This window comes from Nostoc sp., from assembly GCF_036917415.1.
Classification (GTDB): Bacteria; Cyanobacteriota; Cyanobacteriia; order Cyanobacteriales; family Nostocaceae; genus Nostoc.
Genome location: NZ_JBALDJ010000124.1, coordinates 1 through 57,671, shown reverse-complemented (window position 1 = coordinate 57,671; position 57,671 = coordinate 1). Strand labels below are relative to the sequence as shown.

The window sequence follows — 57,671 nt, the reverse complement described above, 5'->3', positions numbered from 1 at the left end:
TGGTAACTGCCCCACTTGTGCCATAGCATAAAGAATCACCTTGACCGCTTGCTGGTGGAACACAAGCGCCACTTCCCCCGATTCCCGCCTCTGTAACATAGAGATTACCATCAGGGCCAAAGCTCAGACCACCAGCATTATATAGACCGTCGGCGATTACTGAAAAGGATGCGGCTGACGCAGCTTTCATTCCCGAAAAAGCGGCAACACAAAAAGTGAGGATAGTAATAGTAAGTGGCTTGAATTTCATGTGTTGCAATACAGGTAATCGTGGGGAATTGAGGGGTGAATTTTAAACGCAGAGAACGCTGAGGGAAGCGCAGAGTAACGCCGAGATTTTAGTTGGTAACTAGTGATTCTGGAGTTTTTGGTAGATAGCTCATTCCTCGGTCAAATGATTTTAGGTTGCCTGCTTTGGCTTCGAGTAAACGTTTTATGTTCATGCTCTCAGCACCAAAGTCTTCAATTTGAAGTTTGCCGTGGCTAACTGTTCCATCTGTTTTCCAGAATGTAATTCGATGCAGGATGAAACCTGAAGCTTCGGGATCGGCGAAAGAGTATGCAGTTGGGATAAGTAACGCTACAGAACGCTGATAATATTCGTAGTCTGGATAAAAGTGTTCTTGTTCAAGTAAGTAGTATTTACTCAGACTATGAACTCGCACAGACACTTTTACTTTTTGGTCATATTCATCTTTGAATTCACCTGAATCAGAAGTAATCTCACCATTTGGTCGCAGTAGATGTGCCCATTGATCTATATTTTTTAGGTTTTTTAAGTATTCAATGCCAATATCAATTGGAGCATCAACATAGATGGTGTCAGTATCGATAAAGTGGCTTCCTTTAGCTGCTGAGGTCAGACCAGCTTTACGTTCTAAATTACCTTTGAGAGAACGACACTCGGAAGTGTGTACTGTATGAATTCCCTGCATAATCATCTGAGTCTGCCGTTTGGGATCGACAAAGCTCAACCAGTGAAAATACACGCCTTTTTCATCTGTTCCTGGCTCAATGTAGTCTGTAGGAAATAGCAGGACAGGGTAAACCTGAAAATATTTCTGATACTCTAATCCACAGTGCCACTCAATACCGTAGAAAAGTGGATTTTCTAGTTTTTTAACGTGATAGTAAAGATTCTTGTGATAACCGGATGCAGTTCCGAGCCAGGTATCTTCGTCAATTTGCTCTTTCATCCGGCTGTAAAGCGTCCATTCATCTAAATTCTTCAAACTACAAAGGTAGTTAAAGGCGCTCTCTGGTGAAGTCGCAATATAAGCTGATGTAGCAAAAGTATTTTTTTCCACTTCTCACTCCTGAAGATAATAATAATTAAGCTGCGATCGCTGTAGTCTTGGTTCGCTTACTATTGTTGATTCTGTCTTCTGCTAATCGTCTGGCAGCATCGTTAGTAGTAACTCCTTGCTCTCTAGCAATCTCAAAAATTGCTAATAGCGTGTCATAAATGTTATGCACTTGCTTGAAAGCTTTTTCTTCGTCATAACCAATCATTTCGTTGTAAACATTAATTAGCCCTCCGGCATTAATTACATAATCAGGGCTGTAAAGAATCCCTTTTTTGGCAAGCATTTGACTATGTAGTTGCTCATTATCTAATTGATTATTAGCTGCACCAGCAATAATTTTTGCTTGCAAAAAAGGAATTGTATGACTATTAAGAATTCCTCCTAACGCGCAAGGAGCAAAGATATCTACATCAAGTGAGTAAATTTCGGTTGGTTCTACAACAATTGCGCCAAAAAGCCGTTTTACTTCTTCTGCTTTTGCTGGTTCTACATCGCTCACAAAAAGCTGGACATTATGCTCATGTAAATGCTTACAGAGATTTTTACCGACATTTCCTAAGCCTTGAACTGCAACTTTCATGCCATCAAGTCTTTTGCTCTGCCAACGAGATTCTACAGCAGCTTTAATTCCAAGAAAAACTCCTAGTGATGTTATGGGAGCAGGTCCACCGGACTTTTCTGATACTCCAACAACATATTTTGTTTCTTGACTAATTGTCCGCACATCGTCAGGAGTAATATTGACATCTTGTCCAGTAATAAAACGTCCATTTAGACTATTAACAAAACGTCCGTAAGCTCTCAACAGCTCGTCTGTTTTATTTTCAGGATTAGCAATAATGACTGCTTTTCCCCCACCAGCCGGAATGTTCGCACAGGCTGCTTTATATGTCATTCCACGACTCAGACGAAGTGCATCTTTTAAAGCAGCTTCTTCGTTGACATAAGGCATAAGTCTTGTAGCTCCCATTGCTGGGCCCAAGCTCGTATCATGGATAGCAATTATTGCCTTAATTTCGGGATTTTTACCATGACAAAACAGAACTTGTTCGTGACCCATTTCTCTAACAGTTTCAAATAGCAGCATTTTCACCTCTTGATATTGGTTGGAATTGTTTAGAGAAAGTAATGACCATTACAAAATGTAAAGATATAGACACAAAAACATTCTGGAAGATTAAGATTAGATGAAGTAAGAAATAATTTAAAATTCCAGTTTAGTAAATGTGCTTTTTGGCTGGAATAAAGGAATGAAGAAACGAACCGCAAAGGCGCAAAGAGCGCAAAGATAAGAGAGTTTTAGAGGGTTTTTGCATCAGTACCGTGAATTTTTGAAAGATTGGGATGCTCGCTTGTTTTACTCTCTTCCTTTGCGTCCTTCTCCCAAGGGGAGACGCTAACGCGAATGCGGTTCGTTAAAAAATCTTCGAGCCGGAAGAGAGTAATGTCTATAAAAATCTCATTCGATTCCCAGCTTTTAAAATCAAACCATTGGAAATGAAACTTGCTTGGCTGTACTTTTGGCAGGAGTTGATTTAATTCCTTGTGCTGCCAAACTCTTATTACGTCCACCAGAAGGTGCTGGGCGATCGGCGTCAATCACTACATCGATTAAAAAGGGAACAGTGGATGCGATCGCTTGTTCTAATGCGGTTTCAATATCCGACTCTCTGACGACGACGATCGCTTCTGCTCCCATCCCACGAGCAATCATCGCAAAGTTTGTTGGTGGAATTGTTGCATCTGCACCCTTTAATCCCAAGATTTTCATCCCTTGATGACACATGTTGTAACGCGCATCGTTGAGTACAATCCAGATTGCGGGAATTTTGTATTTCACGGCTGTGCTGATTTCGTTATTCATCAGCATTGCTCCATCACCGACAATCCCTACAGCCTTACCATTGTTTGCCAACGCTGCACCCAACACTCCTGTGACGGCGTGACCCATTGCACCGACTCCGGTACTGACTCGGTAGCGATTGGCTTCGGCAAATTGCAGTAGATGTGTTGACCAAGTAAAAGAGTTACCGCACTCTGCCATGACTATCGCATCACTACCCTCAACAACGATCTTTTGAATTGCTGCCATCAATACTTCTGGCCGCACTGGATAGTCTACGTCTGTAGCAGGTTCAATTGCTTTGTGTTCTGGACGAGGTAGCGAGATTGTGGAATCAGGAGCATCTGGTAATTGCTGCAACAACTCTTCCACAAAAGCTTTGATGTCAGAACGAACCCCGAAAGTTTCAACGTGTGGATAGGCTACACCTGGCACTTCTGGGTCAATATCGACATGGACAAAGCCTCCTTTTGGAACCAGCGCCGAACTCCAGAAAGAAGTCGGTTCGCCAAGACGGGTTCCTAATACGAGTGTGCGTAGTGGAGGTTGCTGTTCCATATAAGTTAAGACGGAAGCATGACCGCCTAAACCTGTGACACCCACAAATTGGGGATGATCTTCGGGGAAGATACCTTTCCCACGGGGCGAGCAGATAACGCCGGCTCCAGTTTTCTCTGCAAGTTGGAGGATTTCGGCTGCTGCGTCACGCGCACCGAAACCAACCCAGATGGCAAAGGGGCCGGATGATAATAACTCTACAGATTTAGCGATCGCTTCTTTTGAAGCAGTCATCCCAAACGGAGCAACATCTAGTTGGGGTAAGGCTATATTCTCAACTAAACTTGTTTGCACAGCCGTGGGAATACTCAAATGAGCCACAAATCCGCCTGGTTGCGCCATAGCTAAAGCCAGTTTACGAAAAATCTGTGGTAGTTGAGATGCAGATTCAATAGTGATTGCATAGTTGAATAGCGCTCCTGAAGTAAAAATTCCTCCATTAGGTAAGGTGTAAGTGCTGGTTTCTTGAATTGCCCAGCGTCCACGCTGCGGTGCTGAGGTGCAAGCCGACAGTAAAATTACCTTGGCACCTTCCCCACGAGCCGCAAATAATCCGGTGATGGCGTTGGTGATCCCCGGCCCTGCTGTGGTAAAAACTACGGTGGGGCGATTATTCGCAAAGTAAGCTTCGGTGGCTGCAAATGCGGCTCCGGCTTCATGGCGGAAGTTCAACACTTTTATGCTGCTATTGGATAGCGCACCCCAAAGGCTGGCCATTGCACCACCGGCGACACCAAAAGCGTAGCCTACTCCCAAATTTTCCAACATTTGAGCGATCGCACCGGCAACTGAGAGGGTTGGGGCTATTTCATCGTTTAAAAAAGGCTGAATTCCCTTGCTATTCTCTGATTCATCAAGCTTACGGGAGTTAGAGGTAGATTTTACGTCGCTGTTTGCTGGAAGTTCCTTGTATGGCTCAGTGGTGATGAGAGGATTTGAACCAGTATAGTTTTGACTCATTGGTTTCAGGTAATTACAGAAAGTTACACAAAGGCTTTTTAGTTTACAATCACAGCAATGGTAATTTTTGATACAAACAACTCTGTTGCCTTTACACCCATGACCTAGCTTGGTCGATTGTAGAAACGGTTAATCGCTGCTGATTGATGGTTGTGAGCACACTACCAAAAATTTTTAAAAAGTATACAGCAATCAATCTAGGCTGTACTTCTTGTTACCAGAATAAAGGAGGTAAAGACTATTGTGCAATCAAAAATCTTTTGATAAAAGGTGTCAAATTTTTCGCTTCTACTGGGATGATTGCAGTGCTTAGTAGGTTGGCGGGGAAAAACTAAATCATCTAAAGCCATGTAAACTAGCAACTAAGCTTAATTCAAGCACGTCTCATAATCTTTACAAAGCTTAATATAGCTAGCTTTAATAACACCGATCTACTGACTAACCCTCCTGGGGAGGTTCTTAACTTGCGATCGCTATTATGATTAAATCCTAATTTGCAATGAAAAATCTTTTGATCGGGGTGTCAATTCTTTCGCTTTTATCGTGATTGCGACATTTCCAACTTAGTCGCTCTGAAAAATTGATATTTTGCGATCGCTGGCAAGATACATCACCAAATTTACAATAGAAAATCTTTTGATCTAGTTGTCAATTCTTTTGCTTTAGGACTTATGCATTTGTAAGCTGTCCACGGAAGCGATCGCCGCGTGAGCTTTTTATATATTGATTCAGCAACGCCTGATTTTTGACTGTTGAACTCGCTGCCATAAATTACCTAAATTAAACCATGAGTCGAACTACAACAGTTTGGCGGACTTTATATTGCCACCAAAAACTCTTTGAGTCAATTATTTGTGACACTCAGCACATAGCTTCTTAACTTTATTACCTATCGAAGGAAAGAAAATAAATATTAAGTACGTAATTATTTTGATAAAGTTTATTATTTTTGACGTATAACTTAGCATAAATTACGTGTGTTTCAATAAAAATGTTTTTTTCTGACAAAAAACACGATTTTATACGTGAAATAGCCGTAACATCATATTACAAACCTATTCCTTACGACGGATGACTAAACATATTTTTCTATAGTTAAATTCCTGAGAGAGTAAGTTAAGATAAATTAAGAAAATAAATTGATGAGTAAAACTTGCTCATTTTAAGCCAAGCCCAGCACTGTAAATTCATTTATGTTGAGAATCAACCGACTCTACAAGAGTAGTTCGCCAAACTTTTTGGTGCAGGAAAGATTAAAGGATAATATTTATTTTTATCCTTTAACCTTTCCTTAGTTGAAACCCAGCAATTTTAGGTTGGTAAACCATTAGCATTAGTTAATTCTGGTGCAGGGTTAGTTTAAATATAAAATATTTTTTCTTCTTTAATTATAGATTAAGAGTTTTGAACTCTTAATCTATAAACTTGATTGACTAATCTGGATCTGATTTGTCTAAATTTTGTGTTGCTATAAAAAGCTGTTTAAATCAATAATAAATTTTAAATATTTAGTTTTTTTTAGAAAGTTTTAGTTATAAAATTCACCTTTTATTGGTATGATAAATTTTGTAAAGGTCATTAGTAATATTTGTTAATCTACCAACTAATTCTATTTGTAAGCAGCTTAATAGTGCATGAAACATTTCAGCAAGTTATGATTATTAGCTTATTAATGGCTATGGTGCTGATTGATTACCAGGAAGAAGTATGAATATGAATTCTGGCGACTATACATTAGCTACATCAAACAATCAGTGGGCGCTACAACCAGAACTAGAAATGAAGTTTGCTCACTTGTTAATAAATCACACAGTAGATGCTGCCTTTTGTTTAGGAGCAAATGCACAGTTTCTTTACGTCAACGATGCCACTTGTCTGATGACTGAGTATTCCCGTGAGGAATTACTTTCCATGAGGCTGCATGATATAGACGTAGACTTTTCTCTACACAATTGGTCAGATATTAGCTTACAGGGTTCTTTTACCTTTAAATCTCGCTATCGGACAAAAGGAGGGCGGATTTTTCTGGTAGAAATATCTATTAGCTATGTAAAATACCAAGATATGGAATTTGGCTGTGCCTTTGCTCGTGAGAAAACTGATGAAATAGTAGAACTGAGCGTGCAAAAGTGGACTGATGAATTAAAAGATGCTAAAGACAATTTGCAACAGGAATTTTCTCAACTAAAGGTAAAAGAAATAGAACTAGAAACATCTCTTTCTTTACTTAATTCTACTCTCGAATCTACTGCCATTGGTATTGTTGCAGTTAACTTTGAGGGAGATATTCTGAGTTTGAATCAGAAATTTGTAGATATGTGGCAGATTCCAGAATCCCTAATACTATCTAAGAAATGTCCTCGATGCAAAGCCTTTTTTGAGAACCAACTTAAAGACCCACAAGCCTTTAGTCGGCTGATTTGGGAAGTGTCTAGCCAATCGGATTTCGAGAGCTACGACATTCTGGAGTTGAAAGATGGAAGAGTTTTTGCACACTACTCTAAACCTCAATGGCTTGGTGAACAAATTATTGGTAGAGTGTGGAGTATTTGGGACATTACTGAATCGAAACGGACTGAAGAAGCATTACGCCTGAACGCAACTAGATTTCGGATTTTAGCAGAAACAACAGATGCCAGTACTTTTCTGATTCAAGGTACGCGGCTTTGCTACATAAATCCAGCAGTGGAGCAACTCACTGGTTACACAACAGAGGAACTGCTAACAGGTTTTGATCTTCGCCGATTGATTAAAAGCAAAAAACGCAGGCAGATACGTAAGCAGGGTGAAGCAACTAACTTTGAATATCAAGAGATGAATATTCTGACAAAAAACGGTACGGAGCGCTGGCTAGCTTGCGCGGTTACAATGCTGGACGGAGGGCTGGATTTTGGTGGAAAACCAGTCGAAATGATTGCAGGCATTGATATTACCGATTACAAATATGCAGAATTAGGTCTTAACCAAGCTTTAGACCAAGCCAAACAACTTAGCGAACTTAGAGCGCGTTTTCTTTCTATGGTTTGCCATCAATTCCGCACTCCACTAAATATTGTTTCATTTTCTAATAGTTTACTAAAGGAAGAAGTAGACAAACGTACACAGAAGAAAATACAACCATTAATCGATCACATTCAAAAAGCCACCGAACAACTTAGCCAGATGTTGGATGATATTTTGTTCTTCTCTAAGGCAGAATCAGCAAAAATAAATTTTGCTCCAAAACCGCTTGAGTTAGTTCAGTTTTGTAATGATTTAGTTACACAAATGCAGATGAGAATTAGCCAAAACCCGATTCATTTTGTAACTAAAGATAAGTCATTAACAGCCTGCATAGATAAAAAATTGTTAGAGCCTATTTTGAATAATTTGCTCGACAATGCAATAAAGTATTCCCCCTCCAAGATGGCAATTGATTTGAAACTATATTGCAAAAATGAAAAATTAATTTTCCAGGTCAAAGATATGGGGATCGGTATTTCAGTAGCAGATCAACAACGAATATTTGAGCCATTTTACCGTGGTAGTAATATCGATCATATACCTGGTACAGGACTAGGACTATCGATTATTAAAACCCTTGTAGATTTACATCACGGTCAAGTTTCTGTAGAAAGTCAAATTTGTGTGGGCACTACATTTACTGTGATATTGCCATTAATCCAATCAGAGTTTACCAGTACCGAGTTATGAGTGTTGAAATGGAAATAGTTGTTAATTGAAAACTTAACAATCATAACTGTCGGAACGAAGTAATTAATCTCATGCCTATTTACATAAGTAGGTAGGCAGAATAAAACCAAACTGTGTGTTAAAAAATGAACGAGGCTAAAACCCTCTTTTCTCCTGCCTTCTGCCTCCTGCCTCCTGCCTTATCCCAACGATAAATATTTACGCCCACCTACTTACTCACCAAATAGCCTCGTAAGCAGCTTCTGCAAAAAGTTATGGTAATAGAAAATTATGTCCGAATCGTCAAAGAAAATTCTCGTCATTGAAGATGATAACGTTACCCGCAATCTTTATTTAAAGGGTCTTGAGGCTAAAGGTTTTGATACGATAGGTGCTGACAACGGTTTTGCTGGTATCCAGCAAGCACAAGAGCATATACCCGACTTAGTAGTTTGCGATATCACGATGCCCGATATGGATGGTTATAGCGTTTTAACTAGGCTACGCCAAGATCCTGTTACAGCAATTATTCCTTTCATTTTTCTGACTGGCAGTAGTACCAGAGCAGATATTCGCAAAGCTATGGAATTGGGAGCAGACGACCATCTTACCAAACCCTCTACACTAGACGAATTGCTCAGAGCGATCGCTACTCGCTTGCAAAAGCAAGCTACTTTCCAATACTGGTGCACTATTCAATTCGAGAAAGCTGCAAAAACAGTATTTGCGGATAATACTACAGCGATCGCTCGAGGTGTTGCTATATTTGCGGATAATACTACAGCGATCGCTGGAGGTGTTGCTATAGCCTCTGATGAAGAAGTTTTTGATCGAGATCCTTATAAGTCAATCTTTCCTTGCATTCCCCAATTAAAAGAAGTTTTCGACTTTATCGAAGCCCATTACGATCAAGGAATTACTTTGTGTGATGTGGCTCTTGCTGTTGGTTACTCACCTGCTTACTTAACTAACCGAGTAGCAAAGCAAACAGGAGAGACTGTAAACTGCTGGATTGTCAAACGTCGGATGGCGGGAGCGCGTTTTTTACTTCAAAATAACGATCAGACAGTCGAGAAGATAGCAAAAGCATTGGGCTATCAGGATGTATCTCATTTCTCCCGCCAGTTTCGCCAACATCACGGTTTACCTCCCCAAGCTTGGCGCAAAGAACATCAGCTTGTATCGTAAAAACAGGTGAAACTCTGGTGAAAGTGCTGAAAGCAGATTTGACTGTTGTGTTAGCAAAAAAGGAATCGTCGAAACAGGATTTACGATGCCTGCGGCGGGCTACGCCTACGCATCTACCAAATATGGAAATAAGAGGATAAAAGGGCTTCAGGCAGTATATCCATCCCCATTGTCCCTTATCCTCAGAAGACTACCGAGTTACCCAATTCAAATAAATAGTTGTGTAAACTCATATATTAAATCCACCCTACCCTTACGTAACATAGCTGGATCTAATCTTTCGGTAGTGTTACAAGTCATCAAGACAACTAACCGTTGCTGCATCTGAATACCAGAGTCATCAATTACACTCTGATACAAAGTGCCATCTAGCAAACTCAGAATGTGTTCGGTTTTGTTATTGTATTGCGCTACCTCCGAAGCACGATTTTGCGCTAGATTATCAGCTTCGTTAATAACGATACAAATACGCTCTATGTAAGTCGGTGGAACAAAATTAGCGATCGCATCATGATCTAAAATAAAAATTACATACCCTAAAGGTACAAGAATTTCTTTTGCTACTGCTTGTGTCCAGACTGTTTTACCAGTACCCGGTTGCCCATGTACAACAACCGCTAACTGGTTTTGATTCATAATCGCTTGCTGTACAGAATCAGTAAAATTTTGGATATCTGCGGGAAATGTCCGAATGTTAAATTGACTATGAACTTTGCCTACACGACTTTGATATCCACTCAGCATCACTGCTAAGTCGTAAGTTGCTTTGTTAATTAGTGGCGCGAGATTTTTCGCCATTAAACTATATTGCCGTCGCCCGCGATCGTAGGGATCAATTTGCAACCAAATGTCATACTTAGACCAGTAAGCGTAAACAGTATTAATAACGTCTAAGCGTTCCCAGCTAACAAATCTATCTATAGGAAAATAAAAATCTCTTTCTGAGTAATACTGGGTAATAATATCAGGATTACCCAACACACCTAAAACTCGCAGTACAGTAATTTCTTGCAGTCGATTAAGAACATAATCAATGGGAATGCTACTACGACTGACAAATTGGACAATAGGCGTTTCCGTACTCAAAACATCTTTGTAGCGATGATCTGGTGATTGAGGATCTGGTGTAATGTAATTCCAAAACTTTTCAACTTCGTAACGGGTATTATCAGATACAACACTTAATAAATTAGCCCACCAAGCATAATTATTTCTTCCTAAAACATCAGCAATATTACTCGCCAAGTTAAAACTTTTTTGACTTAATTCGCGGGAGTCACTGTACAACAGTTGCCATAAAAATCCCCAGTCTAATTCTCGATTAAATGGTCGCCAACCGCAAGCAAGTAAACTTTGCCGAGTATTATTTGTGGGAGTGCCTTCATTGCTTCTAAAATAGTCAAAATCCATATTTATAAGTTATGCAGCGTTAATTCAGTTATTTTGTGTTAAGTAGGAAGTTTTGAAAAAATTTTCTCGTAATATCAACTAATTGTGTACAAATGGTAATTTTATTTTTACTGTACTAGCGAGGAAGTCTTTTTAATCTAACTCATTACCTCTGTAATATACTGTATTACAATTTAACTACTTATGTCAACTTTTTTGACAAACCAATTGGTAAGTGGCTGTTTACTTTTAGCGATTGATGCACCTGCACTACTTATCCGTCTGTAGATGAGGACTTATATTACGTCCGTGGAATTGCCCAGCAGAATTCCCTACATCCCAAAAATAAAATTTTCGCCCATTTGAATTTATGACAAAAGGGCGAAAGTTTTGCGGGGATCTCCCTCTTCCTCAGCGTCCTCAGCGCCTCTGCGGTTCGATTCTCATGCTGATTGTGAAAGTCTATTAGCCCATTATACAAAGGCTCAACTGCGGCAATATTAACCTTGCAACCATATCAACAATTAAAAAACTCCATAGATGCTTGAACAATAAACATAGCCATCTATGATATAGAAATGTATAGAATCTTGTAAAGATATAAAATATAGTTGTTAAATGCACACATTTCTCGCTTCTTCCTCAATGCAGCGGTCTTTACCACCAAATCACTTTCAGCCTATGAAGATTGTCGCACTGGGGGATAGCTTAATTTATGGATTCGGCGACCCCGAAAAAGGAGGCTGGATCGAGCAACTACGGCGATGGTGGATGTTGCCGGATAGTGCCGGTCATATTCTTTATAATTTAGGGGTAAGAGGCGATCGCACCCAACAAGTAGCCCAAAGACTAGAAGTTGAATTTCGCCACCGAGGTGAACTGCGAAATCGTGTTCCCGATTTGATTATTTTATCAGTGGGGGTGAATGACTCAGCACGGTTGGCGCGTCCCGATGGTCGAAGTTACACAGATTTTACCTTATTTGAAAAGGAAATTGCGTCTCTGCTAGATTTAGCACAGCAACTCTGTCCTGTGTTATTTGTGGGCATGGTGCCAGTAGATGAAGCCAAAATGCCATTTTTAGATTGTTTTTACTATAATCATGCCGACCAGTACCGTTACAAAGAAGCAACTCGAATTGCTTGCACAAAACGGCAGATTCCCTATTTGGATATTTTTGAGCAATGGATGGAACGTGGTGAAAGTTGGCGGCTAAAACGCTTGAGTGAAGATGGACTTCATCCTAATACGCTAGGTTATCAAGCTTTGTTAGAAGATGTAATCAATTGGGATGCGATACTTTCAATGGACTTTGCCAATGCAGCTTACCATTCTAAATTTAATTATCACCTTAAGCCATCCTAATAATATAGATGTATTGGTGCTTTGGGGCTAGCCGATATTCTCATATTTGCTATTCTCGCAAAAAGCACCACAATCTTTCTGCATTTTTAATAAAAGCAAGTCAAAATCTATTTATAAAAACTCTAATTTCTCTATTATTCATAACTCCTAACTCAGCACTTTTATGACACCAACTTTATTTGGTCGCTGGCAAACTCGATTATTATTACTGGCAACTGTCGGCGTACTCGTATCTTTGCCATTTGCAAGAGGTTGGATTGGCCCTGGTGCTAACTCAGTTTATTTTTGGATACTTGGTTATGTCGCCATCTTTGGCTTGGGTTGGGATGTACTTTATGACTATCTACAAAAATCCCGTTGGGATAGAGATTGGCCCGCAGCTTATCAACTCTTAGCTGGTATATGGGAATTAATATTTATATTTTGTGGAGTAAAACTATTTGGCTTTTTACCAATACCTTTACCGAAGGAAGAACTTTTGCCAGAAGCTTTTTTATTGCATTATAGCATCGTGTGGCTAGCAGTTTTTATTAGTTCCCAAAGCCTGATGCGAATTATCTTCCTTCGTTGGCGTTTTCGAGGCGGAGAGTGGTTGTAAAATATCAAATTATCGGAAACTAGTTTAATTAAAAATTACAGTAATTTTTAAGTAATTCAACCGTAGAGTAGGGACGCATATCATAGGTGTCAACTTAAGTTGAAATATCCTGACTGCATGAGTTTTGCCCTCACCCCCAGCCCCTCTCCCAATTGGGAGAGGGGAGCAAATTCTTCAGTTCCCCTTCTCCCATGTTGGGAGAAGGGGTTAGAGGATGAGGGCAACCCTATAATTTCTGCTAAACCTAACTTTTAAATTAAGTTGACACCTATGGATGCATATCTGTGCGTCACTAAAGCCGATTTGTACTTCAAATAGATGAAAAAGGTTATAAATCGCAAATTAACAAATCATAAAAAATCATATATGGCGGTTTTAGTTTGGATGCAATATGTTGTATTGACGTACAGTTGTGTGCGTTCTTAAGAACAAGATGACTTTGGAAACCAAAGCAACGCATTGCTTGTTGTATCTCATCAAATTACAAATAGCTATTTTATGTTTACAAAATTGGCATTTGTGCTGATGTATTAGTCATATAGTAGATTGCAACTTGGTTAGGTACAGATAATCGTAGGGAACATGGCTGTGCCCCTACCCGTGTACTTCATTTACCTAAAATACGCTGTATATAAGTAAAACAGGAAAAACTGTAGAGTCTAGGGAGATTTTTCAATGCAGAGACACAAATTAAGGAAGTGCAATGTCAAATTTTGATCTGGTTATTCGGCTATTTCTACAACTCACAGTTATTTTAACCACTTGTCGCATTGTCACGATTTTAGGACGCCGCTATCTTGTTCAAACCGATGTTGTTTGCGAAATGATTGCAGGTGTCATGTTAGGGCCATCACTTTTAGGATTGATTGCACCAGATTTTCAGCAATGGCTATTTCCTAAGCTTCCCATCATCACTGCTGTCGGACTTAAAATACCCAATCCATCGATGTCGATTTTATATGCTATCAGCCAGATTGGGTTGGTAATTTATATGTTTTTGATTGGTTTAGAGTTCAATACCAAACTCTTAAAACATCATATCAAAAGTGCAAGTTTGCTATCTGCGGCTGGGATTATCACCCCCTTTATTTTAGGAGCGATCGCATCTTTTTGGTTTTATCACAATGGCGATTTCTTTCAACCAAAAGTTATGCCTTGGTCAGCCGCTTTGTATCTCGGTGCGTCGATGACAATTACGGCTTTTCCGATGTTAGCTCGTATTCTTTACGAACGCGGTCTTGCACAAACTCGCTTCGGTACTTTGGCTTTAGGTGCAGCATCAGTAGATGATGCAGTTGCTTGGTGTTTACTGGCGATTGTGCTTGCTAGCGTGAAAAATTCTTTGAGTATTGCCATATTAGCAATTGGTGGTGGCATTTGCTATGTGTTATTTGCAATTTTTCTCGGACAACCTCTATTGAAAGCATTCACACGCATGACAAAACGCGATGCAGGTGTGAACAGACAAACCCTAACTTTGATGTTGATAATTTTGATGTTTTGTGCATGGTTTACCGATGTTACAGGCATCTATGCAATATTCGGTGCTTTTGTGTTGGGAGCAGTGACACCACGCGGAGAATTCACCCAACAAATTCGCCAATATACGGAGTTTTTAACTACTTCTTTTTTGTTACCAATATTTTTTGTTTTCTCTGGATTAAACACTCAAATTGGCTTGGTAAACACACCTACTTTGTGGGGAGTGACGCTATTAATTATTGCGATCGCAATTCTCGGTAAAGGTGTAGCTTGTATGTTAGCTGCAAAATTAGCCGGGGAAAATTGGCGCGAATCTGCAACTATCGGTGCTTTGATGAATGCTCGTGGTTTGATGGAGTTAATCATCCTCAACATTGGTTTAGAACAAGGTATAATTACTCCAACTTTATTCACTATCATGGTTATTATGGCAGTCATTACTACCCTGATGGCATCACCACTGATTGCCTTTTTATTGCACGGTACAAGCTATGATAAATATTCTAATTAAGTAAATTTAAATATAAAATTAATTACTTAGTAATTGGGCAAAATTCTCTGCTTTAACTCCGGTTATAGCAATCCTAAATAATTTATGAATAAAAATATCCCTGGCTTCTTGAAAAAATCGGGGATCTAAGCCACTTAGTTGAAAGCAAATCAAATAGGATTGCCAGATAACCGCCAATTTTTTTGTAGTAGTGCTTAAACACTACTACAAACTGACTACCGATTAACTAGTTTTCTTGCTATTCTTAATTCGGAAGTTATTCGGGATGTAGATCCTAAAATCATCAGAATTGATGTTTCACGGCTGCAACTGCATCTTAACAATAATTCATATAACAACGAACTAGAAATTACTCTTGGTTATATTTAACAAGCTTGACATTTTCCACTCTTTTAAAGAATTATCTTAGGGAAACCAGATAGTTAATTTTGAGGAAACCATGCACATAGTTATTCTCGTTCTGGTTGAGGTGCTGATTGTTATTGGGCTTTCACGGCTAGTAGGGCTAGCATTCCGTTCCATTAAACAACCACTGGTCATTGGTGAGATTGTCGCCGGAATTATGCTTGGCCCATCTTTATTTGGTTTAGTTGCTCCCCATCTAGCAGTTACCTTGTTTCCACCAGAAACTTTTCCTTTTCTGAATGTTTTGTCTCAGGTGGGACTAATATTTTTCATGTTTCTGATTGGGTTAGAACTAAATCCCAAATACCTCGGCGGCCAATTAGAAGTAGCAGTTTTAACTTCTCATATCAGCATTTTGGTGCCGTTTTCTCTAGGAACATTGCTAGCGGTAATCCTTTATCCTCTAGTTTCCAATGCAAGTGTATCATTCACCGCCTTTGCTTTGTTTTTGGGGGCGGCGATGTCGATTACTGCCTTTCCAGTGTTGGCGCGAATCATTACTGAAAACAATTTACAAGGAACGCGTTTAGGAACTTTGGCGTTAACTTGTGCAGCAGTAGATGATGTCACAGCTTGGTGTCTTTTGGCAGTAGCGATCGCAGTTGCTCGGACTGGTGACTTTGCTGGTGCCATACCCACAATTATCGCCAGTATCGTCTACATCGGCTTGATATTGACAGCAGGCCGTTGGTTCCTGCAACGCCTTGCCAAACATTACCTCCGTGCGGGACGACTCAGCCAAGTGTTGCTAGCTGGGATTTATATGGGTGTGGTTGCGTCGGCACTAATCACCGAACTAATTGGAATTCACTTAATTTTTGGAGCATTTTTGCTGGGAGCAGCCATGCCCAAAAATGAAGATTTAGTCAGGGAATTGGCAGTAAAAACGGAAGATTTTGTCCTAATTTTCTTGCTGCCTATATTTTTTGCCTACAGTGGCTTAAAAACGCAGATAGGCTTGCTCAACCGTCCCGAATTGTGGCTTTTGTGTGCGTTGGTTTTAGGAGTGGCGATCGCAGGTAAATATATTGGTACTTATGTAGCAGCTCGTGTCAGTGGCATTAGTAAACGGGAAGCCTCGGCACTCGGTTGGTTAATGAATACGCGCGGTTTAACCGAACTGATAGTGCTAAACATTGGTTTAGAGTTAGGGGTAATTTCCCCCTTAATATTTACCATGCTGGTAATTATGGCATTGGTAACTACCTTCATGACCTCGCCACTGCTGGAATGGACATATCCGAAAAAGCTGATCAGGTTAGATGTAGTGGAACCGGAGTTAGAAGCAGAAACAGCTACCGACGCTGCTGATGCCGAAACTTACATTCGTCCCTACCGAATTTTGGTGCCAGTGGCGAATCCGAGTACCCAAAAAGGCTTGTTACAGTTGGCAGCAAGCATCGCTCTCAACTCCCGACATCCCGCCGTTGTTAACCCTCTGAGCTTGATTGAATTTGAAGAAGATTATGCCTTTGAAAGTACGCCAGTTGAAGCAGACCGATTAATTGCCCAGCGCCGCCAGCAGCTAGAAGAATTGATTAATACTCTCGAACCAGTAGAAATACGCTCTCACGTGCATCCGATTATTCGCATATCTAGTAATGTTGCACGGGAAACCGCACAGATTGCCGCACTCAAACAAGTTGATTTAATTCTTGTGGGATGGCATCGCCCAGCTTTTAGTAGCAACCGTTTAGGTGGAAGAGTTGGTCAAATGCTCACTACTGCGCCAGTTGATGTTGCAGTGTTTGTGGACAAGGGAAGCGAGCAATTAGAAAGCTTGTTAGTGCCTTATTCGGCAAATATTCATGATGATTTAGCGCTAATAATAGCTCTGAGACTGCTAATTAATCGCGAGACTTGTCTGTTACAGGTTTTGCAGGTTGTACCCGAAAATCAGCTCAAGGATGAATTGAGTTACGAATTAAATACAATGATGGAGAAATTACCGAGTAGTGTACGCGATCGCATCGAAATCAAAATTGTCCAAACTCCAGAGGCAATCCAAACTGTAGTCGAAGCCTCAAAAAATGTAGACTTGACAATTGCTGGTACTAGTCGCACTTGGGGTATCGAGCGTCAAACCTTGGGAAGATATACAGATCAACTAGCCATCCAATGTTCCTCCTCCTTGCTGATTACCCGCCGCTACAGTCAAGTCACCGCTCATTTGGCTTCCGTACTTACTGAGGTTAGTAGTCAAGAGCCAACATTGAGGAGTTGAGAACATGAATCATTTCAACTTCAAATCTTTAGCTTTTTACGGAGCAACAATAATTTCAGTACTACTGTTGTTTAAAACTGTTAGTACTTATGGAGAAAACAATCTCAAGGCTCCTCCTCCAATTAGCGGTCGGTATCGTCTAACCCTAGCGGAGAATTTGCCTAACTGTGAAAAATCGGATACTCTGACGTTAAACATTGAGCAGTCAGGTATTTACTTAAATGCCTCTGTATTACCGGCAAACGCTAACGCCGACACTGACGAAAAGCACTCTCTAGCAGGCATCTTCAGAAATCGACAATTAAATTTATCTGGGAAAGTAGGCAGATCAATCCTTTGTAATATTCCTCGCCCCCAAAACGATCCTCTAAACTCAGTCACAATTCAAATGCAACTTGTGGATAAAGGTAATATGACAGGTCAATTAACCGTAAATGGTATTCCACAAACTTTAAAATTTACCGCTGTGCCCCAAAAAGCTAATTGAAGTGGAGGTGGGTAGAGACGCGATTCATCGCGTCTACGGGATTGGAAACGCATTGTATGGGTTTTATGGAGCAAATAAACAGAATGAATCGGGGACTAAAAACTAAGCAATTTTACCAATGGGGCGAGCAGCTATTTAGCATCAGTATATTAGGCTTTTATGCAGCGATCGCCCTCGAAAGCACTATTGCTGCTACACCAGGAGCAAAGCTAAATAATTGGCGTTTTTCTCCCAAGACACAGCAACTCGAAATCACCCTCTCAGCAGGCACAACCCCTCATTATTTCTACTTGGCACAACCCTCTCGTCTGGTTGTAGATTTACCGAATACTAAGTTGGGCAAAGTTACCACGCAACAAAATTATTCTGGAGCAATCAAAAGCATTCGCATTTCTCAACTGAACGCAAACGATACACGCATTGTCCTAGATTTAGCAGCAGGAACTGTTTTTAATCCTAAACAGGTACAACTGCAACCCATTTCCCGAAAAAACTCCACTCGCTGGGTGTTACGTCCGATTATTTCTGGTAAAACTACTGCTGTCAAACCAGGAAAGTCCGCACCTTCAGCCAAGAAACAACCTCAAACACTTCAAAAGCCGCCTAGTAATCTACCTGTAACCACTACTAATCCACAATCGCCCCTACTCACAGTTCCGACTCCATCCAATAAACTGCCCTCAACAACTACTACTAACTCAGGACAGCCTTTTGTCACCGTACCTCCTTTAAATCCAAATACATCCTCTCAACAACCTGCTTTAACTCTTCCCCCTCCTTCTTTCCCAAATCAACCCGATAATTTAAATAACATTCCTCCTTTGGGAATATCGGAATTTCCAGTTCCAACAATCCCCAATGCTCCCGATCCCCAAATCATTGAGTTTGGTCAACCTTTACCCAAAACTAAATAAAAATTGGGAATTGGGAATTGGGAATTGGGCATGGGGCATTGGAAATCGAACCAATGCCCCTTTTGCTATGGGCTATGCCCTAATAAATTAGAACTTACGCAAAAACCCTCTCAAACTCTCATTTCTCCGTGACCTCTGCGTCGCGCCAGTTGCTTCAAGTCGGGGAACCCGCCCAACGCACTGGCTTCTCTGTGGTTCGTTTTCCGTTACCTGTGCGTAAGTCCTATAAATGAATTACCTTTTTCCAACTAACTCCTTTACCTTGTTGATGATACTGACTGGATCGATACCTTGATATGGGTACTGTTCCCACAAACCGCCGCAACCTTCTTTATGAGTTCCAAGATGGGCATATTTGGGAGTCAACCCCCGCTCTAGCAGCCAGGAACCGAAACGACTACCTAAGCCAGTGCGACGGTTAAAGGGTTCTACTACAAGCACAAAAGGAGCATTACCAACTTTGGTAATTATTTCTTCATCAATGACGTTTAAAGTTGTTTTGTTAATCAAACCAACGTCTAACCCTTCTTGCTTCAGACGCTCTACAGCATCCAGGGCACGGTAGAGAGCATCACCAAAACTGATAATGTAGCCTTGCGTCCCTTCTCGTATAACCTCATCTTTACCAGGAACAAATTTGTAGCCACTTCCAAAGAAGTCATTGCTGTTGCTGTCTTGAATGTTGGGCACTTTGGAACGGGTAGAGAAAATAAACCGCAGTCCAGGCTCAAAAAATACAGCTTCTACACAAGCTGTCATTTGATTATTATCTGCTGGGAAGTACAACTGTGTTGGGTAGCCATCATCCAAGCCATTGTCGGCAAACATATTATTTATACCAAAGTGGCAGCTGTTATCTGCCATGTCATCTATACCCGCATGGGAAAAATGACACAGAACATTGGAATAGTTCAGCCGTGCCATTGTGATTTCTGAGATACACATTTCTAAGAAGGCGCTGAAAGTCGCAAAAATACCTTGCTTGCCTTCGTCCATGCCGAATCCAGCCGCAGCAGAAAAGTTGCTCCGTTCCATGATGCCGGAGGAAATAAATATTTCTGGGTATGTATCATGAATTTTCTTCAAACCGCAGGAGCCTTCTAGATCGCTATCAATGACCTTGACTTTTTCTTTACGCTCCGTCTCACTCATGCGACTGAGAACAGCCACCACAGCTTCACCAAACACATTGCGGTTAGCGCCCCATTTGTCACTAGAACCCAGAAATGTATATGTTTGCTTGGGTTTCTCAATACTCTTCAGGTATTCGACAGCCGCAGTTTGTCCGCGAGATTCTAGATACTTAACTGCTAAATCTACAGGAATTACATCATGACCATGAATGGAACCTTCTAAACCTTCAATACCAGGACACATCGGGCGTTTATTGATTAGAGCGATCGCTCCGGGAGTATTTACAGCTTCACAAAGGCGACGGTATAAATCGTCTAAGTCTTCTCCGTCTCCCTGAAGAACCTTCAACCCGTGACCTTCTAAGGTTTTGGCGACACTAAAACCAGGTAAATATTTAGAAGGATGTCCAGCGATCGTTACATCATTGTCATCAACGATCAGTTTGACGTTGAGATGTTGAGCAACAGCCAAGCGAGCAGCTTCAGCATCGTTGCCTTCTTGCTGCGATCCATCAGAACCGAGACAGAAAACAGCTTTGCCTGGATTCGCCATTGCCACACCATTGATGTAAGGCCAAACATGGCCCAGGCGGCCAGAACTAAATTTTACACCAGGAGTTAGCCCTAATTCCGGGTGTCCCGGTAAATGGGAATGTGCTTGGCGATAACGTAAAAGTTGTTCAGCAGGTAAATCACCATGCAACGTTGCCATCAGATATTGGGTGGCGACTCGATGTCCAGCTTCATCAAAGAAAATCGGCACAAATTGCTCCGATGCTCCCCGGAAAAAGGCATCGAGGATCATCACCTCTGGCACTGTATCGTATGGCCCACCAGTATGACCACCCACTCCGCTAGCAGCGCCAGTCGCTGTAAAAAAAACGATCGCATCTCGGCAGAGTTGAATATTCGCTTTGAGAGTCTCTCGTTGTTGGGCGGTGAGGCTGGAATTTGCTGGATTGAGCGCTAAAAATTGGTAAGCACCGAGATCAATTGGAAATTGGGTATTCATAATAGTCATGGTTTATTGATTGAATAAAAAACAATTTGAACAGACAGGACGCGCGATCGCACTACAAAAAAAATTGTTAAAACCCCGATTGGGCAACAATTATCCAAACATTTCTAAAGCTCAAGCCAACCACTCGGAACCATTGTGGAACCATGTAGTTTCATCAAGTGCCAAAATCAATACATTCAATTGTGCATGAATGTGCTTGAATTCAATTGAAGTTACGGATTACCGTACAGAAACTTGCATATCAATAAGTATAAACTCACAAACGTGCAATTTCAAGTGCAAAAACGCAATTTCGGGAAAATTAATTATGCTAACTGCTGAACGACGACAATTCATTTTAGAAATTCTGCGTCGTGATAAAAAAGTACTTTCAACAGAACTTAGTGCTGTTCTCAAGGTTTCTGAGGATACGATTCGCCGGGACTTGCGAGAACTGGCAGAAACCGGACTATTGCAACGCGTTCATGGGGGAGCGCTCCTTAAATCACCAGCCACCGCCAGTTATGCCGATCGCCAAAAGCAAGCGCCAAAAGAAAAAGAAGCGATCGCTCGGACAGCAGCAAAACTAGTTTGTACAGGACAGGTGGTGATTTTAGATGGAGGTACGACAACTCTCCAAGTAACCCGTCATTTGCCCCTAGATTTGCACGCAACAGTGATCACAAATAGTCCGCCAATCGCCGTTGCTTTAGCAGAACATCCCCATATAGAGGTTGTGATGTTAGGTGGACAACTCTACAAAAAAGCCTTGGTGAACGTGGGTACTGTCACAATTGAGACATTACGGATGATTCGTGCAGATTTGTGTATGTTGGGGGTTTGCAGTTTGCATCCAGAAGTTGGGATTAGTGTACCTAACCTAGATGAAGCGCACGTCAAACGAGCCATGATTGCTGGATCGGCTGAGGTAGTAGGATTAGTGACAGCAGAAAAATTGGACACAGCTGCTCCTTATCTAGTGGAGTCTATTCATGCCCTGACTTACCTAGTAACAGCACCGACAGTATCTAATAATATGTTGAGTGCCTATAAAGCTTTAGGTTTGACAATTATCCGTGATGAGTACGAGTGATCTGATTTTGAAGATGCGATCGCGGGGGACTGGGGACTGGGGACTGGGGATTGGGGAGACAAGGAAAGAATTTCTCCAATGCCCAACGCCCCATGCCCCATGCCCAAATCTAAAATCTGTCCGTTTCTTGAGGTGTTCCAACTGCTCCCGGTTGAGCCGTGAAGAAGTTTTGAGCAGCTTCATTCTGATATATACACCTAATATCAGGTTTGTCACTGTCTAAATTACCTGTAAAGCCAAAGGTGTTCAGGTGATTTTTGCAATCATTTATCTGCTCAGATGTCACCAACTTGCGGTTCTCTAAAAGCGCCCAGTTATTTTGTCGGATCACGCATCCAGGACGCATACTAGGCTGGGAAACATAGACATTAAAGGGGTTGAGAGTGACGAACAGTCTAGCGTCCATCACCATCGCGCTGGCTCCGTACTGCACACAAATTTCAGGATTCGGTGCTTTGGTATCTATAAATTCACGGGAAGCTACATTTGATGGTGCCAATGTGGTTGTAGAACTAAAAGCAATGCCAATCCCAATTCCCAAAATCAACACTCCTCCCATAATTGCGATGGTGGTGAAGTTAAATAGAGGGGATTGGAAAATAGAGGGTTTAGAAGTAGTAGCCGATCTACCAGTAGATTTACGTTTCATTGTTGCTTAATCACCTTCACGCCGATTTGGGAGGGAGTGGTCTAAAGTTTTCTCCCTCTTTCAGTATGCCTATTCTTGACTGTAATTGCCTGTGATTTTCTCTGCGATATTCTTGTTAAATGAGAAAAATAGCAGCTTATCTAGATATCGGGACAAAATTTTAATATAGTACACTGTGGCGGAAGTTTGCCTACCTTAGACAAGTTGCTCCAGAACTTGTGTGGCTAATTAAAATAATAGCTGAATTTATGTCAAGCCATACTAATTGCTTATTTTTTCCATTTGGAATAATTAGTGAGTATATTTATTTGAAGATTAATTAATTGTTATTAGTTATAACCTTTGCGCTTTTTGTGCTGCTTGATTTTATCAATCACTTTATGAATTTAGTTTGCTAATTATACCATATTTTTAATTTTTATCAGCTATATAGCAATCCTAAATCATTCGTGAAATTCTTTCTCCTATCCATCTTCGCGTCCTTTGCGCCCTTTGCGGTTCGTTAAAAATAGTATTTTTCACAACTAAGATAGGATTGCTATAGCTAATTTGGTTTTCACAATTAATCTAATCAGAATACTTAAACTATCTAACTTTTGTTGTTAATTTCCAATTTTTAGGATGAGATATTTTTGTTACCCCTAGCAATTGATGTGTAAAATCATGTAAATTAACACTTAATGAAATTTTAATAAGTAATTGAAAGCACGTGACATCTCAAAGAGCGCTACTTTCGGACAAGAGGTTCAAAACTTCGCAACTTCAAATCTTCCTAGCTGATAGTCTGACTATTTTTTGGGGAGATTGGTTAGATTTACGCGTGAGAATCCTACCAGTTGCTGCATCAGGCTTAATATCGCCACTGATATATATTTTAGCTTTTGGCTTGGGTTTGGGTAGTTCCATCAAACCCGGTTCAGGAATTAGTGGTAACTATGACAACTATTTGGAATTTATATTACCGGGAATGGTGGCACTATCGTCGATGACGGTTAGCTTTGCTGGAACGACATTTTCAATTTGTGGAGACAGACTATTTACCAAAACCTTTGAGGAACTATTGTTAACTCCCATACATCCCTTAGCGTTGTACATCGGTAAAATGCTGGCGGGAGTCGTGCGGGGTTTGATGACTTCTGGTTCTGTAATTTTGGTAGCGCTGCTGTTGACTGGAAACTGGAATTTTCTCAACCCACTGTTTTTACTCTTGGTGGTGCTGAATTGTTCAGTATTTGCTGGATTAGGGGTGATTATAGGGTTGAGTGTGCGATCGCTCGAATCAGTCGGACTCTACAATAATTTTATCATTATCCCCATGTCATTCTTAGGAGCGACCTTCTTTGACCCTGCTACATTACCAGCTGCTCTGAAAGTTTTAGTTTACCTGTTGCCACTAACCTATGCCAGCATTGGATTGCGTGCAGTTGCCCATCTACCCTTGTCTCAGTTTCCTTGGTACAGCATACCGATTTTGCTGGTAGTTGCGATCGCTCTTTCTTTATGGGGTGGTTATAAATTTGCTCATCAACAAGATTAAAGCGTTGATTATAATCTGTGCTTTAACTGTTGAATTTTCTGTAAAACTTTTTCCCGATGCTGCGTCAGTTTGATCCATCGCGGTAGGCGACTGGCAAGACTGCCATTATGCCAGCTTAGCAAGCCGTTTGCCATAGTCTCTAAATCTTATAACCATTTCATCTCAAGCCTGATATGTAGCGTCCCGTTAAGACAGCAATGAACCATAGTTTATAGGACTTACGCACTGTACAAATGCATCGTGATGTGAATTAACGAAAATCCGTTGTTTCAGGCAATACGGTTCAGTTAAGGGTCAAACTTTTTTCAAAGTCAATTTTTTTAACGAACCACAAAGACGCAGAGGAAACAGAGAGAAGAAAAAAAGGCTTAACCCAAGCATATTGTTGTTTCAGGCTTTTTTTCATTATCTTGCGATCGTAAATAGGCCATGCTGTAGGGGCACAGCAATGCTGTGCCCTTACGAAAGATGTGGTTTTTAACTTATGCATATTTGCGATTTATTGTCAATGCGTAAGTCCTAGTTTATTAAGAATCAGGATAATTACTTTTAATCCACATATTGTCTAATTTGTCAATGCATAAGTTCTAATTTGGATTTTTTATAAAGATTGCGTGAAATTACTAGTTATCGTGATAAAGCATTATAAGAATTGCTTTATAAATCAACCTATGAGTAAATATCAACTTAGTTAGCAAGCACACATTAACCACTATTTATCTAGCTGGTAGATAGCAGTTTAAAAGTGAGTTTTTGCTGTTTGATTTAAACCATGCGGTATAGCATTCTGTTAATCAATATCCAAAGGACACAAATATGACTAGAATTGCCATAAAAATAGCCTTGTCTGTTCTCGGAGCAGCAGGAATTAGTTTTTTGTCTTGGACACCAGCAAAAGCCGTCATTTTTGTAGAACCCATTGTGACGACTAAAAATCAAGATGTACTCGACGCAAAAAAACCAAGAACCCTTACAGATTATCTACCAGGACAAGTAATAGAATATGGTGTTCCAGATGTAGCTAATAACTTTCTAAATGCTACTGGTTACGATATAAACAGCTTGGTCTTTGATTTAAAAACGCTGTCCTATAGTAATCCGAATTCTACTCCACCATTTGATAATGAACCAGTGCAGTGGGGAGATGTTAATGGAGATGGGAAGATTGGTAACTCTGCTAACCCCGATTTAAAGGATATTTTTACAGACATTACCATTGCTGGTAGTACTATCACTTTTAGTGGTGGCGTCATCCCGAACGGAACTCTGTTTTACAATCCATTCGCTACCCTGCCTAATCTAGCGCCAGGTACTGGAATCATTCCACCAATTCCAGCAGAGCAAGAAGATAAAGATGGGCCAATCAGGGTAGCTGCTTATTATACTGCCGTTCCTGAATCAACTAACATTTTGGGTGTACTAGTCTTTGGCGCTTTAGGCGTAGCTTTCAAACTAAAGCGATCGCTCTGTTAAGGAGATTGGGGACTGGGGAAGAAGCAAGGGAGCAGGGAGCAGGGAGCAAGGGAAAAGAATTTTCCCCTCAGCAAGAGCAGCACCTCGCCCCTCTGCATCTTTTCAATGCCCATGCCCTCATTCTGTAATTAACTCCCGATACACTGTCATGGTTTCCTGATGGACGCGGGCAACACTTAGCCTCTGTAGGTTTTTCTTTGCCCGCTGTTTCCACTCTTGTAGCATCTCGGCATTACTCAGTAATTGCACTAAAACCCCAGCTAAAGCATGACTATCTTTTGCTGGCACCAAAAGACCTGCTCGCCCGTTGTCTAAAGCTTCAGGAATCCCGTCTACCTGAGTACCGACGATCGCAGTTCCAGTTTCCCTGGCTTCCGAAAGCACCAGAGGGCAAGGGTCACGGTGGGAAGCTAGCACAAAGATGTCACAAGATATCAGATAGCGTTGAGGTTCTGGTTGGAAGCCTTCAAAATGAATGCGTTCCTTTACAGAAGTTGCTTGTGCCTGTGCCTCAAATAGCTGTTTATCAGGGCCATTTCCTACCAAATAAAGATGGGCTTGAGGAAAATCTGAGGCGATTTGTTCAAAGGCAGCAATTAACTCAGCAATTCCCTTGCGTTGATACATCCCGGCTACAGTGGCGATCGCTGGATGCTGTAATGGTAAAGGTTGATAATCTTGTATTTGTCGGGTGCGAGGACTGCCTAAAGTTCCGTTACATACTACCCGCAACTTGTTTTCTGGAATACCACGCCTAATCATAGAATCACGTACAGCTTGACTGACAGCAATTACTCTGTCAGCTAAACCCATCAGCAGGCTGGCACGCTGAAATTCATTGTGGACTGTAGAAACTAAAGCATATTTGCGTCCCTTAAAAATGCGTGCTAATATTACCCCCGTCATCATGTGGGCATGAACAATATCCGGCTGAAATTCAGCTGCGATCGCTCGGTAACGCATAGCCGCTTTGATCGTATTTATCGGTTTTCTGCTTTGGTCTAATTGGTAATGCTTGACACCACAAATATCTAGTAAAGCCTCGTATTCTCCACCAGCAGAAACAACCGCGACTTCATAACCAGATTTTGCCTGTAGACAAGCCAGATCCACAGCCACATTCACAATACCGTTACCTATTTCTTGAACGTGGTTCAAAATATGTATGATTCGCATAAGCTTTGAAATGTGTATAAAAAATAAAGATAAGTAACTGCGTATAAATCAACATAATTATTGAGGTCTTCAGCGACAACTAAAAAGTAGTCAGTAATGGGTAAAATTCACCACTTTCTACTGATTAATAGCGCTTATAACCAGTTACTTAGCTTAAAGACTTATTCAGTAACGGCTCGATAAATCGGGGTAAAACTTCAAAATTCTGAAGACTGATGTTAAGCCAGTAATTTAATTAGGTGTGAGATCAAAAAATTAGGCGATCGCTACAACTAGCTTGATGCTAAAGCTGTGCTGCATCTACGCCCCTCGTAGACATTGCCTCATAATAAATAAAGATTAAGCAGATACTCAGAAAACTCTCAATGAGCCAAACTAGTCTCAATTTAGTTGCAATATCTATCTTTCTCATGACCCTATCGGTACTGGTGGGGCCATTCTTAAACTTATCACCGGCAGTCCCAGCACTTGCTACCTTCACCATCTTAGGCATAGCGACATTAGATAGCTTCAGCCTGCAAGGCAAGGGTGGTACTATCTTTTTAGATTGGATTGCTGGTTTTTCAAAAGAACACCGCGATCGCATCGTCCACCACGAAGCAGGGCATTTCTTGGTTGCTTACCTGTTGGGTATTCCCGTTACCGGCTACACACTCAGCGCTTGGGAAGCCTGGAAACAGGGGCAATCTGGGCAAGGCGGCGTTAGCTTTGATGATGGCAAATTAGCATCTCAACTAGAACTAGGTAAAATCAGCGCCCAAATGCTAGACCGCTACTGCACTGTTTGGATGGCGGGTATTGCTGCTGAAACCCTGGTTTTTAATAATGCTGAGGGTGGAACTGATGATAAAAGCAAGCTGATAGGAGTCTTGACAATTTTAGGCTTTTCTGAATCAGTTTATCAGCAAAAACTGCGTTTTCATATCCTCCAGGCAAAAACTCTACTAGAAGAAAATTGGTCTAGCTACGAGGCTTTAGTTAATGCCATGCGACAACGCACTTCGGTAGAAGATTGCCATGCTGAGTTAAAAGTAGAGAGTGGGAAATAGGAAATTATATCAAGCTAGTAATGAAGAGTTTGTAATAAGCATTTTAGTACTTAGAAAATAAGGACTAAAGTCTTTACTAAGAACTCATTAACATCATCTTAAACAGAAAAGTTATTCAACTCTGGCGCGGAGTGCAGGAGATGGAAAAAGATTTTCAAATCCAGCTTGTCGCTCGTTTAAAGATTCTACACCATCGTTCCAAAGACTTTCATAATAAAAGAAGGTTACGCCTAGACCTCGTTCTTGGGCGGCCCGCACCTGAGACTTGATTTGCTGCATAGGAACTGGGTTATTTCGTAACCCTGTCATAATGCCAACTCCAGTTGGAATTTTTTGTTGTGCTTCTTGAATTTCTGCGCGGGAAATATTTGCCACAAAACTTTTTAGATCGGGACGATAAATTTGCACAATTAACTCGTCCACAATATTTTGTCGCATCCAACCTAGCCAATCTTGCAAGTGAAACTTGTAAGCAAAATCATAGTAATTAGGAGAAACAGAGAAAATCGCCTGGGGTTTTCTCTGTTTCACAGCTTGATTAAGTTTTACCATGAACGCCGTAATTTTATCTGCCCGCCACTTTACCCATGCCGCATCTTGGGGATTTTTTGGGGGAGGATTATTCGTTTCTTTGGTGTACAAAGCAACTGTATATTGGTCATAGCCAAACTCGTCGGGCAAACTCATGTGATCGTCAAACTGAATACCATCGGCATCATATTGAGTAACAGTTTCCAGTACTAGATTGGTGATAAACTGTTGCACTTGTGGAAGGAACGGATTGAGCCACATCACCTCACCAGCCGCACTGTTTGAAGTTTGGCTACCATCCCGCTTTTGTGTAAACCAATCCGGGTAATTCATTGCTAGTTCTGACGTTGGGGGAGCCATGAAACCAAACTCAAACCAGGGAATCACCAGTAATCCTTGGCGATGGGCTTGGGTAATGAGGTCTGCAAGAATATCATGTCCATCTGAACCTTTGTAGACAAAAGGTTGAATACCTGCACGTTGTGCTAGGGCACTGGGATACATCACATAGCCAGAATTCCACACCACAGGATAGATTGTATTGAAATTCATCCGCCGCAGTTGACTCACTGCATCCTGTACTTTGTCTCGACTCTTGAGGGTGTCAAAATCATTAGTGGTCATCCAAACCCCGCGAATTTCCTGACGGGGTATCTGTGCGCTCGCAGGGGTGAAACTGTCCACCAGCAATACAGTAACAAACGATATTAAAATAAGAATCGGAAAAAGAGATTTGAGTAGTCGCCGCCAACTTTGAACAATAAATGATGATTTCATAGATTTGAATGATGCATTAACTACCCACACACGCCATTGCTCGCTTTTACGATTGAATCTACTAACCATATAGTTTACAAGTATTTATGCTTAGTACAGTATTGATGAGTTAGTAGTTGTTCGTTCCCTGCTTATGGAACTTTTGCACCAAAAAAAACTAAAGCAGACAAATTAAAATAGTTGACGCAGCTAGTAAGCATTTGTGCCCAATAGATATTTTGTATGGGGCATGGGGCATTGGGAAGAGACAAGGGGAACAAGGTAAAATTTTCTTCTTTAACTCCCCTGCCTCCCCTGCCTCCCCTACCTCCCCTGCCCCCTGCCTCCCCTGCCTCCCCTGCCTCCCCTGCCCCCTGCCCCCTGCCCCCGATCTTCACATTCCCCCACACCCCACCTGTGTCACAATAAAGAACTGTAATAAGAAAAATATTGTTAAGGTAATTTAGTGAGTCCAACTGCTCAATCCACGGCAAGTGCGCGTCGCGTAGTATTTCCTTTTACGGCAATTGTGGGCCAGGAAGAAATGAAACTGGCGCTGCTATTGAACGTGATTGACCCCAAAATTGGGGGTGTAATGATTATGGGCGATCGCGGCACCGGGAAATCCACAACTATCCGGGCGCTGGCGGATCTGCTACCAGAAATTTCTGTGGTTGCTAATGACCCCTTCAGTAGCGATCCTAGCGACCCCGATTTGATGAGCGATGAAGTCCGCCAACTTTTAGAACAAGGGGCGGATATTCCCATAACTCACAAAAAAGTCCAAATGGTAGACCTGCCGCTAGGAGCTACAGAAGACCGAGTTTGTGGCACAATCGACATCGAGAAAGCTTTATCTGAAGGTGTCAAAGCTTTTGAACCGGGACTGCTAGCAAAGGCTAATCGTGGCATTCTCTATGTGGATGAAGTCAACTTACTAGACGACCACCTTGTAGACGTGTTACTCGACTCTGCTGCCAGTGGATGGAACACTGTAGAACGAGAAGGTATTTCTATCCGTCACCCTGCACGTTTTGTGCTTGTCGGTTCTGGAAACCCCGAAGAAGGCGAACTCCGCCCCCAATTACTCGATCGCTTTGGGATGCACGCAGAAATTCACACAGTCAAAGAACCAGCTTTGCGGGTGCAAATTGTGGAACAACGAGCGGATTTTGACCAAAATCCGCCAGTATTTCTTGAAAACTACAAACCCCAGCAAGAAGCATTACAACAGCAAATTGTCAATGCTCAACAGCTTTTGCCAGAAGTGAAAATTGACTACGATCTGCGGGTGAAAATTTCTGAAGTCTGTTCAGAATTGGATGTGGATGGTTTGCGGGGTGACATTGTTAGTAACCGCGCCGCCAAAGCCTTAACAGCTTATGAAGGACGCACTGAAGTTACAGTTGATGATATCCATCGCGTAATTACGTTATGCTTGCGTCACAGACTGCGGAAAGACCCTTTAGAATCGATTGATTCTGGCTACAAAGTCGCCAAAGTTTTTAGCCGTGTCTTTGGCGTCGAACTACCAGAAAGTGATACTGCACAAAAAAACGGCACAGGTCAAAAGTTAGGGGCTAGGGGTTAAAAGTTAAGAGCGGAGCCGGAAACGCTCCGCTTTTGGTGAAGAGTTAAGAGTTAAGAGTTTTGAATGAAAAGCTGCTTCATATCTCACAATTTTGTTTAATTCCTCACTCAGCACTGACTATATATAACTCCTAACTCTTGACTCAGCACTCAGCACTCAGCACTCAGCACTCAGCACTAAAATATGAGAATTTGGTCTTTTTGGTTCAACAGCTTTGTTCTATCTAGCCAATACAACCCGCCCAGGTTTGTAGAATTATTGATGCTCTTATTAGCGATCGCGATGTTGGCAATAGCCAGTATTTTACCCGACGACAGACCCTATTTAATCTTAGGCTTGAGCTTAGTAGTTGGGGCATCTATTTCTATCTTAGTGCGGGAAGCGATCGCCCCCTCACCCCAGAGACGAATTACCCAACTAACAGCATCCCTATTACTCATCATCAGCCTCTATGGCTTTGCTGATTTAATGTACACTCTCTAATTAGTAATTTGTTATATATCTTTTGTCCTTTGTTCACAGCCAATGACCAATGACCAATGACTAATGACTAATGACCAATGACCAATGACTAATGACTAATGACCAATGACCAATGACCAATGACCAATGACCAATGACCAATGACTAATGACCAATGACCAATGACCAATGACCAATGACTAATGATTCCATTTTTGCATTTCCACCAATTCCATACACAACTCATTAATTTGCTCCAAATCAGGTTTATGAGGTAGGGCAGATTGTTCGCAAACAATTTCCATTTCGGCGACCAAATCTTCTGCCATTCTCATCACCTGTTCATAAGAATACTCACCTTTTAAAATAGCTTTTAAATCCTCAACATCACCAGCTATTCTCCTATCTACAATCACTTCACCTCGCCGCAATATTTCTACTCCACTGCGTAACAATCTAACGCAGTGCATTCCATGTTTGAGGTCAAAACCCGACTTTCTTTCCATTTCTGCTCTAGCCGGATTTCTATTTTCCTGCCAAGATAAGTAAGCCTTCCATTCTCTTAAAGCTATTTGATAGCTTTGGCTTTTCTGAAGCAGACGAATAAAATCTTTACGGCTATTGGTTAACTTTTGGGTATATTCCAAAGTTTCATCAGGTAAAGTATATTGTTTTAAAACTCCTTTAAAATCAATATCTGCTGTCAGCAACTGATATAATTGTTCTGCTTCTTCCAAAAACTCAATTCTTCCTCTAATTAAGTTATAAAGATACTCCAGAAAAGCATTTAACTCATCTTTGCTCAGAGGTGTTTCGTCTTCTATAGCGAAGTCAGATGGTATTGGTTTTTTTTGCGGTGGCTTTAACAACCACTTCCGATGAGTTTCCATCTTTTTGATTTGGGCAAAGGCATAACCAGTGTAAGTATGTTTTACCTTCTTGCTCAAAAATAACTGTTTACGATCGATTAAATGCTGTCCGACTGCGCTTAAAAAAGGATAGTTATTTAACCAAAGCAATTCTAAAACATTGGGATTTGCGCCAGCTAATAACTGGAGGATTTTTCTTAATTCATATATAACTGTGTCTTTGTTACCATCAACGAATGGAAATATTCCTGGTTCATCCCAACCACTATCTTTTTGTTCTATCCGATCGAATCCCAAATAGTACCTTTTGGGTGCAATAAATACTCCCCGATAATCAAAGTCGGAATCAGGACGATTTAAACCATAGCCGTGGCTACCAGCCAAACCAATTAAAATAGTTCTTTGCTCAACTTCTATTCTTTTCATATCACCTGATTAAAATATAGTCATCCTAACTCATCAGTTAAGCAGGTGGCGAGACGGAAACTAGAGAAAGGAATCATTTGCGAACAATAAAATCCCCGACTTCTCTAAGAAATCAGGGATCTGAGCCTTGGTCTAACAGGAATGTCCTTAAAGGAGATGATACAACGATATCCCCTTGAGGAGCAAAACTTGTCAATTCAGTTGTTTCGATACTTTCGATTTCCTATAAACAGGAATTATCTCGGATAAATGTGGCGTCTATTCCCCCATCCTGGATTGACAATGGCGGCTAAATCTTCCTCAGATAATTTGCTGATTTCACTGTCCAGTTCTTGGGCGTTGAAATCATAGCCACGCTCTTGAGCAATTTTGATGAAGGCTTCTGGATCGGCTGTTGCTTTGAGTCTTTGCTGTAACGCTTGATCTTGTTTTACCGCTTGAAAAAGTCGGGCAGCATTTTGCTGTGTCATGACAATCAATCTCCTGTTTGAAATATCAGGTTTGAACGTGATAGTTTAACTTTTGAGGATTCACTAACTTTTGTAAATAATTTCTAGATGAGACACCTTATATTTGATATTAAAACAAAGAAGAAGAATGTGTTGATTTTGATAAAAAAATATAACTTTTCAGCTAATACTAACTAATGTTAATTTTTGGTAGATTCAGCCCTAAGATAGTAGCAATTTTTATCTAAAAAGTATTTGTTCTGACTTCTTGTAAATACAATTTACATTCGTGCGAGTGGGCGATGTCTACGACGGGCTACGCCTATACTCATGACGACAGTTGGCTAATTCCTCCCCACTCTTGGAAAATGAGCGATCGCACAGAATAATTAGCTGATTTTTCATTTTCAGGCTGGCCAGACAGCAATGCCAAACCCGAAAATCCTGTTCTAGCTTGACTTGACGCCTGTTAATAAAATAGTATGTTAGATTGTCTGTCTAATTCCTGCTCGGATCAGGTAGACATATTACAAAGGCTGGCAAAAGCATCTCTACAGGAGATAAAAACCAGCTACCTGTACGGCAACCTCAAGGACAATTTCATGACCTACGCGATTATTGAAACTGGCGGCAAACAAATACGAGTAGAGCCAGGGCGGTTTTACGACATTGAACTGCTTGCGATCGAACCCGATGAAAAAGTTACGATAGATTCCGTATTACTCGTGCAGAACGAAGGCGAAGTCACTATTGGACAGCCATTAGTAACAGGTGCGACTGTAGAAGGGACTGTAATGCGACATTACAGAGGTCGTAAAGTTCTGGTATACAAAATGAAGCCGAAAAAGAAAACCCGCAAAAAGCGGGGGCATCGTCAGGAAATTACCAGACTTATGATTGACTCCATCACTCTTAACGGTGCAGTGTTTGCTGCCCAAGGAGAAGCGGAGAAGGAAACCCCCGTTGTAAATGACACTGCTGCCGAAGAAGTTGAAACCGCTGCTGAATAATAAAAGAAGTAGATACACAAGAGGAAATCATGGCTCATAAGAAAGGAACAGGTAGTACGCGTAACGGTCGTGATTCTAATGCCCAACGTCTGGGTGTCAAGCGTTATGGCGGTCAAGTTGTACGTGCAGGAAACATTCTCGTGCGTCAGCGTGGTACTAAATTCCACCCTGGTAACAATGTCGGTATTGGTAGCGATGACACTTTGTTTGCCTTAATCGACGGTGTTGTAACGTTTGAGAGAAAGGGCAAAACTCGTAAAAAAGTTAGTGTTTATTCACCCGTAGCCCCTGCTGAGGCAGCTCCTGCTGAGGCAGTAGCAAGTTAGAGTGTGAGGGTGGGTAACAGTGCCCACCCTAATTGCTAGTTAGCGCTGATGTGATAATCAGATTTGCACAAATATTCACAGCAGTTACTTAATTTTTAACCCTTATTTACTCTAAAAAATAAGTTCCTAACTCTTTTATTCTCTCTACCCAACCTTTCATCTCATCAGCGATTTTATACTTCCATTGAAGTTGAAGTACTTCTCTAGTATGAGAATCATCAAATATAACTTTGTCTTTGTTTTCAAAGACTGGCGCCAGAAATTCTACCTGAGCAGCCTGGGCAAACATTTTTGACACCTGGCTAATACTAAAATTTTCAGGCGCAGCAAGGTAATGTCCTCCTTTGGAGCCAAATCGCGCTAAGGCAATGTAGCAGTCTGCTAAATCTTCAACATGAATCCACGCTGTCATAAAATCTGATGGAAATGGCTGATAGCCTTGGTGTGGTTTCCCTGTAATGAACTGCTGAATTGCAAAATCCCAGAAACTACCACGAGTTGGTGCTGAACCATACACTGATGAAGGATAGACAATCGAGGCGTTACCTCCATTGCTGATATATTCTTCTACTAGCCCATCTTTCAACACATTCACACCCGATAGTAAGTCAAAACATACTAAATATTCGGGTCGTGTATAACCTTTTGGCGGAGGTATTTCTGTTATTCGTCCTCCATTGGCGGTAATCAAAGAGAAATTCCCACTGGTTGTAATTACATGAATATCTGGTGAAACTGCCTTAGCACCATGTAAAGCGGCTTCTAATGCTATACGGTCTTTGGCAAATTGAGCTTCTTTGGTTGATTCTGGAGGCATGTGCCACGCTACATTAATTACCGTTGTAATATCATGATTGCGAATTGCTTGTGCAACATCATTACTGGAAATTTCTACCTCTTGAGAGCGGATTATTTCCTTGCAAAAAGGCTTTATACCCTCAATATCACTACTCGAACGCACAAGTGCCAATACGGCAAAATCTTGTGTCTGAGAAAACTTACGGCACAGCGCTCCGCCAATATAGCCAGTTGCACCTATAATCAAGACATTTTTAACGGAAGAGCTTTTTTCGGATGAAAATTCTTTGTTGTTTGACATCTTTGAAAGTTGTAGCTAATCAAGCTTTTTTATATTTTTAAAATAGCGCTTAAGACAAATTCAATAGCCGTAGCCCACATTAATAAAGTAAAAAATAATACTAATATAAAAAATATGTGGGAATTTTTATGTAAGTGGGCAGAATAAAACCGAACTGTGTGAAGAAAAGTAAATAAGGCTAAAACCATTTTTCCCCCTGCTCCCTGCCTTATCCTAACGATAATTATTTACGCTTACCTACTTATGTATGTAACTAACTTACAATCTTTAGGTTCACGATCGCAAGGCAGATAAATGCGAAATATCAAGTTTTACCTTTGCTTTAATCGTTGAATTAGTCAAACATTTAACTTGCAGCATTAATGAGGTTTAGCTAAGAGAATACTTAACTTAGTCCGTGGCTTTGATTACCATAAATACCTGAGAAAATGCTGAGAATTAACTAAATTTTCTCAAGGGATAAATTTATGAAAATTATGGCTTCGTTTCAGATAGGCTTCAGTCCTAACAGAGATACTTTGGATGTTCGGGATAACTCAAACATTCAGTAGTGTTAGAATCAAAGGTTTTATTTGATTTCAATGTAGATGCGATACCTACAGCGCCAAGCTACGCAGTAGCAAGAATCTGATGGAGTTCTCTACAAGAAAGCATCTTCTTTACGCCAATAGCCTTTATGAATCTGCTTGTAGCTTAGTTTCCTTCGATCAATCAATACAAAAAAAACTATCTAAAGGACGAAAAAAGACTATGAACTGGAAAACACTTTCTTTAATTGCTGGTTTGATTTTAACTACCAGTCTCACTGCTTGCTCTAGCAGTCCTGCAAGCAACAATCAAATTGCTCCTGAAGCCTCTCCTGCTATGAGCAAAGACAAAGCCGGCGATGCAATGGGCAAAGATGCAATGGGTAAAGATAAAGCTGGCGATGCAATGGGCAAAGATGCTATGAGCAAAGACAAAGCTGGTAATGCAATGGGCAAAGATGCGATGGGTAAAGATAAAGCTGGTGGTGCAATGAACAAAGATGCGATGAGCAAAGATAAAGCTGGTGATGCAATGAAGCAATCGCCAGCTTCCACCAAGCCTTAGCCACAACTAGCTTTGCATCTCACTTTTCTTCTACTGGGTACTAGGGACTGGTAAACCAAGAAAATCCTAATTCCAATCCCTATACTTTGGTGCTTTGAAATCAACAGGAGAAATTCTGATGAATCACAACCTGCTCCACCGGCGTCAGTTACTTTTTTATCTTGGGTTAGGGGTTGTTGGAATCGGTGCAGCCACAACATTTTCCAACTTCAAAAAAGTGAATGCCCCTTCTATCTTTCCGGCAAAAAGTAATAATACGCAAAACTCGGAAGCTATTGCAGTAAAAACTCCCACAGGCAAGAGTTTGCCAGAGTTTCAAGGGATAAGTCAGTGGCTTAATTCTACACCTTTGTCAATAGCTGACCTAAAAGGTAGTGTTGTTCTAATACAGTTTTGGACTTTTGCTTGTATTAACTGCCAGCGTACACTGCCCTACATCACAAGATGGCATCGGCAGTATAAGTCGCAGGGACTGAAGGTGATTGGCATTCACACACCAGAGTTTGCCTTTGAGCGAGATCCGAACAACATAAAAAAAGCGCTACGACAACACCAGATTACTTATCCGGTTCCAGTTGATAACGAATATAAAACTTGGAACGCTTACGAAAATCAGTATTGGCCTCATCTGTTTTTAGCTGACCGTCAGGGTTTGTTGCAATATGACCATATTGGTGAAGGGGCATACGAAAAAATAGAGCAAACTATTCGTCAGCTATTGGGGTAGAAGGATTGATGACGACTTCTACTTTATCAATCAGTCTGGCTTTATTGGGAGGAGTTTTGAATGTACTTTCACCCTGTGTTTTACCGATTTTGCCTGTGCTATTGGGGCGATCGCTGACGACAAACCACTCTGCGTCTACGCTCCAATCCTATACTTATGGCCCAGTAGCACTGGTAGCAGGATTAATTGCTGGTTTTGCACTAGCAGGTAGTTTGCTAGGTGTAACAGCAGACTGGTTTACAGGCTTGGTTAATTTATTACGCAACGGAGCGATCGCACTGCTTTTATTTTTGGGATTACTGGCAATTTTCCCCACCTGGAGTTACCGAATATTTAGTTATATTCCAGTTGGCAAGTGGGCTAAAAAACCTGCACAAATCGGACTCATGGGAGAGTTTTGGCTAGGGACTCAATTGGGGCTTTTGTGGACTCCCTGTGCTGGGCCAGTTTTGGGAGGAATTTTAGTACTAGCAGCAGTTAATCATCAAGTCACAAGTGCATTTTGGCTACTGGTTGCTTATGGAATCGGAGCAGGTTTGCCTCTGTTGGCGATCGCCTACGGTGGGCGAGTACTCAGCCAAAGAATCCTCAATATCCGCTTTCATAGTGCAGCTTTGCAACGGATTGGTGGCGTGGCGATCGTAGCCACAGCAATTGCAATTCTTCTCGGTTGGGATGTCCAAGTGCAACTTTGGCTGGCTCCGTTCTTTCCCACTCAACCTCTGTGAGACGTGCTAATTTTAGATTACCAATTTTAGATTTTGGATTAGAAGACCCAATCCAAAAGTCTACCTGGGAATAATATAAAAATCTCAAATCCAAAAGTCTGACTGGGAACAATCCAAAATCCAAAATTGGTATGACCTCATCTAAACGTAAAGTCCGCTCAACACCAAATCAGACTTTCCTATCAAAAACCTTTCACTGGATTAATATCATCAGTCTCATCTTGATGATCGCTAGCGGACTGCAAATCTATAATGCTAATCCGGTATTTGGAGGGCGTGAAGGTTGGCATTTTCCTGACTTTCTGTTGCTAGGAGGCTGGCTAGGAGGTGGCAGAAACTGGCATTTTGCTGCTATGTGGCTGTTTTCGCTAAATTTACTTTGGTATGGACTTTATATCTTTATAACTCGTCGTTGGCAACGTCGGTTTGCCGATCGGGGTGACTTAAAAGCATTGCAAGTCAGCCAGAACCCAAAGCGCAAAAACTACGCATGGCATCGGCTAGTTTATACTGCTATCATTCCAGTGCTGCTGCTGGCAATTTTGAGCGGTCTGGCGATGTACAAACCTGCACAACTGCATTGGCTTTCCGGGCTGTTTGGTAGTTGGCAAACTCTACGCACTGTTCACTTTATCACTGTTCCCACTGTCATACTGTTTACAGTTGCTCATTCTTTACTTGCCCTGAAGGTAGGAAGCATCCGTTTAGTGAAATCTATGTTTCTGTAGAGGTTTTATGAGTCTGATTCTTCCCAAACGTACCTTATCCCGTCGTCGGTTACTGCAAGTATCTGGACTTTCAGGGGTAGGCTTTCTTCTTAGTGGCTGTGGAACAAATTTGTTCTCAGATAATCTGCGGCAAATATCTGAGCCACTGAATGAACGTCTTGAAGCACTCCTGCTAACTCAAAAACCTATACCGGAATTTCCTGTCAGTGCCATAGAAGCAGATAAATTGCTGGTTAATACCTTTGACTTCACCCCGCAAATTGATCCAGCACAGTTTCGCTTAATAATTGATGGTGAGGTCAATAATGCGATGCAATTGAGCATGGCAGATATTCAAAAACTTCCCTTGACTTCAATGGTAATTCGCCATGTCTGTGTTGAAGGCTGGGCTGCGATCGTTCAATGGGGAGGTGTGCGATTGCGAGATTTAGTAGCCCTGGTACAGCCTAAGTCAAACGTCCGCTATGTCTACTTCAAATCTGCTGATGGCTACTATGAAAGCTGGGATATTGCCTCTGCTGTGCATCCGCAAACTCTCATGGCTTATCAAAAGAATGGACAACCTTTATCGGCTGATAATGGTGCGCCCATGCGTCTAGCATCCCCAATTAAACTGGGCTATAAGCAAAGCAAGTGGGTGACTCAAATTACCTTCGTCAGTAATTTGTTACCTATTAAAGGCTATTGGGAGGATCAGGGCTATGAGTGGTTTGCAGGGTTATAAGGGAGGCAGGGGGAGCAGGGGAGGCAGGGGAGGCAGGGGAGAAAATTTTACCTTATGTCTCTGCAATAGTATGTTTTTTTATTTGGAAGTTCCTTATATCCCCACCCTATAGAGGGATGGGGAATTATGGCGATTAGTTAAAAATCGTTTGGTAAGCGACAAAACATCAGACACCCAATATCTGAAACTTATCCAGAATCGATTTTGACGAGCTAACTCGGATATTGGGTGTTAGTCCACAAAGCACAGAAAAGTAACAGCATGACTACAGAGAACCTAACAACCTTGCCATCATCCCCAGCCCAGACACAATTAGAATCCATAGATTCCCCCGGTTGTCAGTCAACGAGTCTGCACGATTCGGATGTACCGGAAGTGGACTTGTTGAGTCCACTGAAAATTCGAGATATCACCCTGCCCGATCGCATAGCGATGTCACCAATGTGTCAATATTCGGCAGAGAATGGAGTCGCAAATGATTGGCACTTTGTCCATTTGGGGAGTCGGGCTGTTGGAGGTACTGGGCTGATTATAGTGGAAGCGACAGCTGTAACATCCCAAGGACGAATCACCCCCGGCGATCTCGGTCTTTGGGACGATATGCAAATCGAGCCACTAGCTCGAATTGTGCGCTTCCTTCACCAACAGGGAGCGATCGCCGGGATTCAATTAGCTCATGCTGGCCGGAAGGCGAGTTGCAATATTCCCTGGCTGGGTGGTACACCGTTAACACCTGAACAAGGGGCTTGGCCGGTAATCGCGGCAAGCCCAATTCCGTTTCAAGAGGGCGGCCCCGTTCCCATACCCCTCGATGAGGCTGGGATTGAAGAGGTGATTCAAGCCTTTGTTGCCACAGCCGGACGTGCCCTTCAAGCGGGCTTTGAGATTATCGAAATCCACTCGGCTCATGGATACCTACTGCATTCTTTTCTTTCGCCGCTAAGTAATCAACGAACAGATCGTTACGGAGGTTCGTTGGAAAACCGAATGCGTTTATTACTGGAGGTGACAAGACGAATCCGAGAGATTCTGCCAAGCGGGATGCCGCTTTTTGTGCGCCTCTCTGCTACCGACTGGGTAGAGGGAGGTTGGGATATCAAGCAGTCAGTTATATTATCCCGTGAACTAAAAGTATTAGGCGTTGATTTGATCGATGTTTCCACAGGAGGCTTAGTCCCTCATGCCAGGATTCCCGTGCAGACAGGTTATCAAGTGCCTTTTGCTGCCAAAATCCGAGAAGAGGCTGGGATTAGGACAGGGGCTGTGGGGATGATAAAGGAGGCTGAGTATGCTAACCAAGTCATTACTCGTGGATGTGCAGATTTGGTTCTCGTCGGTCGAGAAATGCTCCGCGATCCATATTGGTCGATTCGTGCCCGTTGCAGCTTGGATGAGGAACCGAACTGGTCTTTGCCCTACGGCTATGCAGTTAAACAAAAGAGACGGGGGAAATAAATCTCAACGGCAGGCGTTGCTGAATCAAATCCAGCAAATTACTTGTAATATGTGATTGCGATCGCTACAAAGTGGAGTGAATCGTCAAGGTTTGAGATTGCGACGCTGCGATCGCAATTGATTTGTGTTTAACCGCAGATGATATTATGGCGATCGCCTCCTGCTCTAAATGTAATTTTTGTAACTTCACAAGCTAGACGATTGTTCTCAAGTACTTACAGCCTTTGAGTACTTGCTCCCGACGGTTCAGCAAAAGGGGCAGTCAATACTGAGCCATATAAATATGTTGTATATCTACTGATGATTCACTGGAAATATTTAACTATTTAAATCCAATTATCAGCAACAAATATACAACATTAACTACTCAATCTGAATAAGCATATTTGGTTTGGGTGATTTTGATTGCCAACAAAGGCAAAAAATTAAATGCTTATCCGATCGCAATTACAAAATTCAATGAAAGCAAGTATCTGAACAAAGTTATTCAGGAAATAACACATTATCAATAACATGAATAACACCATTGTCAGCTTCTACATCTGGAGTCACAATGTAAGCATCATTCACCTTAACATTATTCTCAGTATTAACTTTGATATCTTTTCCCTGAGTTGTTGTTAGCTTTTGCGACTGATTTAGTTCAGTTGCATTAATCTTGCCAGAAACCACATGGTACTCTAAAACCTCTCTTAACTTAATGACATCCTCTAAGAGTTCTTCTACGGCTCCTGATGGCAGCTTGGAAAAGGCTTCGTCTGTTGGGGCAAAGACAGTAAATGGCCCATCTCCTTTAAGTGCAGTATCAAGACCAGCGGTAGTAATAGCTGTTACCAAGGTGTTGAAAGAACCTGCATTAATTGCAGTATCTATAATATCTGGCATCTGATGTCACCTCAATTGTGTGAAAACTTGATGTTAAGAGATTTAGCACATAAGTGTATGTTTAGACTATCAGTCAATCCTGTGCCACTGCCGACCATCGCGCACCAACAAATCATCTGCTGCCAATGGCCCCCACGAGCCTGCTGCATAGTTGGGAAAGTTTTCAGGTGGCGTGGTTGCCCAAGCTTCTAGAATGGGGGTGACGACGCTCCAGCCCAGTTCTACGTTGTCCGATCGCTGAAACAAAGTTGCATCACCGATCATGCAGTCGTATAGCAAGGTTTCATAGCCAGTACTGCGGATCTTGCCAAAGTAGTCAGTGTAGCAAAAGTCCATTTCCACCGCATCCATTGCCATCGCGGGGCCAGGCACCTTTGCACCAAATTGGAGATGAATTCCTTCCTCTGGTTGAATGCGGATGGTCAAGAAATTAGGCGTGAGGCGCTCAATCGAGGTTTGGCGAAATAATAGTGAAGGTACTTGCTTAAACTGAATTGCAATTTCAGTCACACGTTTAGCCAAACGCTTGCCGGTTCGGAGATAAAACGGCACCCCTGCCCAGCGCCAGTTGTCGATGTTCAGCTTTAAGGCAGCATAAGTTTCAGTGTTAGAGTCTGATGCAACTCGTGGCTCTGAGCGATAAGCAGGCACTTGGGTATCCTTCACCGTTGCTGCACCATATTGTCCCCGTACACTTTGAGTTTGCACAGTTTCAGCAGTGAGTGGAACTATGGACTTCAATAGTTTTGACTTTTCATCACGCACCTCATCGGCTGAAAACGAGACTGGCGGTTCCATCGCCGTCATTGCCAGCAGTTGAAACAGATGGTTTTGCACCATGTCCCGGACTGCGCCTGTACCTTCATAAAAGTTGCCTCTGCCTTCGACTCCAACCGTTTCAGCTACGGTAATCTGGACGTGATCGATATGTTCGCGATTCCAAATCGGTTCAAACAAGCCATTACCAAACCGAAACACCAAAATGTTTTGTACAGTCTCTTTGCCCAGGTAGTGATCGATGCGGTAAATCTGTTTTTCCTGAAGGACAGCACCGATAGATCTATTCAGGGTACGAGCCGAGTCCAAGTCGTGCCCAAACGGTTTCTCGATGATAACTCGCCGCCAGCGATCGCTCTCTTCGCGGACTAATCCTGCGGCACCAAGCTGCGTAATGATGTCGCAAAAGAAGTTAGAGCCAGTTGCCAGGTAGAACAAATAGTTTCCCTGAGTGCCACAGTCTCGATCGACTTGAGTGAGTAAGTCTTGCAACTGATGGTAAGTGTCAGCCTCCTGAAACTCACCAGCAAGATAGTACAGTCGCTGCTCAAGCGGTTGCCAAAGCTTATCATCTACGGGAACCGTTGCGAACTCATGAATGTCTTGGGCGAGTTTGCTACGAAAATCGTCCTGACTCATTGAAGTGTGTGCGACTCCAACGATCGCAAATTCTTGCGGCAGCAAATTGCTTTGTTTGAGGTTGTAGAGGGCGGGAAGCAGCAGACGTTTGGTTAAATCTCCTGCTGCTCCAAAGATAACGAGCACACAGGGTTCTGCCGGACGGATTGAGGCTTCAACAGAAACCTGGGGCGTGGTGGCAGCCGTCATGATATAAATCTCCGCATGTTCTTCAAGATGTCCACCAAACTATAGCGCATTGCAGACAGCAGTTTATCTAGAAACGTCGCGGTGACTTATGCTAAATAGTTATTATCCATCGCGGCAGGTCGGTTTGATACATCATAAAGCAGTCCTGATGATAAAACTCTCAGTTCTATTTTGATTGAATTGTTTTTGATTAACTTAACACCTTGCAGAACGGGGCAGCATAAATTTCTCGCCCTCTGCTGCAAATTTACCACGAACCATCAGCACAGTTTCATCCAATGCATGGGTGAATGCTTGCACATCTTTGATATCCAGAAGTTCTGGATTAAAGTAAATCACTACTTCTTGAATGGGTTGGGGTATCTTACTAAGAATATTCTTCAAAGAGCATATCTGCGTTGTAACTAAATTGAAAAGATGAAGTCGGTTATCTTCTATCTCCATGCAGGCGATTAAATCTAAATCTTCTGCATAGTATAAGGGACGACTTCCTTCATTGACACAGAACACAGGCTTTTCCTTGACAACGCCAACTATATTAGAGACAGGAATACGTGTTTCTAAAAGTCTGTGTAGTAATGTGTTTCCTTATATTGCGATGTGGGCGATGCTGTTAGTAGTTCGCCAGCATAATCAATATGCTAGGCAAAAAATTAACACCATTGCCTGTCCTGGATTGGGTACAGGAATAGGACGAGTGCCATATACTGAAGCTGCTAGACAGATGGCATTAGCTTACGATCATTTTCTGTACCCACCTAAGCATCTTAATTGCATAGTTGCGGCTGAAAGACAACTTCAAATATGGGAAGGAGGATATTTTAGGTAAAGTTTAAAAAACGCCCTAGCATATTATATTGCTGGGGCGATCGCTACTCTTAACTCTATGACTGGTAAACGTTTCTATCACATCGGCTTTGGGCAAGATGATTTAGGTTCATCGCCTCCCAACATTGCTTTATTATCTGGCGATCCAGAGCGATCGCATCTAATTGCCCAAACTTATTTCCAAGATGTCCGTCTATTGTCCGAAAATCGCGGACTCAATAGCTACGTGGGATACTTACCAAATGGCCGCAGCATTTTATCAGCTACAAGTGGTATGGGTGCGCCTTCATTAAGTATTGTGGTGAATGAGTTAATACAAGTAGGAATTCGGCAAATTATTCGCATTGGAACTTGCGGATCGATTCAACCTTATATAACAGTTGGTAGCGTTGTTATTAGCAGTGCAGCATTATGTCGCCAAGGTGCAGCTTCTGACATTGCACCTGTGGAATATCCAGCCGCAGCCGATCCTTTTCTCACAGTCGCTTTAGTTAAAGCTGCACGAGAATTAAAAATTGAACATTACATCGGAATTACAGCATCAGTTGATACTTTTTACGAAGGACAAGAACGCATTGATTCAGCCAATCCAAATTTAATGCGATCGCTGCATGGCATTACAGAAGAATATCGGCGCTTGAATATCTTGAATTACGAGATGGAATGCGGCACACTATTCAAAATGGCAGGAGTGTATAATTTTGCTGCTGCTGCTATTTGCGGTGTAGTCGCTGGACGTACTGTTAGTGAAAATATCATCTTAGAACAAAGAGATATTGCTATTAAAAATGCGATCGCAACTGCTGTAAATGCAGCAGCAAGCTTTGAGTAAGCTAACAAATCTCTCTTATCAACTTCTTAGTATGTCAGATTGAATTTGCTCTAAGTATTTTTATCGTGTCTTTATCTAATCTTTAATTTATCAATCAGTAATTATCGGTAAGATGTATTGAGTAAAATGCAATTTCATCTTGATTGAGATATATTATATAAACAACTTTATCAGCTAATTTAAAACTACAAAAATTGGTTAAAAGTATCTCGTTTTCAACAGAGATAATTTGAATTTTTATTTATTAATTAAGAAAAACTGAGTTTTTATATTAGAAAACTGTGCTTTTAATGTTTTACAGCCGCCATGATGAGTTTAGCTATTAAGAGTAATCACAAAAAGGGGAGAGCAGTATAACATGAAGAATGCTTGCAGGCGTTGGATTACGACCGTTAAACTAGCTGCGATTGCACTAATGCCGACGCTGATATTTTTAGCATTCTCTCATCAGGCAACAGCAGACGATCCAGGAGCGTGTTACATGATAACTTCCTCTGGTAAAACCGTTGGATTGGGAGGAATTTGTGGCAATATCATAGCCGCACCTTCAGACAACAGAGTTTTTCGAGTCTCAATCAAACGCCGTTTTGGTGGAACTCCTGTGATTGATGTCACCTTCAATGACAAAAAAACCTTTGAAATGATTGTAGATACAGGTGCTAGTGGAACCATTATCACTCAAAATATGGCGAATACACTTGAACTACAGGCTACAGGTACAATGCAAGCCCAAATTGCCGATGGTAGTGAAGTAGAATTTCTAACCAGTAAGGTAAAATCTATTGCAGTAGGTGGAGTTACAGCCAATAATCTTCAAGTAGCGATCGCACCAAAAGCCAGCATCGGCTTACTGGGTCACGATTTCTTTGGCAACTATGATATTAAAATTCTGGAAACAGAAGTTGAATTTCATCACCGCTAAGTTGTAATACCATCGAGACAAGTGTTTGCGATTTGTAAAAATTTTAAATTCAACCTAGTGGCGTGACAGAGCTAAAATAGTGCATTAGATGTAGGTTGGGTTGAGTAACACGAAACCCAACATTGATCGGAGTGTTGGGTTTCGTTCCTCAACCTAACCTACAAATTTTTTTGCAACAATTTAGCTATGCCACGCCACTAGTAATGAGACATCCAATCATTTTCGTGGAAATCATTACCAGAATAAGGTGATATGGGAATTATACTTCTTTTAGTTGCAAAACAGCATAGGTTGTGAAGCCCACCTCGACGTAGTGTATATGGATCTGGATAACCTAGTTCATGGGCAATAACAGGGTCTATTGGATAATCTTTAATTGTTTCCTCTAAAGCTTTGGATGTGTACTTGGAACTGAATGCAGCAGAAGAAGAAGTCTTTCAAACTGTGGTCGATACAATGGGATTAACTGAGCAGGAGGTATATATGGAAATTGTCACCAGTTGGGAACGGAAAGCAATACAGGTAGAACGACGGGCAACTATTACTAAGATTTTAAAGCTGCGCTTTGGGGACATTGATGCTTCTTTAGAAGGCATTATTCCCGCTTTTTTACAATTGTCCCCCGATGAATATATGGATTCACTCTTGCAAGCTGACCGTGAGGAGTTATTATCGCGGTTTCAAGGGTAATCGTAAATGGAATTATTACTTGCAGATTGATTGGCTTGTCGCTGTTCGTAGGTAGTAGCGATCGCTTAAGTTAAGCTTGATTGTCAAAAAAATCTTGATGGCTTGCACTAACGCGATTAATCATGTATCTAAGTTACGTTTAATGTGAATTAAGCTTTGAAACCCTTGTAATTTCTTAGGTAATCCCAAAACTATGATTTTGAGCGAATCTAGAAACCTTTATAGAATAAGCGGCGTTTCTAATTCACATCAGACGTAAGTTATACGAACCCAAAAAAAGCATTTTTGACAACTAAATACTACTATTAAGTAATCGTCAATTAAATTATGGAGTGGTTTGTGGTTGCATTTCTACAAACCTTCGCTCAAATCAATCTTGACAGTCTACTATTCTCGGTTCACATACCCTAATTATCAGCAAGACATTTCTTTAGCAACGATGACATCAAGATTCTGGAGAAAGAGGGCGAATTTGATCGCCGCCAATGCTTGTAGTTTGTCAATTCTTTAGGTTTGTATATTGAAATTAGGCGTTGCTGAATTGAGGGATGATTTAGCAAGTTATAAAATTTCTCCCCCTGCACCCCCTGCACCCCCTGCTTCCCCTGCCTGCCTAAATTCATTCCCCTGTTCTGCAACGCCTGAAATTATTTCAGCCTACCCGTTTCTCTCAAGAGTTACTCGGCATTTCGGAAGCAGCTTAAGAGCGTTATAGAATAGAAATAAACCTTACATAACATTACGCTGATTCAGCAGAATTGCCCATGACCACTTCTAAACGCCACTATCACATCACTACTTTCGGTTGTCAGATGAATAAAGCTGACTCAGAGCGCATGGCTGGCGTTTTGGAAGACATGGGCTTTGAGTGGTGTCAAGACCCGAATTATGCAGATGTGATTCTTTACAATACCTGTACAATTCGGGATAATGCAGAACAAAAGGTATATTCCTATCTTGGCAGACAAGCGAAGCGTAAACATGAGCAGCCTGATTTAACCCTGATTGTTGCTGGTTGTGTTGCCCAGCAAGAAGGAGAAGCGCTGTTGCGGCGAGTCCCAGAATTAGATTTGGTAATGGGGCCACAACACGCCAACCGTCTGAAAGATTTGCTGGAGTCAGTATTTGAGGGTAATCAAGTCGTAGCAACCGAAGCAGTTCACATTATTGAAGATATCACCCAGCCGCGACGGGATAGTACAGTGACAGCTTGGGTGAATGTAATTTACGGCTGTAACGAACGCTGCACCTATTGCGTGGTTCCCAATGTGCGCGGTGTCGAACAATCTCGCACGCCGTCAGCTATCCGGGCTGAAATGGAAGAATTAGGACGACAAGGTTACAAAGAAATTACTCTACTCGGTCAAAATATTGATGCTTACGGTAGAGATTTACCTGGAATCACACCAGAAGGTCGGCATCTGCACAACTTTACAGATTTGCTTTATTATGTGCATGATGTGTCGGGGATTGAAAGGTTAAGATTTGCTACTAGTCACCCTCGTTATTTTACTGAGAGATTAATTCAAGCTTGTGCCGAGTTGCCCAAGGTGTGCGAACACTTTCACATTCCCTTTCAATCTGGGGATAATGAACTTTTAAAGGCGATGGCGCGGGGTTATACCCATGAGAAATATCGCCGGATTATCGATACCATTCGGCGGTATATGCCAGATGCCTCGATTAGTGCCGATGTAATTGTCGGTTTTCCTGGGGAGACAGAAGCACAGTTTGAAAATACCCTGAAACTGGTGGAAGATATTGGCTTTGATATGTTGAATACAGCAGCATATTCGCCGCGTCCAGGGACACCAGCCGCTTTGTGGGACAATCAACTGAGTGAAGAAATTAAAAGCGATCGCCTGCAACGGCTCAATCATTTGGGAAACTTGAAAGTAGCAGAGCGATCGCAACGTTACTTTGGACGCATTGAAGAAGTTTTAGTAGAAGACCAAAATCCTAAAGATCCAACCCAGGTAATGGGACGCACTGGTGGTAATCGTTTGACCTTTTTTAACGGTAACATCAAAGAACTCAAAGGGCAGTTAGTGAAGGTAAAAATTACCGAAGTTCGCCCTTTTAGTCTGACGGGTGAACCTATAGTATAATGCTTATATCTCAGTTATCCAATAACTGATTTCCACACTTTGAGCATAGTTTGAGCTTTATGACTAACAGCGCTAAAACACCAACTGGTAAGGCTAAGAAAGGTCAAGTAGCGGTACGGGAAGATTCAGGCTCGATAAAAGCTTGTTTTCCTAGAACTCACTTCGCTGATGAAAAGCAAGTAAAACTCGGTACAGGTATCTCACTAGTAAACGGTTGGGAGTCCACGGCATCTAAGCTACAACGACGATTACAAATAGAATTGGAAGATGGCAAGCTTGCGACTACAGAAGGAACCTTTAATTTAGAGAGGTACAGAGAAGTTCTTGAGGAATACGGATTGAGGGCAAAACTAAGATTAGTAAAAAGTGCTGTAACTTCAGGCGATCAATTACCACCTAAACCTAAATTATCTCTAATAGAAGTATGGGATATGTACTGCGAATACAGAAAACAAGGACTGAGAGAGAGTTATTACGAAAAAACGTATCAAGGGGATTATAAAAATTATCTTCAGTCAGCAATAGAAGCTACAAAATCAGAGGATGCAATAAAAATCAGGAATTGGCTAGTTGAAAATAGAGGGCAAAGGCACGTCAAAGTACTTCTTTCAATTTTGTCTAAATCTTATCAATTAGCTATTAAAAACAAACTTTTTTATCACAATCCTTTATCTCTATCCCAACCTAATTCTACAAGTGGATATCGAGTAACAAAAGCAGTGCCTTCACTAATTTTAATTCTCTCCGGTTCATCAATTGATATGCCGAGCCATTGAGAAATTGTTGGAACCATTAGCTTTACATTAGTCAACTTAAAAGCTTCTCTGCAAGCTTTTTGAATAGCACGAATTTTATACTCACTTGTACATTGTCGTTTTGCCATTCCGATATTACCGTCAATTTGTTTAATAAAAAACGGAAACAAAGGATTGAAATCGCCACTAGTATATTGTCTCTCTAAAATATTCCCATTACTTACAACCTCAATCTTAAAAGCTATGCTTTTAAAAGATTGCATATATTCAACTGCTTTATAAGTATTTTGAGTTTCCGCCCCAGTATCAGCGAAGTAAACCTTATCCGGTAACTCTCCCATTACCTCTAATAATCTCCAAGGTTCATATATTAACATTAGATAAATCGCTGATGATTGAACACCACCACCAAAAGACAAAGCGCAATATGGTAATTTACCTAACATTTTCAACCTCAGAAAAGTCTAAATAATATTCTTTTCCTACCTCAAAATAATTCACATTATTAGAATCATCAATCATCAATTCAATTTTTCCGGTTGGTGTAATTTTCCAAAACTTTCTATCCTCTTCATCCTGTCCCATTGCTGGATGTAATTCCACTTTAACACTAGGGATACCAGCGTATCGCGTTAAGCTAGTCACTTCAAACTTACATCTCATTCCCTTACCTCTAAAGTTATCCAATAAGTTATCTAACAACTTTCAACTAATCTTGTCTATTTCTAATTACAAAAGATTCATGTTTTCTCAAGAATCCTTGTACTTCTTTCACATCTATTTTCAACTCTTTTAATTCATTATCCCATCGCTCACACTTATGGTCAATTTTCTCATTCAGTTGACCAAATAAAAATTGCACCGCTTCTTTGCGGGTTTCAAAATTCATTAAATGAACAGCAAGCATTTTATCATGTGAGCTAGATTCCGTTTGCAAAACTTTAATCTGTTGCGATAATTTTTCATGCCCTTCATTATCAACATGACTTTTTAAATCATCTCTCAAATTTCCGATGTCTGAAGCAATTTTGTTAAAGCTAGACACCAATTTAATCCCTATCACAATAAGCCCACAAATGCTAACTAATATTGCTAAAGAAATATTAGTTTATTCCAAGCTTATTGCAATAGATGGTGATTGCGGATTTGATGTTACTCCTATTGTTATCACTTTACTTGTAAGCTGAAATTTTGTTTATTAGAAAAGCGTACCCAGTCGATGAAGCATTTTTTCCCCATACAGTAAATACAAATTGTTGCAACCCACTTGTAGTAATCGTAATTGTGCGAGTGATACGCTCATATATCGTAGTGGAATTATATCCATCCAAATCATCAAAAGCTTGCACTCCATTGATAGATAACTTCAATTTTCCTTTGTTATTGGCACGAGTTACCAACATCACTAATGTATAAGTACCAGGTGCTAGTAATGCTGTAAATGAGAAACTATCATTCAATGCAGCAGGGCTTTGTTGCCACATTGTTGCATAAAAACTTGCAGCAACTTGCACAAAAGATAATCCAGAACCAACTAATACTTTGCTTGTGTCATGAAAGTGCTGGAAGCCTTGTGGTAATGCGTTTTCTAGTGCTGTTATTTTATCTTGCAATGATTGAATGGCTACCGTTTTAACAGCATTTTGACCATCCAAGAATGAGATAGTTTGAGCTTGCGCATTAACTTTCTGACCAATCGTATTTGCATAGTCGTAAAGCGCTGCGTTGCCACTATTTAGACTTATAACTGAGTTGTTTATAGAGTCAATCTGTGACTGCTGTCCCCCTATTGCGGTCGCATTATTAGCAATAACGTCCTCATTACTTCCTACCCTGTTTTCTAGCGCTGTTACTGCATTTCCTACCCTGGTTTCAGCTACCTCTATGCTATTTAACCTTGTGTTTTGATTAGTTAATTGAGTTGTGATATTTGTAATTGAGTCTTCATTACTATCTAATCTAGTCTCAAGTGCATTAATAGCATTTGTTGTTGATGCAACAGCGGCATTTAATGCTGTAGCGTCAAAATCAATATTTACATTTGCTGGATATAGCGGCATATTATTTAAGTTCCTTTTGTCAGACAATTAAAGTTTAACTTATTTAAAACGAAATTACATCATCACTGCTTATCCACCTTGGAACAAGAATTAGAGAATCATCTAACGGTAATATCTTAATAGTATTAGAACTTTCATTAATTTCTAATACTTCTCCTTCTCCGTATATTCCTTCTTCAAATTCATACTCAATAATGTCTCCAATTGATAAAAAAATTGTAATACCTTCTTCAGTTTCCTTTATATATAACATCTCGTTTTTTTCCTGTTAAATCTACTAAAATAATTGGCGGTAAATTTACACCAAGATTTAAGTAAGCGTATTGAAATGTAACGACACCTTCTCTACCTTTAATCGGTAACTCTTTAATCTTACCTCGTATAGTTATTTTTTCAGGAATAGTCTTAACTCCACTAATTGGCTTACTTCCTATTCTTAATAAATCATTATCTACTTTGTGGGATTGAATATCTAGCACTTGCTCTACCACCCTTTTCGCCTCCGCTTGAGTAGTTACATCTAATTTAAATTGATACCCTTTTTCAAAATCACAATAACTATATGTTTGTTTTCCTTTGTTGACTTTGAATGGTGGAGTTGCAAATTTTCTATAAATTATATTAGCTAAAGTTTGCAGGTATAAATCGTCTGCAAAATCACTCTTAGATTTATTCATTAATCTAAAAGATATTTGCATTGATAATTTCTCAGTTATCGCTCCCTTTAATGGGTCTTTATTTTGTTTTTGATAAAATTTTAAAACTATTTCAGGACGATATCTACGTTCCGGCATTTCAGCCGCAGGTGTGCCATAGATTATGCCGACATCTCTATCAGCAAATTGTTCATAATGAGCAAGAGTTTGAATAATAACAGGTTTTAAAAGTTCCTCGCTTCCACCGAGTACAATTTTTTCATCAGGATTCTGCCTATTTGGTGTTATTTCTACATATCGCGTGTGCCCTAGTGGTGGAACGCTTTGCTTTGCAATCATTTGCGTTGAAAGATATGTATCAACGGCATTTGCAACAACATATCCTGCTTCTGTGCAAGCCTCATCAGCCTCCTCTAAGAATTCTTCCGCAAACTCTCGCATAGCACCTTCCTCGCCAAAAGTTTTGTCAAGGAAATCCTCGGTGGCACTCGCAAAAGACCACGGTTTGCTGTCTTTACTACCCCAGGCTTTAACAGCTTTCTCAACTTTCTTGCCAAACAGCTTACCTACTAACGCGCTATTGCTCTTAATAAGTTTGCGAACATTTTTATATGTTTCTGTAAACAATATTTGAGTGCCAAGTCTAAGCGCACTATTGAGCAACGACCCAAGGTTCTCAAGGAATTCCTCTAGGAACTCTTCTCCAACTTTAGCTAGTACTACTGCTCCTAAGGGTTCATTGAATACTGCAATTACAGCGCCAGGTAAGATGCCGCAGGCTAAGTATCCAAATGCGTTACCAAGCGTTCCACCGAGTTGACCTGCTAACGCTGTCCATTGGGCTTTAATGCTTGCTTCTAATTGTTCATCAGTGGCATTCCAGTTGAAATTCCAGATAAATTGTTTCGCCGCCACCAACCAACTCCAAAAAGTAGTCCATGAAAACTGGAAAAAACCACCTATAGCATTTATCAAAAAGCCACCTAATGAAACCAGTCCACCAAAGAACTTTCCCAAAAAACCACCATCTTTTTTCTTTTCTTCACTTTCTAAGCCTTTGATAACACGTTGTCCTACATTGCTTCGGACTGCTCTTGATGTTAATTCTGATAATTCAAGACTTATAGCCATATATATTTTCTAAAATACAATTACAGCAATTATTTCACTACTTCTTTACCGTCTTTGTCGTAGCGTCCTTTCTCACTCCCTATTTCTCGTATTTTTGGGCGCTCCTTGTAAGGTCTACTCCAAGGATTAACAGTATCGGTAATCCCAGATACTTCAATAAATCCACGTTCAGCTTGTTCTGTAAAGTCATTAAAATCACCTTGTTCCTTGTCTTTATGTGTTTCTTTGATAGCATCAGGATTGCCAAATAGTTTTTGTTTCAAGGCTTCTACTGGGTCGCCTGCAATCTGTCGCCAATTTTGAGCATTCCAGCGTGCAGCCATTGTCTTAAGAACCTTTAGGTCATCCTGTAAATCATTTTTATCAGTATTTTCGTAAGTGACAATTTCAACGTTTTTTTCTTTAAGAGTCTCAGCTAAATCTTTTCCGTTAGGAGTGAAGAGTGAAGATATTTCTTTCTTTTTTTGTTCGAGTTTGTAACCAAGAAATTCAGCATTAGCAAGTGCAACATCAAGTATCTGTGTTGATAGATTTTTTGTCATACCTGCTTCACCCATAGCTTTAAGCGCTGTAATAAGTGTTGCGTGAGTATCACGTTTTATTGTAAGCACAAGTCCCACAAGTTCAGCTATCGCCTCTGCTTGATTTGGTATTTTAAGTGTTTCTTTTTGATTCCCTTCCTTCACAAGGTCAGCATCTTCTATTTCTATTTCAATGGGGTAAGCACCCATGAGGGCATCAAGTTGTTTTGTTTGCCATAATATCAATTCTGCCAACGATTCAATGTTTATTATTTCAGGATGCTGTTTTGTAAAATTGTCAGGAACTTTAGCAGGTAAATCACCAAGTCTTTTTAATATAAGTTTTAATAAGTCATCATTACAGCTCATACATTTACATTCCTTTGATTTAATGCTTGGTGGCGGTGGTGGTAGTGTTGTTAATGCATCGTAGACTTCCCATATTTCCTCAGTTACGTCTGTTACATCCACTTTTCCCAGTGAAGGAACATCTATCACGTCTTTGTAACTTTGACGGAATGACCTAACAGAACCTGGTGAATCTATATAGCTCTGAAGCCTATCCCGTGAATACCATACTTGAATGGCGTAGTCAGCGCCAGGTATACCAATGGAGGTAATATCATTCTGCCCTCTAAACGAAAATGAGGCAGATGTTTCTAATTTGTAAGACGAATTAACATTAAATGGGTCGCTATTAACTGTTTTTATGTCCCAACCTTGCATTCTCATTTGTGAAATTAGCTGGTTTACGGTAGAATAATTGCTTACTTTAAAAGCATTAAAATAAACTCCGTTAAACGAGTTATAAGTACGCAATACTAAATCAAATTTCCACAAATAAATACCAGAGTCAAAAGTCTGTACATTGGTAATATCTATTGTTTGCTTAAAATCAGCATTTCCTAAAGGTAATGTATTCCTACTCTTGCCGCGTTCAGCATGAGAGTAGCTTTTCCTGTAAACAAAATTTATATTTCCGTCATCAGGCATTTTAAGCTTGCGTGTGTAATTGTCCTCCAGTGGCGGTAACTCTACTTTTGGTTTTGGCTGACAATTAGGATTACGATAAACAATTTGAAAAGGAGGTAATTTTATAAAACCAAGCGTTCCACTAAATTGAATACCGAAATTGCATTCATCCCGAACAATATCAATTTCAAGTGCTACAGGTGCTAAATCAATAGGGTTCTCACCACACCAAGGACTATCAGGGTATCTATCACAATCCATCGGGTCGGCAGGTGTATTAGGTGTTGCGTAAAAATTGCCACCTATCGGCACAAGTGATTCCTGTGGGTCTTCTTTGTTGAATATCCACGCCGCTTTTTCATAACGTTCTTTTAACGCTTGACCTACTTTTGCTTTGTCAGCAAAATATCCCATTAAATAAACTCCCTAATATCTATTGCAGTACTACCACTTGCGACAATGCCGTAATATGCACCCGTGTAAAGTGGTACTGGTGACTCCCAATAATCACCAGGTTTAAGTTTTAAAAGATAGCTACTAACGGTAACACCCGGCACAGTATCTATAAATATATTCCTGTCGCTGCTATTAAACAGCGTTACTCCTTTTCTGCTAGGGTTGCTATTGATAATTTTTGCCGCAATAGTGGTAATATTGTTACTAATTTTCACGCTAGTATCAACTAGTTTTTCAATAATTATTCGCCGTGTTAGGTTGCCATAAACAACTACTTTATCTTGTCCTTTTGTGCTATTCTGTAGCAGTCCAAAACCGACATTTCTTATTTGCAACCCAATCATTGAATTATTTCCTAGAAAATGATTTCCTAAAGAATATTCTCTGTAGGGATAAGGGTCGGCATTAAGTAATGAATATGCTGATATTCTTTGCCAATTTAAAGTGCCATCAATCTGACACATTACATCAAGTTGAATTCTCGATGATTTCCATTCAAGGTTAATGGCTGTTAGCAGTTGCTTTGATTCAGTATCTTCCAATTCAAATACTGGGAACGGAACTGGGGGCAATGAATAAATCCAGCTAACTGCCTTTAAATCTCCCACCTCTAAGTATTCATCTATCAATCGATACCCTGCTTTTGAATACGGTACGTAATTAAAAATCGGTACTACGCTAGCGCCGGAATTTGGATCGAGAGTGACAGCAATTTTTTGTTTAACTATTAATTCTTGTATCGTCATAAAGAGATAATAATTTTCTAACATCTTAACCTATTAGAAAAACATTGCTAAAAAATTCTTTCTAAAGTACTTGAAAGAGCCATGAAACCATTGCTAGATATGTGATGTACCCATTTTGATAAAAAGTAAAAAGTATGGCTGTTGTAGCTGATTTAACTTTTCCTGAAATTTCTGCTAAAATCACTGACTCTGCATTGAAAACTTGGTGGGACGGTATTGACCCTCTGCCTAGTAGTGTTGCTACCGCTGAGATGTTTGCAAAATTATTGCAAGCTTCATACACTGCACAGGTCGCCAAAAATACTGCTACCACTCCAACACCTACAGTCGGTGAAGCTTTAAATGCATATCCAGCCCCTACTACTGGAACCGTGCAAACTGAACCTACAAGCGGTTTGCAATTTTATAACGCTTCCTATGGCGTCAATATTGTTGCTGCTGTTGACCTCAACACTACAACTCCAGCGCGAGTTTAATTATTAATTGGAGTTGATTAAAAAATGTCAGAACGATTATACTTTCCACTGAAAAGAACTACTTCAGGAGACGCGGATAGAGTTGTTGACGACCCTATCGGTAATTTTTCTTGTCTTCTTGTTACTGCGAAATTTTTGGATATAGAAAATCTCGCTAAACCTTTCCTCAAAAGCAAGACAGTAAAACCGACAAAGGTTAGGACTCTCAACCGTGCTGATGGTTCTACTGTGAATCGCTCCTCTAAAAATACTAGTGGTGTTGCTGCTGAACATGAAAGACCTGGAAGGTTATCAAGAGGAACCAGACGGGTAGTTCTAACAACAGGTAAAAAAATAGATGCAAGAGTAGGAGCTAAGGCAAACTATCACACAATTAGCTTTAGATTTCCAGGTTTTGCGACTATTCTTGTGATTGCTGATGCTCTTGGAACCATAATTCCTGCAAATAAAATGAAAGCTAATCCAACAGCTACAGACGTAAGTCCTTATTTTAAAGTAGCTGGCGGTGGTCGATACCCAATCATGCAAAAAGCTGCTGCCGAATCTAGACAGGATGCAGTCGTACCATTGACAGCGCAACAAATTGCAGCATTAACTGGTGATGGCATCAGTTTTATTCCTGGGGCTGGAGTTTAGCGATGTTTAAGATTGCTAGTGAATGGAAGCTTATTGTTAATGAATTTCGTGCCAATGAGAAGGCTTCCATTCCTGCAATTGAACCAAAGATTAATTTTACGTCAAACATAATAGGAATTTTTGCGACATCATCAACATCCCCCAGTCATTGGTATTCGGCTGGAGATTTATTGCAACTTTATCAAGTTGGCTTCGGTGTCTCTGGTTACGCTCAAACTGCGTTTTTGAAAATAATTTTAAATTGCTATCAAGTTCATAGATTTAATAAAACTATTTGCAGTGCAAGCAACGGAAGGAGTAAGTACAACAGCAAGCCGTTCTGGATTAATCCGACTACTGGAGAAATTTTTCCGGCTGGTTCTACCCTTTCTGTAACTCAAAAAAAGAAACTGCAATTTTGGGACAG

General features: G+C 40.9%; 57 protein-coding genes (1 of these 57 running past the window's edge). 32 read left to right on the top strand and 25 right to left on the bottom strand.

What is annotated here, in order from left to right; translation table 11 throughout:
- The 4 genes from V7K41_RS30590 to scyA form a co-directional block, all read right to left on the bottom strand.
- Positions 1-250, bottom strand: partial view of a ScyD/ScyE family protein gene (locus V7K41_RS30590; protein WP_334854266.1) — the 5' end (the start) only. The gene continues 1,010 nt to the left of window position 1, outside the view; the window shows 250 of its 1,260 coding nt (coding positions 1-250); its start codon is at positions 248-250; the stop codon falls past the left edge of the window.
- 88 nt (positions 251-338) lie between these two features.
- Positions 339-1,307: a scytonemin biosynthesis cyclase/decarboxylase ScyC gene (gene scyC, locus V7K41_RS30585; protein ID WP_334854265.1), complete on the bottom strand. Its 969-nt coding sequence runs from the start codon at positions 1,305-1,307 to the stop codon at positions 339-341.
- 25 nt (positions 1,308-1,332) lie between these two features.
- A complete protein-coding gene (gene scyB / locus V7K41_RS30580) occupies positions 1,333-2,394 on the bottom strand; it encodes a tryptophan dehydrogenase ScyB (protein ID WP_334854264.1) in 1,062 nt (353 codons plus the stop codon).
- Between the two features lie 396 nt (positions 2,395-2,790).
- Positions 2,791-4,668, bottom strand: coding sequence for a scytonemin biosynthesis protein ScyA (scyA, locus tag V7K41_RS30575; protein ID WP_334854263.1), 1,878 nt, complete (start codon positions 4,666-4,668; stop codon positions 2,791-2,793).
- Between the two features lie 1,707 nt (positions 4,669-6,375).
- Here scyA and V7K41_RS30570 point away from each other — a divergent pair.
- Positions 6,376-8,361: a scytonemin biosynthesis sensor histidine kinase gene (locus tag V7K41_RS30570; protein ID WP_334854262.1), complete on the top strand. Its 1,986-nt coding sequence runs from the start codon at positions 6,376-6,378 to the stop codon at positions 8,359-8,361.
- A 270-nt stretch (positions 8,362-8,631) separates the two neighbouring features.
- Positions 8,632-9,528 carry a response regulator transcription factor gene (locus V7K41_RS30565; RefSeq protein ID WP_334854261.1) on the top strand — a complete coding sequence of 299 codons (897 nt, stop codon included), beginning with the start codon at positions 8,632-8,634 and terminating at the stop codon, positions 9,526-9,528.
- Between the two features lie 207 nt (positions 9,529-9,735).
- On the opposite strand, the gene V7K41_RS30560 is transcribed toward V7K41_RS30565, so the two are convergent.
- Positions 9,736-10,938, bottom strand: coding sequence for an AAA family ATPase (locus V7K41_RS30560; RefSeq protein WP_334854260.1), 1,203 nt, complete (start codon positions 10,936-10,938; stop codon positions 9,736-9,738).
- Positions 10,939-11,535: 597 nt separating this feature from the next.
- Here V7K41_RS30560 and V7K41_RS30555 point away from each other — a divergent pair.
- The 6 genes from V7K41_RS30555 (at position 11,536) to V7K41_RS30530 (ending at position 18,903) form a co-directional block, all read left to right on the top strand.
- A complete protein-coding gene (locus V7K41_RS30555; RefSeq protein ID WP_334854259.1) occupies positions 11,536-12,282 on the top strand; it encodes a GDSL-type esterase/lipase family protein in 747 nt (248 codons plus the stop codon).
- A 163-nt stretch (positions 12,283-12,445) separates the two neighbouring features.
- The gene (locus tag V7K41_RS30550) at positions 12,446-12,880 is read left to right on the top strand and encodes a hypothetical protein (protein ID WP_334854258.1); all 435 of its coding nucleotides are present in this window, start codon (positions 12,446-12,448) and stop codon (positions 12,878-12,880) included.
- A gap of 703 nt (positions 12,881-13,583) precedes the next feature.
- Positions 13,584-14,873 carry a cation:proton antiporter gene (locus V7K41_RS30545; protein WP_334854257.1) on the top strand — a complete coding sequence of 430 codons (1,290 nt, stop codon included), beginning with the start codon at positions 13,584-13,586 and terminating at the stop codon, positions 14,871-14,873.
- A 439-nt stretch (positions 14,874-15,312) separates the two neighbouring features.
- Positions 15,313-17,502, top strand: coding sequence for a cation:proton antiporter (locus tag V7K41_RS30540; RefSeq protein ID WP_334854256.1), 2,190 nt, complete (start codon positions 15,313-15,315; stop codon positions 17,500-17,502).
- Between the two features lie 4 nt (positions 17,503-17,506).
- A complete protein-coding gene (locus V7K41_RS30535; protein WP_334854255.1) occupies positions 17,507-17,989 on the top strand; it encodes a hypothetical protein in 483 nt (160 codons plus the stop codon).
- 83 nt (positions 17,990-18,072) lie between these two features.
- On the top strand, positions 18,073-18,903 hold the full coding sequence (locus tag V7K41_RS30530; protein ID WP_334854254.1) for an AMIN domain-containing protein: 831 nt from the start codon (positions 18,073-18,075) through the stop codon (positions 18,901-18,903).
- Positions 18,904-19,137: 234 nt separating this feature from the next.
- On the opposite strand, the gene V7K41_RS30525 is transcribed toward V7K41_RS30530, so the two are convergent.
- Positions 19,138-21,057 carry a transketolase C-terminal domain-containing protein gene (locus V7K41_RS30525; protein ID WP_334854253.1) on the bottom strand — a complete coding sequence of 640 codons (1,920 nt, stop codon included), beginning with the start codon at positions 21,055-21,057 and terminating at the stop codon, positions 19,138-19,140.
- 307 nt (positions 21,058-21,364) lie between these two features.
- Between V7K41_RS30525 and V7K41_RS30520 the strand changes: the two genes are divergently transcribed.
- Positions 21,365-22,129 (top strand): DeoR/GlpR family DNA-binding transcription regulator, encoded by a 765-nt coding sequence (locus tag V7K41_RS30520; protein ID WP_104906232.1) that lies wholly within the window; start codon positions 21,365-21,367, stop codon positions 22,127-22,129.
- Positions 22,130-22,238: 109 nt separating this feature from the next.
- On the opposite strand, the gene V7K41_RS30515 is transcribed toward V7K41_RS30520, so the two are convergent.
- Positions 22,239-22,778: a DUF3172 domain-containing protein gene (locus tag V7K41_RS30515; protein WP_334854252.1), complete on the bottom strand. Its 540-nt coding sequence runs from the start codon at positions 22,776-22,778 to the stop codon at positions 22,239-22,241.
- A gap of 709 nt (positions 22,779-23,487) precedes the next feature.
- Here V7K41_RS30515 and V7K41_RS30510 point away from each other — a divergent pair.
- The gene (locus V7K41_RS30510; protein WP_334854251.1) at positions 23,488-24,315 is read left to right on the top strand and encodes an ABC transporter permease; all 828 of its coding nucleotides are present in this window, start codon (positions 23,488-23,490) and stop codon (positions 24,313-24,315) included.
- Between the two features lie 8 nt (positions 24,316-24,323).
- On the opposite strand, the gene V7K41_RS30505 is transcribed toward V7K41_RS30510, so the two are convergent.
- Positions 24,324-24,449 (bottom strand): hypothetical protein, encoded by a 126-nt coding sequence (locus V7K41_RS30505; RefSeq protein WP_334854250.1) that lies wholly within the window; start codon positions 24,447-24,449, stop codon positions 24,324-24,326.
- 682 nt (positions 24,450-25,131) lie between these two features.
- On the opposite strand from V7K41_RS30505, the gene V7K41_RS30500 reads away from it, so the two are divergent.
- Positions 25,132-25,788, top strand: coding sequence for a hypothetical protein (locus tag V7K41_RS30500; RefSeq protein WP_334854249.1), 657 nt, complete (start codon positions 25,132-25,134; stop codon positions 25,786-25,788).
- A 117-nt stretch (positions 25,789-25,905) separates the two neighbouring features.
- Here V7K41_RS30500 and V7K41_RS30495 read toward each other — a convergent pair whose 3' ends face one another.
- The gene (locus V7K41_RS30495; protein WP_334854248.1) at positions 25,906-26,964 is read right to left on the bottom strand and encodes a glycosyltransferase family 4 protein; all 1,059 of its coding nucleotides are present in this window, start codon (positions 26,962-26,964) and stop codon (positions 25,906-25,908) included.
- Positions 26,965-27,329: 365 nt separating this feature from the next.
- On the opposite strand from V7K41_RS30495, the gene V7K41_RS30490 reads away from it, so the two are divergent.
- Positions 27,330-28,013 (top strand): ATP-dependent Zn protease, encoded by a 684-nt coding sequence (locus V7K41_RS30490; RefSeq protein ID WP_334854247.1) that lies wholly within the window; start codon positions 27,330-27,332, stop codon positions 28,011-28,013.
- 111 nt (positions 28,014-28,124) lie between these two features.
- Here V7K41_RS30490 and V7K41_RS30485 read toward each other — a convergent pair whose 3' ends face one another.
- Positions 28,125-29,321: a glycoside hydrolase family 10 protein gene (locus V7K41_RS30485; protein ID WP_442943311.1), complete on the bottom strand. Its 1,197-nt coding sequence runs from the start codon at positions 29,319-29,321 to the stop codon at positions 28,125-28,127.
- 445 nt (positions 29,322-29,766) lie between these two features.
- On the opposite strand from V7K41_RS30485, the gene bchI reads away from it, so the two are divergent.
- Complete coding sequence (gene bchI, locus V7K41_RS30480; protein WP_334854245.1) at positions 29,767-30,891, top strand: magnesium chelatase ATPase subunit I; 1,125 nt, start codon at positions 29,767-29,769, stop codon at positions 30,889-30,891.
- A gap of 183 nt (positions 30,892-31,074) precedes the next feature.
- A complete protein-coding gene (locus tag V7K41_RS30475) occupies positions 31,075-31,374 on the top strand; it encodes a hypothetical protein (protein ID WP_104906223.1) in 300 nt (99 codons plus the stop codon).
- A 179-nt stretch (positions 31,375-31,553) separates the two neighbouring features.
- Here V7K41_RS30475 and V7K41_RS30470 read toward each other — a convergent pair whose 3' ends face one another.
- On the bottom strand, positions 31,554-32,648 hold the full coding sequence (locus tag V7K41_RS30470) for a nucleotidyltransferase domain-containing protein (protein WP_334854244.1): 1,095 nt from the start codon (positions 32,646-32,648) through the stop codon (positions 31,554-31,556).
- A 236-nt stretch (positions 32,649-32,884) separates the two neighbouring features.
- Entirely contained in the window at positions 32,885-33,118 is a 234-nt protein-coding gene (locus V7K41_RS30465) for a Nif11-like leader peptide family natural product precursor (RefSeq protein WP_334854243.1), read from the bottom strand.
- Positions 33,119-33,699: 581 nt separating this feature from the next.
- On the opposite strand from V7K41_RS30465, the gene rplU reads away from it, so the two are divergent.
- Positions 33,700-34,107: a 50S ribosomal protein L21 gene (gene rplU / locus V7K41_RS30460; protein ID WP_334854242.1), complete on the top strand. Its 408-nt coding sequence runs from the start codon at positions 33,700-33,702 to the stop codon at positions 34,105-34,107.
- A gap of 29 nt (positions 34,108-34,136) precedes the next feature.
- Entirely contained in the window at positions 34,137-34,433 is a 297-nt protein-coding gene (rpmA, locus tag V7K41_RS30455) for a 50S ribosomal protein L27 (protein ID WP_334854241.1), read from the top strand.
- A 106-nt stretch (positions 34,434-34,539) separates the two neighbouring features.
- Here rpmA and V7K41_RS30450 read toward each other — a convergent pair whose 3' ends face one another.
- On the bottom strand, positions 34,540-35,532 hold the full coding sequence (locus tag V7K41_RS30450; RefSeq protein ID WP_334854240.1) for an NAD-dependent epimerase/dehydratase family protein: 993 nt from the start codon (positions 35,530-35,532) through the stop codon (positions 34,540-34,542).
- 750 nt (positions 35,533-36,282) lie between these two features.
- On the opposite strand from V7K41_RS30450, the gene V7K41_RS30445 reads away from it, so the two are divergent.
- The 6 genes from V7K41_RS30445 to V7K41_RS30420 all read left to right on the top strand — a co-directional run bounded on the left by V7K41_RS30445 (position 36,283) and on the right by V7K41_RS30420 (position 40,986).
- A complete protein-coding gene (locus V7K41_RS30445) occupies positions 36,283-36,624 on the top strand; it encodes a hypothetical protein (protein ID WP_334854239.1) in 342 nt (113 codons plus the stop codon).
- A gap of 118 nt (positions 36,625-36,742) precedes the next feature.
- A complete protein-coding gene (locus V7K41_RS30440; RefSeq protein ID WP_334854238.1) occupies positions 36,743-37,351 on the top strand; it encodes a thioredoxin family protein in 609 nt (202 codons plus the stop codon).
- Between the two features lie 8 nt (positions 37,352-37,359).
- The gene (locus tag V7K41_RS30435; RefSeq protein ID WP_334854237.1) at positions 37,360-38,079 is read left to right on the top strand and encodes a cytochrome c biogenesis CcdA family protein; all 720 of its coding nucleotides are present in this window, start codon (positions 37,360-37,362) and stop codon (positions 38,077-38,079) included.
- 131 nt (positions 38,080-38,210) lie between these two features.
- Complete coding sequence (locus V7K41_RS30430; RefSeq protein ID WP_334854236.1) at positions 38,211-38,807, top strand: cytochrome b/b6 domain-containing protein; 597 nt, start codon at positions 38,211-38,213, stop codon at positions 38,805-38,807.
- A 7-nt stretch (positions 38,808-38,814) separates the two neighbouring features.
- Positions 38,815-39,531 carry a molybdopterin-dependent oxidoreductase gene (locus V7K41_RS30425; protein WP_334854235.1) on the top strand — a complete coding sequence of 239 codons (717 nt, stop codon included), beginning with the start codon at positions 38,815-38,817 and terminating at the stop codon, positions 39,529-39,531.
- Positions 39,532-39,792: 261 nt separating this feature from the next.
- Positions 39,793-40,986 (top strand): NADH:flavin oxidoreductase/NADH oxidase, encoded by a 1,194-nt coding sequence (locus V7K41_RS30420; protein ID WP_334854234.1) that lies wholly within the window; start codon positions 39,793-39,795, stop codon positions 40,984-40,986.
- Between the two features lie 64 nt (positions 40,987-41,050).
- Here V7K41_RS30420 and V7K41_RS30415 read toward each other — a convergent pair whose 3' ends face one another.
- The 4 genes from V7K41_RS30415 to V7K41_RS30400 form a co-directional block, all read right to left on the bottom strand.
- Positions 41,051-41,176: a hypothetical protein gene (locus V7K41_RS30415; protein ID WP_334854233.1), complete on the bottom strand. Its 126-nt coding sequence runs from the start codon at positions 41,174-41,176 to the stop codon at positions 41,051-41,053.
- A 293-nt stretch (positions 41,177-41,469) separates the two neighbouring features.
- A complete protein-coding gene (locus V7K41_RS30410) occupies positions 41,470-41,871 on the bottom strand; it encodes a fasciclin domain-containing protein (protein ID WP_334854232.1) in 402 nt (133 codons plus the stop codon).
- Positions 41,872-41,940: 69 nt separating this feature from the next.
- Positions 41,941-43,476 (bottom strand): glucose-6-phosphate dehydrogenase, encoded by a 1,536-nt coding sequence (zwf, locus tag V7K41_RS30405; RefSeq protein ID WP_334854231.1) that lies wholly within the window; start codon positions 43,474-43,476, stop codon positions 41,941-41,943.
- A 195-nt stretch (positions 43,477-43,671) separates the two neighbouring features.
- Positions 43,672-43,986, bottom strand: a complete 315-nt coding sequence (locus V7K41_RS30400; RefSeq protein ID WP_334854230.1) for a hypothetical protein — start codon at positions 43,984-43,986, stop codon at positions 43,672-43,674.
- Here V7K41_RS30400 and V7K41_RS30395 point away from each other — a divergent pair.
- The 6 genes from V7K41_RS30395 (at position 43,973) to V7K41_RS30370 (ending at position 49,632) form a co-directional block, all read left to right on the top strand.
- On the top strand, positions 43,973-44,305 hold the full coding sequence (locus V7K41_RS30395) for a hypothetical protein (protein WP_334854229.1): 333 nt from the start codon (positions 43,973-43,975) through the stop codon (positions 44,303-44,305). The two genes, V7K41_RS30400 and V7K41_RS30395, sit on opposite strands and share 14 nt — an antisense overlap.
- A gap of 57 nt (positions 44,306-44,362) precedes the next feature.
- Positions 44,363-45,136, top strand: a complete 774-nt coding sequence (locus tag V7K41_RS30390) for a nucleoside phosphorylase (protein WP_334854228.1) — start codon at positions 44,363-44,365, stop codon at positions 45,134-45,136.
- 358 nt (positions 45,137-45,494) lie between these two features.
- A complete protein-coding gene (locus V7K41_RS30385) occupies positions 45,495-46,058 on the top strand; it encodes a retropepsin-like aspartic protease family protein (RefSeq protein ID WP_334854227.1) in 564 nt (187 codons plus the stop codon).
- A 393-nt stretch (positions 46,059-46,451) separates the two neighbouring features.
- Complete coding sequence (locus tag V7K41_RS30380; RefSeq protein WP_334854226.1) at positions 46,452-46,748, top strand: hypothetical protein; 297 nt, start codon at positions 46,452-46,454, stop codon at positions 46,746-46,748.
- Between the two features lie 764 nt (positions 46,749-47,512).
- On the top strand, positions 47,513-48,856 hold the full coding sequence (gene miaB, locus V7K41_RS30375) for a tRNA (N6-isopentenyl adenosine(37)-C2)-methylthiotransferase MiaB (RefSeq protein ID WP_334854225.1): 1,344 nt from the start codon (positions 47,513-47,515) through the stop codon (positions 48,854-48,856).
- A gap of 59 nt (positions 48,857-48,915) precedes the next feature.
- A complete protein-coding gene (locus tag V7K41_RS30370) occupies positions 48,916-49,632 on the top strand; it encodes an integrase (RefSeq protein WP_334854224.1) in 717 nt (238 codons plus the stop codon).
- Here the strand turns inward: V7K41_RS30370 and V7K41_RS30365 are convergent.
- Genes V7K41_RS30365 through V7K41_RS30355 form a run of 3 tightly spaced genes read right to left on the bottom strand, consistent with a single transcriptional unit; the run spans position 49,515 to position 50,617 of the window.
- Positions 49,515-50,057 carry a hypothetical protein gene (locus V7K41_RS30365; protein ID WP_334854223.1) on the bottom strand — a complete coding sequence of 181 codons (543 nt, stop codon included), beginning with the start codon at positions 50,055-50,057 and terminating at the stop codon, positions 49,515-49,517. The genes V7K41_RS30370 and V7K41_RS30365 overlap by 118 nt on opposite strands.
- Positions 50,047-50,274: a hypothetical protein gene (locus V7K41_RS30360; protein ID WP_334851801.1), complete on the bottom strand. Its 228-nt coding sequence runs from the start codon at positions 50,272-50,274 to the stop codon at positions 50,047-50,049. The genes V7K41_RS30365 and V7K41_RS30360 overlap by 11 nt, the downstream gene beginning before the upstream one ends.
- A 46-nt stretch (positions 50,275-50,320) precedes the next feature.
- Positions 50,321-50,617 (bottom strand): hypothetical protein, encoded by a 297-nt coding sequence (locus tag V7K41_RS30355; protein WP_334854222.1) that lies wholly within the window; start codon positions 50,615-50,617, stop codon positions 50,321-50,323.
- 7 nt (positions 50,618-50,624) lie between these two features.
- Between V7K41_RS30355 and V7K41_RS30350 the strand changes: the two genes are divergently transcribed.
- The gene (locus V7K41_RS30350) at positions 50,625-50,798 is read left to right on the top strand and encodes a hypothetical protein (protein ID WP_334854221.1); all 174 of its coding nucleotides are present in this window, start codon (positions 50,625-50,627) and stop codon (positions 50,796-50,798) included.
- Here V7K41_RS30350 and V7K41_RS30345 read toward each other — a convergent pair.
- The 5 genes from V7K41_RS30345 to V7K41_RS30325 are packed head-to-tail and all read right to left on the bottom strand — an operon-like array spanning position 50,784 to position 56,153.
- Entirely contained in the window at positions 50,784-51,671 is an 888-nt protein-coding gene (locus tag V7K41_RS30345) for a hypothetical protein (protein ID WP_334854220.1), read from the bottom strand. The two genes, V7K41_RS30350 and V7K41_RS30345, sit on opposite strands and share 15 nt — an antisense overlap.
- 43 nt (positions 51,672-51,714) lie before the next feature.
- Positions 51,715-51,924 carry a hypothetical protein gene (locus V7K41_RS30340; RefSeq protein ID WP_334854219.1) on the bottom strand — a complete coding sequence of 70 codons (210 nt, stop codon included), beginning with the start codon at positions 51,922-51,924 and terminating at the stop codon, positions 51,715-51,717.
- On the bottom strand, positions 51,902-53,458 hold the full coding sequence (locus V7K41_RS30335) for a hypothetical protein (protein ID WP_334854218.1): 1,557 nt from the start codon (positions 53,456-53,458) through the stop codon (positions 51,902-51,904). Before V7K41_RS30335 ends, V7K41_RS30340 begins: the two co-directional genes overlap by 23 nt.
- 29 nt (positions 53,459-53,487) lie before the next feature.
- Entirely contained in the window at positions 53,488-55,365 is a 1,878-nt protein-coding gene (locus V7K41_RS30330; protein WP_334854217.1) for a hypothetical protein, read from the bottom strand.
- Positions 55,365-56,153, bottom strand: a complete 789-nt coding sequence (locus V7K41_RS30325) for a hypothetical protein (protein WP_334854216.1) — start codon at positions 56,151-56,153, stop codon at positions 55,365-55,367. Before V7K41_RS30325 ends, V7K41_RS30330 begins: the two co-directional genes overlap by 1 nt.
- Positions 56,154-56,287: 134 nt before the next feature.
- Here V7K41_RS30325 and V7K41_RS30320 point away from each other — a divergent pair, with 134 nt between their 5' ends.
- From V7K41_RS30320 to V7K41_RS30310, 3 genes are all read left to right on the top strand, one after another.
- Positions 56,288-56,629, top strand: coding sequence for a hypothetical protein (locus V7K41_RS30320; protein ID WP_334854215.1), 342 nt, complete (start codon positions 56,288-56,290; stop codon positions 56,627-56,629).
- A gap of 24 nt (positions 56,630-56,653) precedes the next feature.
- Positions 56,654-57,265 carry a hypothetical protein gene (locus tag V7K41_RS30315; protein ID WP_334854214.1) on the top strand — a complete coding sequence of 204 codons (612 nt, stop codon included), beginning with the start codon at positions 56,654-56,656 and terminating at the stop codon, positions 57,263-57,265.
- 2 nt (positions 57,266-57,267) lie between these two features.
- On the top strand, positions 57,268-57,671 hold a 404-nt coding region (locus V7K41_RS30310; protein WP_334854213.1), incomplete at its 3' end, for a hypothetical protein.

What these genes read in the sequence shown, in the direction of transcription:
- scyB (WP_334854264.1), bottom strand. Translation starts at nt 2,394, where the DNA reads ATGCTGCTATTTGAAACTGTTAGAGAAATGGGTCACGAACAAGTTCTG.
- scyA (WP_334854263.1), bottom strand. Translation starts at nt 4,668, where the DNA reads ATGAGTCAAAACTATACTGGTTCAAATCCTCTCATCACCACTGAGCCA.
- V7K41_RS30570 (WP_334854262.1), top strand. Translation starts at nt 6,376, where the DNA reads ATGAATATGAATTCTGGCGACTATACATTAGCTACATCAAACAATCAG.
- V7K41_RS30565 (WP_334854261.1), top strand. Translation starts at nt 8,632, where the DNA reads ATGTCCGAATCGTCAAAGAAAATTCTCGTCATTGAAGATGATAACGTT.
- V7K41_RS30560 (WP_334854260.1), bottom strand. Translation starts at nt 10,938, where the DNA reads ATGGATTTTGACTATTTTAGAAGCAATGAAGGCACTCCCACAAATAAT.
- V7K41_RS30555 (WP_334854259.1), top strand. Translation starts at nt 11,536, where the DNA reads ATGCACACATTTCTCGCTTCTTCCTCAATGCAGCGGTCTTTACCACCA.
- V7K41_RS30550 (WP_334854258.1), top strand. Translation starts at nt 12,446, where the DNA reads ATGACACCAACTTTATTTGGTCGCTGGCAAACTCGATTATTATTACTG.
- V7K41_RS30545 (WP_334854257.1), top strand. Translation starts at nt 13,584, where the DNA reads ATGTCAAATTTTGATCTGGTTATTCGGCTATTTCTACAACTCACAGTT.
- V7K41_RS30540 (WP_334854256.1), top strand. Translation starts at nt 15,313, where the DNA reads ATGCACATAGTTATTCTCGTTCTGGTTGAGGTGCTGATTGTTATTGGG.
- V7K41_RS30535 (WP_334854255.1), top strand. Translation starts at nt 17,507, where the DNA reads ATGAATCATTTCAACTTCAAATCTTTAGCTTTTTACGGAGCAACAATA.
- V7K41_RS30530 (WP_334854254.1), top strand. Translation starts at nt 18,073, where the DNA reads ATGAATCGGGGACTAAAAACTAAGCAATTTTACCAATGGGGCGAGCAG.
- V7K41_RS30525 (WP_334854253.1), bottom strand. Translation starts at nt 21,057, where the DNA reads ATGACTATTATGAATACCCAATTTCCAATTGATCTCGGTGCTTACCAA.
- V7K41_RS30520 (WP_104906232.1), top strand. Translation starts at nt 21,365, where the DNA reads ATGCTAACTGCTGAACGACGACAATTCATTTTAGAAATTCTGCGTCGT.
- V7K41_RS30515 (WP_334854252.1), bottom strand. Translation starts at nt 22,778, where the DNA reads ATGAAACGTAAATCTACTGGTAGATCGGCTACTACTTCTAAACCCTCT.
- V7K41_RS30505 (WP_334854250.1), bottom strand. Translation starts at nt 24,449, where the DNA reads ATGGCAAACGGCTTGCTAAGCTGGCATAATGGCAGTCTTGCCAGTCGC.
- V7K41_RS30500 (WP_334854249.1), top strand. Translation starts at nt 25,132, where the DNA reads ATGACTAGAATTGCCATAAAAATAGCCTTGTCTGTTCTCGGAGCAGCA.
- V7K41_RS30495 (WP_334854248.1), bottom strand. Translation starts at nt 26,964, where the DNA reads ATGCGAATCATACATATTTTGAACCACGTTCAAGAAATAGGTAACGGT.
- V7K41_RS30490 (WP_334854247.1), top strand. Translation starts at nt 27,330, where the DNA reads ATGAGCCAAACTAGTCTCAATTTAGTTGCAATATCTATCTTTCTCATG.
- V7K41_RS30485 (WP_442943311.1), bottom strand. Translation starts at nt 29,321, where the DNA reads ATGAAATCATCATTTATTGTTCAAAGTTGGCGGCGACTACTCAAATCT.
- V7K41_RS30475 (WP_104906223.1), top strand. Translation starts at nt 31,075, where the DNA reads ATGAGAATTTGGTCTTTTTGGTTCAACAGCTTTGTTCTATCTAGCCAA.
- V7K41_RS30470 (WP_334854244.1), bottom strand. Translation starts at nt 32,648, where the DNA reads ATGAAAAGAATAGAAGTTGAGCAAAGAACTATTTTAATTGGTTTGGCT.
- V7K41_RS30465 (WP_334854243.1), bottom strand. Translation starts at nt 33,118, where the DNA reads ATGACACAGCAAAATGCTGCCCGACTTTTTCAAGCGGTAAAACAAGAT.
- rplU (WP_334854242.1), top strand. Translation starts at nt 33,700, where the DNA reads ATGACCTACGCGATTATTGAAACTGGCGGCAAACAAATACGAGTAGAG.
- rpmA (WP_334854241.1), top strand. Translation starts at nt 34,137, where the DNA reads ATGGCTCATAAGAAAGGAACAGGTAGTACGCGTAACGGTCGTGATTCT.
- V7K41_RS30450 (WP_334854240.1), bottom strand. Translation starts at nt 35,532, where the DNA reads ATGTCAAACAACAAAGAATTTTCATCCGAAAAAAGCTCTTCCGTTAAA.
- V7K41_RS30445 (WP_334854239.1), top strand. Translation starts at nt 36,283, where the DNA reads ATGAACTGGAAAACACTTTCTTTAATTGCTGGTTTGATTTTAACTACC.
- V7K41_RS30440 (WP_334854238.1), top strand. Translation starts at nt 36,743, where the DNA reads ATGAATCACAACCTGCTCCACCGGCGTCAGTTACTTTTTTATCTTGGG.
- V7K41_RS30435 (WP_334854237.1), top strand. Translation starts at nt 37,360, where the DNA reads ATGACGACTTCTACTTTATCAATCAGTCTGGCTTTATTGGGAGGAGTT.
- V7K41_RS30430 (WP_334854236.1), top strand. Translation starts at nt 38,211, where the DNA reads ATGACCTCATCTAAACGTAAAGTCCGCTCAACACCAAATCAGACTTTC.
- V7K41_RS30425 (WP_334854235.1), top strand. Translation starts at nt 38,815, where the DNA reads ATGAGTCTGATTCTTCCCAAACGTACCTTATCCCGTCGTCGGTTACTG.
- V7K41_RS30420 (WP_334854234.1), top strand. Translation starts at nt 39,793, where the DNA reads ATGACTACAGAGAACCTAACAACCTTGCCATCATCCCCAGCCCAGACA.
- V7K41_RS30410 (WP_334854232.1), bottom strand. Translation starts at nt 41,871, where the DNA reads ATGCCAGATATTATAGATACTGCAATTAATGCAGGTTCTTTCAACACC.
- zwf (WP_334854231.1), bottom strand. Translation starts at nt 43,476, where the DNA reads ATGACGGCTGCCACCACGCCCCAGGTTTCTGTTGAAGCCTCAATCCGT.
- V7K41_RS30390 (WP_334854228.1), top strand. Translation starts at nt 44,363, where the DNA reads ATGACTGGTAAACGTTTCTATCACATCGGCTTTGGGCAAGATGATTTA.
- V7K41_RS30385 (WP_334854227.1), top strand. Translation starts at nt 45,495, where the DNA reads ATGAAGAATGCTTGCAGGCGTTGGATTACGACCGTTAAACTAGCTGCG.
- miaB (WP_334854225.1), top strand. Translation starts at nt 47,513, where the DNA reads ATGACCACTTCTAAACGCCACTATCACATCACTACTTTCGGTTGTCAG.
- V7K41_RS30370 (WP_334854224.1), top strand. Translation starts at nt 48,916, where the DNA reads ATGACTAACAGCGCTAAAACACCAACTGGTAAGGCTAAGAAAGGTCAA.
- V7K41_RS30365 (WP_334854223.1), bottom strand. Translation starts at nt 50,057, where the DNA reads ATGTTAGGTAAATTACCATATTGCGCTTTGTCTTTTGGTGGTGGTGTT.
- V7K41_RS30360 (WP_334851801.1), bottom strand. Translation starts at nt 50,274, where the DNA reads ATGAGATGTAAGTTTGAAGTGACTAGCTTAACGCGATACGCTGGTATC.
- V7K41_RS30350 (WP_334854221.1), top strand. Translation starts at nt 50,625, where the DNA reads ATGTCTGAAGCAATTTTGTTAAAGCTAGACACCAATTTAATCCCTATC.
- V7K41_RS30345 (WP_334854220.1), bottom strand. Translation starts at nt 51,671, where the DNA reads ATGCCGCTATATCCAGCAAATGTAAATATTGATTTTGACGCTACAGCA.
- V7K41_RS30340 (WP_334854219.1), bottom strand. Translation starts at nt 51,924, where the DNA reads ATGTTATATATAAAGGAAACTGAAGAAGGTATTACAATTTTTTTATCA.
- V7K41_RS30335 (WP_334854218.1), bottom strand. Translation starts at nt 53,458, where the DNA reads ATGGCTATAAGTCTTGAATTATCAGAATTAACATCAAGAGCAGTCCGA.
- V7K41_RS30330 (WP_334854217.1), bottom strand. Translation starts at nt 55,365, where the DNA reads ATGGGATATTTTGCTGACAAAGCAAAAGTAGGTCAAGCGTTAAAAGAA.
- V7K41_RS30325 (WP_334854216.1), bottom strand. Translation starts at nt 56,153, where the DNA reads ATGACGATACAAGAATTAATAGTTAAACAAAAAATTGCTGTCACTCTC.
- V7K41_RS30320 (WP_334854215.1), top strand. Translation starts at nt 56,288, where the DNA reads ATGGCTGTTGTAGCTGATTTAACTTTTCCTGAAATTTCTGCTAAAATC.
- V7K41_RS30315 (WP_334854214.1), top strand. Translation starts at nt 56,654, where the DNA reads ATGTCAGAACGATTATACTTTCCACTGAAAAGAACTACTTCAGGAGAC.